General features: G+C 63.5%; 49 protein-coding genes, 1 other RNA gene and 1 pseudogene (1 of these 51 only partly in view). 28 read left to right on the top strand and 23 right to left on the bottom strand.

Features of this window, described 5'->3' with window-relative positions:
• The 3 genes from ACP7DD_RS06390 to ACP7DD_RS06380 all read left to right on the top strand — a co-directional run.
• Positions 1–1,075, top strand: partial view of an MFS transporter gene (locus ACP7DD_RS06390; protein ID WP_426173870.1) — the 3' portion only. The gene continues 257 nt to the left of window position 1, outside the view; 1,075 of the gene's 1,332 nt are visible here — the last part of the coding sequence; its start codon lies beyond the left edge, outside the window; it ends in the stop codon at positions 1,073–1,075.
• Between the two features lie 82 nt (positions 1,076–1,157).
• The gene (locus tag ACP7DD_RS06385) at positions 1,158–2,789 is read left to right on the top strand and encodes an alpha-D-glucose phosphate-specific phosphoglucomutase (RefSeq protein ID WP_426173869.1); all 1,632 of its coding nucleotides are present in this window, start codon (positions 1,158–1,160) and stop codon (positions 2,787–2,789) included.
• Positions 2,790–2,803: 14 nt separating this feature from the next.
• The gene (locus ACP7DD_RS06380; protein ID WP_426173868.1) at positions 2,804–4,459 is read left to right on the top strand and encodes an alpha-amylase family glycosyl hydrolase; all 1,656 of its coding nucleotides are present in this window, start codon (positions 2,804–2,806) and stop codon (positions 4,457–4,459) included.
• Between the two features lie 48 nt (positions 4,460–4,507).
• On the opposite strand, the gene ACP7DD_RS06375 is transcribed toward ACP7DD_RS06380, so the two are convergent.
• Complete coding sequence (locus ACP7DD_RS06375) at positions 4,508–4,726, bottom strand: helix-turn-helix transcriptional regulator (protein WP_426173867.1); 219 nt, start codon at positions 4,724–4,726, stop codon at positions 4,508–4,510.
• Between the two features lie 8 nt (positions 4,727–4,734).
• The gene (locus ACP7DD_RS06370) at positions 4,735–5,190 is read right to left on the bottom strand and encodes a hypothetical protein (RefSeq protein ID WP_426173866.1); all 456 of its coding nucleotides are present in this window, start codon (positions 5,188–5,190) and stop codon (positions 4,735–4,737) included.
• A 157-nt stretch (positions 5,191–5,347) separates the two neighbouring features.
• Between ACP7DD_RS06370 and ACP7DD_RS06365 the strand changes: the two genes are divergently transcribed.
• A complete protein-coding gene (locus ACP7DD_RS06365) occupies positions 5,348–7,195 on the top strand; it encodes a glucokinase (RefSeq protein WP_426174029.1) in 1,848 nt (615 codons plus the stop codon).
• On the opposite strand, the gene ACP7DD_RS06360 is transcribed toward ACP7DD_RS06365, so the two are convergent.
• Positions 7,196–9,904: an alpha-1,6-glucosidase domain-containing protein gene (locus ACP7DD_RS06360; protein WP_426173865.1), complete on the bottom strand. Its 2,709-nt coding sequence runs from the start codon at positions 9,902–9,904 to the stop codon at positions 7,196–7,198.
• Position 9,905: 1 nt separating this feature from the next.
• Positions 9,906–11,447 carry an oligopeptide:H+ symporter gene (locus ACP7DD_RS06355; RefSeq protein WP_426174028.1) on the bottom strand — a complete coding sequence of 514 codons (1,542 nt, stop codon included), beginning with the start codon at positions 11,445–11,447 and terminating at the stop codon, positions 9,906–9,908.
• 317 nt (positions 11,448–11,764) lie between these two features.
• Here ACP7DD_RS06355 and ACP7DD_RS06350 point away from each other — a divergent pair, with 317 nt between their 5' ends.
• Positions 11,765–13,387, top strand: a complete 1,623-nt coding sequence (locus ACP7DD_RS06350; RefSeq protein WP_426173864.1) for an alpha-amylase family glycosyl hydrolase — start codon at positions 11,765–11,767, stop codon at positions 13,385–13,387.
• A complete protein-coding gene (locus tag ACP7DD_RS06345) occupies positions 13,384–15,240 on the top strand; it encodes a glucokinase (RefSeq protein WP_426173863.1) in 1,857 nt (618 codons plus the stop codon). The genes ACP7DD_RS06350 and ACP7DD_RS06345 overlap by 4 nt, the downstream gene beginning before the upstream one ends.
• A 153-nt stretch (positions 15,241–15,393) precedes the next feature.
• Here ACP7DD_RS06345 and ACP7DD_RS06340 read toward each other — a convergent pair whose 3' ends face one another.
• The 6 genes and pseudogenes from ACP7DD_RS06340 to groES form a co-directional block, all read right to left on the bottom strand.
• Positions 15,394–15,870 (bottom strand): hypothetical protein, encoded by a 477-nt coding sequence (locus ACP7DD_RS06340; RefSeq protein ID WP_426173862.1) that lies wholly within the window; start codon positions 15,868–15,870, stop codon positions 15,394–15,396.
• A gap of 186 nt (positions 15,871–16,056) precedes the next feature.
• Positions 16,057–16,506, bottom strand: a complete 450-nt coding sequence (locus ACP7DD_RS06335) for an alpha/beta hydrolase family protein (RefSeq protein ID WP_426173861.1) — start codon at positions 16,504–16,506, stop codon at positions 16,057–16,059.
• Between the two features lie 36 nt (positions 16,507–16,542).
• Positions 16,543–16,632, bottom strand: a pseudogene (locus ACP7DD_RS06330) (hypothetical protein); the annotation flags it as partial.
• A 145-nt stretch (positions 16,633–16,777) separates the two neighbouring features.
• Positions 16,778–16,906 carry a hypothetical protein gene (locus ACP7DD_RS06325; protein ID WP_426173860.1) on the bottom strand — a complete coding sequence of 43 codons (129 nt, stop codon included), beginning with the start codon at positions 16,904–16,906 and terminating at the stop codon, positions 16,778–16,780.
• A 474-nt stretch (positions 16,907–17,380) separates the two neighbouring features.
• Positions 17,381–19,030, bottom strand: a complete 1,650-nt coding sequence (gene groL, locus ACP7DD_RS06320; protein WP_426173859.1) for a chaperonin GroEL — start codon at positions 19,028–19,030, stop codon at positions 17,381–17,383.
• 49 nt (positions 19,031–19,079) lie between these two features.
• On the bottom strand, positions 19,080–19,370 hold the full coding sequence (gene groES, locus ACP7DD_RS06315) for a co-chaperone GroES (RefSeq protein ID WP_099793098.1): 291 nt from the start codon (positions 19,368–19,370) through the stop codon (positions 19,080–19,082).
• Between the two features lie 49 nt (positions 19,371–19,419).
• Here groES and ACP7DD_RS06310 point away from each other — a divergent pair, with 49 nt between their 5' ends.
• The 7 genes from ACP7DD_RS06310 (at position 19,420) to ACP7DD_RS06280 (ending at position 22,374) form a co-directional block, all read left to right on the top strand.
• Positions 19,420–19,674 (top strand): hypothetical protein, encoded by a 255-nt coding sequence (locus tag ACP7DD_RS06310; RefSeq protein ID WP_426173858.1) that lies wholly within the window; start codon positions 19,420–19,422, stop codon positions 19,672–19,674.
• 58 nt (positions 19,675–19,732) lie between these two features.
• Positions 19,733–19,966, top strand: a complete 234-nt coding sequence (locus tag ACP7DD_RS06305; protein ID WP_426173857.1) for a hypothetical protein — start codon at positions 19,733–19,735, stop codon at positions 19,964–19,966.
• Entirely contained in the window at positions 19,963–20,274 is a 312-nt protein-coding gene (locus tag ACP7DD_RS06300) for a cell division protein ZapA (RefSeq protein ID WP_426173856.1), read from the top strand. Before ACP7DD_RS06305 ends, ACP7DD_RS06300 begins: the two co-directional genes overlap by 4 nt.
• Before the next feature lie 46 nt (positions 20,275–20,320).
• A non-coding RNA gene (gene ssrS / locus ACP7DD_RS06295) (6S RNA) lies at positions 20,321–20,501 on the top strand.
• Between the two features lie 137 nt (positions 20,502–20,638).
• Positions 20,639–21,097 (top strand): EVE domain-containing protein, encoded by a 459-nt coding sequence (locus ACP7DD_RS06290; RefSeq protein ID WP_426173855.1) that lies wholly within the window; start codon positions 20,639–20,641, stop codon positions 21,095–21,097.
• Positions 21,098–21,201: 104 nt separating this feature from the next.
• Entirely contained in the window at positions 21,202–21,450 is a 249-nt protein-coding gene (locus ACP7DD_RS06285) for a hypothetical protein (RefSeq protein WP_426173854.1), read from the top strand.
• Positions 21,451–21,561: 111 nt separating this feature from the next.
• The gene (locus ACP7DD_RS06280) at positions 21,562–22,374 is read left to right on the top strand and encodes a sulfite exporter TauE/SafE family protein (protein ID WP_426173853.1); all 813 of its coding nucleotides are present in this window, start codon (positions 21,562–21,564) and stop codon (positions 22,372–22,374) included.
• Here the strand turns inward: ACP7DD_RS06280 and lgt are convergent.
• Complete coding sequence (gene lgt / locus ACP7DD_RS06275; RefSeq protein ID WP_426173852.1) at positions 22,371–23,213, bottom strand: prolipoprotein diacylglyceryl transferase; 843 nt, start codon at positions 23,211–23,213, stop codon at positions 22,371–22,373. The two genes, ACP7DD_RS06280 and lgt, sit on opposite strands and share 4 nt — an antisense overlap.
• A complete protein-coding gene (locus tag ACP7DD_RS06270) occupies positions 23,207–24,109 on the bottom strand; it encodes a LysR family transcriptional regulator (protein ID WP_426173851.1) in 903 nt (300 codons plus the stop codon). Before ACP7DD_RS06270 ends, lgt begins: the two co-directional genes overlap by 7 nt.
• Positions 24,110–24,224: 115 nt before the next feature.
• Between ACP7DD_RS06270 and ilvD the strand changes: the two genes are divergently transcribed.
• Positions 24,225–25,910 (top strand): dihydroxy-acid dehydratase, encoded by a 1,686-nt coding sequence (gene ilvD / locus ACP7DD_RS06265; RefSeq protein ID WP_426173850.1) that lies wholly within the window; start codon positions 24,225–24,227, stop codon positions 25,908–25,910.
• A 73-nt stretch (positions 25,911–25,983) separates the two neighbouring features.
• On the opposite strand, the gene ACP7DD_RS06260 is transcribed toward ilvD, so the two are convergent.
• Positions 25,984–26,208 carry a TIGR04438 family Trp-rich protein gene (locus tag ACP7DD_RS06260; RefSeq protein WP_099793112.1) on the bottom strand — a complete coding sequence of 75 codons (225 nt, stop codon included), beginning with the start codon at positions 26,206–26,208 and terminating at the stop codon, positions 25,984–25,986.
• Positions 26,209–26,394: 186 nt separating this feature from the next.
• Here ACP7DD_RS06260 and ACP7DD_RS06255 point away from each other — a divergent pair, with 186 nt between their 5' ends.
• Positions 26,395–26,703: a c-type cytochrome gene (locus ACP7DD_RS06255; protein WP_426173849.1), complete on the top strand. Its 309-nt coding sequence runs from the start codon at positions 26,395–26,397 to the stop codon at positions 26,701–26,703.
• Between the two features lie 158 nt (positions 26,704–26,861).
• Here ACP7DD_RS06255 and ACP7DD_RS06250 read toward each other — a convergent pair whose 3' ends face one another.
• The 6 genes from ACP7DD_RS06250 to folD form a co-directional block, all read right to left on the bottom strand.
• Complete coding sequence (locus ACP7DD_RS06250) at positions 26,862–28,004, bottom strand: branched-chain amino acid ABC transporter substrate-binding protein (protein WP_426173848.1); 1,143 nt, start codon at positions 28,002–28,004, stop codon at positions 26,862–26,864.
• 211 nt (positions 28,005–28,215) lie between these two features.
• Positions 28,216–28,734: a hypothetical protein gene (locus tag ACP7DD_RS06245; RefSeq protein ID WP_426173847.1), complete on the bottom strand. Its 519-nt coding sequence runs from the start codon at positions 28,732–28,734 to the stop codon at positions 28,216–28,218.
• Positions 28,731–29,156 carry a DNA polymerase III subunit chi gene (locus ACP7DD_RS06240; RefSeq protein WP_426173846.1) on the bottom strand — a complete coding sequence of 142 codons (426 nt, stop codon included), beginning with the start codon at positions 29,154–29,156 and terminating at the stop codon, positions 28,731–28,733. The genes ACP7DD_RS06245 and ACP7DD_RS06240 overlap by 4 nt, the downstream gene beginning before the upstream one ends.
• An 8-nt stretch (positions 29,157–29,164) precedes the next feature.
• A complete protein-coding gene (locus ACP7DD_RS06235) occupies positions 29,165–29,770 on the bottom strand; it encodes a DUF4124 domain-containing protein (RefSeq protein WP_426173845.1) in 606 nt (201 codons plus the stop codon).
• 37 nt (positions 29,771–29,807) lie between these two features.
• Positions 29,808–31,898 (bottom strand): M3 family metallopeptidase, encoded by a 2,091-nt coding sequence (locus ACP7DD_RS06230; RefSeq protein ID WP_426173844.1) that lies wholly within the window; start codon positions 31,896–31,898, stop codon positions 29,808–29,810.
• Positions 31,899–31,917: 19 nt separating this feature from the next.
• Complete coding sequence (gene folD, locus ACP7DD_RS06225) at positions 31,918–32,778, bottom strand: bifunctional methylenetetrahydrofolate dehydrogenase/methenyltetrahydrofolate cyclohydrolase FolD (protein ID WP_426173843.1); 861 nt, start codon at positions 32,776–32,778, stop codon at positions 31,918–31,920.
• Between the two features lie 294 nt (positions 32,779–33,072).
• Between folD and aceE the strand changes: the two genes are divergently transcribed.
• The 3 genes from aceE to lpdA all read left to right on the top strand — a co-directional run bounded on the left by aceE (position 33,073) and on the right by lpdA (position 39,314).
• A complete protein-coding gene (aceE, locus tag ACP7DD_RS06220) occupies positions 33,073–35,769 on the top strand; it encodes a pyruvate dehydrogenase (acetyl-transferring), homodimeric type (protein WP_426173842.1) in 2,697 nt (898 codons plus the stop codon).
• A 77-nt stretch (positions 35,770–35,846) separates the two neighbouring features.
• Positions 35,847–37,478 (top strand): dihydrolipoyllysine-residue acetyltransferase, encoded by a 1,632-nt coding sequence (gene aceF / locus ACP7DD_RS06215; RefSeq protein WP_426173841.1) that lies wholly within the window; start codon positions 35,847–35,849, stop codon positions 37,476–37,478.
• A gap of 12 nt (positions 37,479–37,490) precedes the next feature.
• On the top strand, positions 37,491–39,314 hold the full coding sequence (gene lpdA / locus ACP7DD_RS06210) for a dihydrolipoyl dehydrogenase (RefSeq protein ID WP_426173840.1): 1,824 nt from the start codon (positions 37,491–37,493) through the stop codon (positions 39,312–39,314).
• Between the two features lie 185 nt (positions 39,315–39,499).
• Here the strand turns inward: lpdA and ACP7DD_RS06205 are convergent, their stop codons facing one another.
• Positions 39,500–40,177, bottom strand: a complete 678-nt coding sequence (locus ACP7DD_RS06205) for a TetR/AcrR family transcriptional regulator (protein ID WP_426173839.1) — start codon at positions 40,175–40,177, stop codon at positions 39,500–39,502.
• Between the two features lie 116 nt (positions 40,178–40,293).
• On the opposite strand from ACP7DD_RS06205, the gene ACP7DD_RS06200 reads away from it, so the two are divergent.
• The 9 genes from ACP7DD_RS06200 (at position 40,294) to ACP7DD_RS06160 (ending at position 53,158) form a co-directional block, all read left to right on the top strand.
• Positions 40,294–41,451: a biotin/lipoyl-binding protein gene (locus tag ACP7DD_RS06200; protein ID WP_426173838.1), complete on the top strand. Its 1,158-nt coding sequence runs from the start codon at positions 40,294–40,296 to the stop codon at positions 41,449–41,451.
• A gap of 10 nt (positions 41,452–41,461) precedes the next feature.
• On the top strand, positions 41,462–43,048 hold the full coding sequence (locus ACP7DD_RS06195) for a DHA2 family efflux MFS transporter permease subunit (RefSeq protein ID WP_426173837.1): 1,587 nt from the start codon (positions 41,462–41,464) through the stop codon (positions 43,046–43,048).
• Positions 43,049–43,068: 20 nt separating this feature from the next.
• The gene (locus ACP7DD_RS06190; protein ID WP_426173836.1) at positions 43,069–44,529 is read left to right on the top strand and encodes an efflux transporter outer membrane subunit; all 1,461 of its coding nucleotides are present in this window, start codon (positions 43,069–43,071) and stop codon (positions 44,527–44,529) included.
• A gap of 155 nt (positions 44,530–44,684) precedes the next feature.
• The gene (locus ACP7DD_RS06185) at positions 44,685–46,400 is read left to right on the top strand and encodes a dipeptidyl-peptidase 3 family protein (RefSeq protein ID WP_426173835.1); all 1,716 of its coding nucleotides are present in this window, start codon (positions 44,685–44,687) and stop codon (positions 46,398–46,400) included.
• Positions 46,401–46,652: 252 nt separating this feature from the next.
• Positions 46,653–48,347, top strand: coding sequence for a methyl-accepting chemotaxis protein (locus ACP7DD_RS06180; protein ID WP_426173834.1), 1,695 nt, complete (start codon positions 46,653–46,655; stop codon positions 48,345–48,347).
• Positions 48,348–48,470: 123 nt separating this feature from the next.
• A complete protein-coding gene (locus tag ACP7DD_RS06175) occupies positions 48,471–49,175 on the top strand; it encodes a hypothetical protein (protein ID WP_426173833.1) in 705 nt (234 codons plus the stop codon).
• 124 nt (positions 49,176–49,299) lie between these two features.
• Positions 49,300–50,349, top strand: coding sequence for a BON domain-containing protein (locus ACP7DD_RS06170; protein ID WP_426173832.1), 1,050 nt, complete (start codon positions 49,300–49,302; stop codon positions 50,347–50,349).
• Positions 50,350–50,490: 141 nt separating this feature from the next.
• Positions 50,491–51,330, top strand: coding sequence for an HDOD domain-containing protein (locus ACP7DD_RS06165; protein WP_426173831.1), 840 nt, complete (start codon positions 50,491–50,493; stop codon positions 51,328–51,330).
• A gap of 250 nt (positions 51,331–51,580) precedes the next feature.
• Entirely contained in the window at positions 51,581–53,158 is a 1,578-nt protein-coding gene (locus ACP7DD_RS06160; RefSeq protein WP_426173830.1) for an FG-GAP-like repeat-containing protein, read from the top strand.
• A 123-nt stretch (positions 53,159–53,281) separates the two neighbouring features.
• On the opposite strand, the gene ACP7DD_RS06155 is transcribed toward ACP7DD_RS06160, so the two are convergent.
• Complete coding sequence (locus tag ACP7DD_RS06155) at positions 53,282–54,346, bottom strand: AI-2E family transporter (RefSeq protein WP_426173829.1); 1,065 nt, start codon at positions 54,344–54,346, stop codon at positions 53,282–53,284.
• Between the two features lie 345 nt (positions 54,347–54,691).
• Here ACP7DD_RS06155 and ACP7DD_RS06150 point away from each other — a divergent pair, with 345 nt between their 5' ends.
• Positions 54,692–55,084, top strand: a complete 393-nt coding sequence (locus ACP7DD_RS06150) for a VOC family protein (RefSeq protein WP_426173828.1) — start codon at positions 54,692–54,694, stop codon at positions 55,082–55,084.
• A 48-nt stretch (positions 55,085–55,132) separates the two neighbouring features.
• On the opposite strand, the gene ACP7DD_RS06145 is transcribed toward ACP7DD_RS06150, so the two are convergent.
• Together ACP7DD_RS06145 and ACP7DD_RS06140 are read right to left on the bottom strand one after the other, a co-directional pair.
• Positions 55,133–56,335 (bottom strand): serine hydrolase domain-containing protein, encoded by a 1,203-nt coding sequence (locus ACP7DD_RS06145; protein ID WP_426173827.1) that lies wholly within the window; start codon positions 56,333–56,335, stop codon positions 55,133–55,135.
• Between the two features lie 316 nt (positions 56,336–56,651).
• A partial coding sequence (locus ACP7DD_RS06140; protein ID WP_426173826.1) for a hypothetical protein occupies positions 56,652–56,970 on the bottom strand: 319 nt, incomplete at its 5' end.

Genomic DNA, 56,970 nt, shown 5'->3' with positions numbered 1-56,970 from the left:
CCCGTTCTTCTTCATCGGCGCCGTCCTCGCCTCGATTGCCCTGTTCCTGATGCCGAACTCCTCGGCCCTGTGGATGGCCGTCGCCGTGCTGTGGATGATGGACGCGGCGATCAATATCTCGATGGAGCCGTTTCGCGCCTTCGTCGGCGACAAGCTCGATCCGAGCCAGCAGACCGCCGGCTTCGCGATGCAGACCTTCTTCATCGGCTGCGGCGCGGTCATCGCCTCGCTGCTGCCGACCATGTTCTCCGACGTTTTCGGCGTCAGCAACGTGCCCGTCGGCGGCATGGTGCCTGACACGGTGCGCTACTCGTTCTACATCGGCGGCCTGGTGTTCTTCCTGTCGGTGATGTGGACAGTGCTGACCTCGACCGAGTCCCCGCCCGAGAACATGGACAAGTTCATCGCCGAGCGCACCGCGTCCAGGCGTCCCGGCGTCGCGCTGCGCGAAATCGTCGGCGGCTTCGGCCAGATGCCGAAAACGATGGTGCAGCTCGCGTTCGTTCAGTTCTTCACCTGGATCGCGCTGTTCGCGATGTGGATCTACACCGGCACCGCGATTGCCGACAACGTGTACGGCACCACCGACGCCCAGTCGGCCGCCTACCAAAGCGCCGGCAACTGGGTCGGCATCATGTTCGGCGTCTACAACGGCGTCTCCGCGCTGGCCGCATTCCTGCTGCCGGTCGTCGCCCGCGCCACCAGCCGCAAGGCAGTCCATACGGCCTGCCTGATCATCGGCGGCATCAGCCTGGCCAGCATCTTCATGATCACCACCAGGGAAATGCTGATCATCCCGATGATCGGCGTCGGCATCGCGTGGGCCAGCATCCTGACAATGCCGTACGCGATCCTGGCCGGCGCGCTGCCGGCCAACCGCATGGGCTATTTCATGGGCCTGTTTAACTTCTTCGTCGTGATTCCGCAGATCGTCAGCGGCCTGCTGCTCGGCTGGATGACCACCCACGTATTCGGCGGCCACACCGTGCAGACACTGATGCTCGGCGGCGCGAGCATGATCCTGGCCGGCGTGCTCACGCTGTTCGTCACCGACAAGGCGGTCGCGGCGAAGTGACCCGCGCCACGCTTTTGCCGACTGTCGTATGGTAGAGGATTGATAACAACCAATCCATATTCAGAGCGAACAGGAGCTGCGAATGACAATACACTCGGTAGCAAGCACGCCATACGCCGGGCAGCGCCCCGGCACGTCGGGCCTGCGCAAGAAAGTCAGCGAATTTCTTCAGCCCGGCTACTTGGAAAACTTCGTCGAGGCGATTTTCCATACCATCGGCGACTGCCGCGGCCAGACCCTGGTGCTCGGCGGCGATGGCCGCTATTTCAACCGCACCGCCGTCGGCGTGATCCTGCAGATGGCGGCCGCGCATGGCGTTGGCCGCGTGCTGGTCGGGCAGGGCGGCATCCTGTCCACGCCGGCGGTCAGCTGCGTGATCCGCAAGCACGCCGCGTTCGGCGGCATCGTGCTGTCGGCCAGCCACAATCCAGGCGGCCCGGATGGCGACTTCGGCATCAAGTACAACGTCGGCAACGGCGGACCGGCACCGGAAAAAATCACCGAAGCGCTCTACCTGTACACCCAAACCAACGCGCTGTACCGCATCAGCGACGCCGCCGTGCCCGACCTTGATCAGGTCGGCGTGTCGCGCATCGAACAGATGGACGTCGAAGTCATCGACCCGGTATCGGACTACGCCGAGCTGATGGCAAGTCTGTTCGATTTCGCCGCCGTCAAGGCGCTGTTCGCCGGCGGCTTCACGATGCGCTTCGACGCCATGCACGCGGTATGCGGCCCGTATGCGCACGCCATCCTGGAAGGCACGCTGGGCGCGCCGGCCGGCACCGTCATCAACGGCACGCCGCTGGAAGACTTCGGCGGCCACCATCCGGATCCCAATCCGGTCAATGCGGCAGAACTGATCGCCGAGATGTTCGGCGCCGCCGCGCCCGACTTCGGCGCCGCCTCCGACGGCGACGCCGACCGCAACATGATCGTCGCGCGCGGCCTGGCGGTGACGCCGTCCGACAGCCTGGCCATCATCGCCGCCAACGCACAAGTGGCCCCAGGCTACCGCGCCGGCCTGGCCGGCATCGCGCGCTCGATGCCCACCTCCACCGCGGCCGACCGCGTCGCCGAATCGCTCGGCATACCGTGCTACGAGACGCCGACCGGCTGGAAGTACTTCGGCAACCTGCTCGACGCCGGCATGGTCACGCTGTGTGGCGAAGAGAGTTACGGCACCGGGTCGAGCCATATCCGCGAAAAGGACGGCCTGTGGGCGGTGCTGTTCTGGCTCAACCTGCTCGCCGCCAGCGGCAAGCCGGCCGCCACGCTCGTGCGCGAGCACTGGGCCACGTTCGGCCGCAATTACTATTCGCGCCACGACTACGAGGCAGTCGACGCCCAAGCGGCGGAAGGCATGATGGCGCACCTGCGAAGCCAGCTCGGTCAATTGGCCGGCCAGCAGCTCGATGGCTTCACCGTCGCGCTGGCCGACGATTTTGTCTACACCGACCCGGTCGACCTGTCGGTGACCAGCAAGCAGGGCGTGCGCATCGTCATGACGGACGGCTCGCGCATCGTGTTCCGCCTGTCCGGCACCGGCACCGAGGGCGCGACCATCCGCCTGTACCTGGAAAAATACGAAGCCGACCAGGCACGCCACGCTATCGATCCACAGCAGGCGCTCGCGGGCCTTGCCGCCATTGCCGCCAACCTGTCGCAACTTAAGCCGCGCACCGGGCGCGATCATCCCACTATCGTCACTTGAAAGAGTCCTAACGCATGAAATTATCCGTCCTTGCCGTAGCAGTCGCCCTCGGCGTTGGTGCAGCCGCCACTCCGGCGCTGGCAAAGCAGCCGTTCTCGTGGAGTAACGCCACCATCTATTTCCTGATGACGGACCGCTTCAACAACGGCAACCCGGCAAACGATCATGCCTACGGACGCAAGGACGACGCGGCGCCGCTGCGCGGCTTCATGGGCGGCGACCTGGCCGGCGTCAGCGCCAAGATCAGGGAAGGGTACTTCCGCGACCTGGGCGTCGACGCTATCTGGATCACCCCGCCCGTCGAGCAGATCCACGCCGGCACCGACGAAGGCACCGGCAAGTCGTACGGCTTTCATGGCTACTGGGCCAGGGACTTCACCAGCATCGACGCCAGCCTCGGCACCGAGGCCGACATGCGCGAACTGGTCGACACTGCGCACGCCAACGGCATTCGCGTGCTGCTCGACGTCGTGATGAACCATACTGGACCGGTGACCAGCGAAGACCCGGTGTGGCCAGCCGACTGGGTGCGCACCGGCCCCACCTGCACCTTCAAGGACGCGGCCACCACCATCGACTGCACGCTGGTGGCCAACCTGCCCGATATCCGCACCGGCAGCAACGCCGCGGTCAAGCTGCCGCCGGCGCTGGCGGCGAAGTGGAAGGCCGAAGGGCGCTACCAGCGCGAAGTCAGGGAGCTCGACGACTTTTTCAAGCGCACCGGTTACCCGCGCGCGCCGCGCTATTACCTGATCAAGTGGCACGCCGACTGGGTGCGCAAGTACGGCTTCGACGGCTTTCGCGCCGACACCGCCAAGCACACCGAGGCCGGCATCTGGAAGGAGCTCAAGCAGGTCGCCGGCGCCGCCCACGAAGAGTGGAAGCGCGCCAATCCCGCCAAGCGGCTCGGCAACGACAACTTCTTCATGACCGCCGAGGTGTACAACTACGCGATCGGACATGGCCGCAAGTTCGACATCGGCGGCGGCCAAATGGTCGACTTCTTCGAGAACGGCTTCGACAGCCTGATCAACTTCAGCATGAAAGAAGACGCACAGAAGGGCGCCGAGGCGCTGTTCTCCCGCTATTCGGCCGCGCTGAACGGGCCGCTGGCCGGCTACTCGGTGCTCAATTACGTCAGCTCGCATGACGACGGCACGCCGTTCGATCCCCTGCGCACGCGGCCCTTCGAGGCCGCCACCAAGTTGATGCTCGCTCCCGGCGCCGCGCAGATCTACTACGGCGACGAGACGGCACGCCTGCTGCGCTTCGACGGCGCCGAGGGCGACGCCAAACTGCGCAGCTTCATGAATTGGGAGGACCTGGCCAAAAACGCGCAGCGCGCAAACTACCGCGTGGCCGACGTGCGCGACCACTGGGCCAAGCTGGGACAGTTCCGACGCGCGCACCTGGCAGTTGGCGCCGGCGTGCACCAGATGATCCAGCATTCGCCTTACGTCTTCAAGCGCACCTATGACAAGCACGGCGTGAGCGACAAGGTGGTGGTGGCGCTGGGCCTGGCGACGGACAAGCCGGCCAGCATTCCGGTGCGTGGTGTATTCGGCGATGGCCAGACGGTGCGCGATGCCTATTCCGGCACCAGCGCGGTAGTCGCCGGCGGCGTGGTGCAATTCCCGGCGCAAAACGCCATCGTCCTCATTTCGCACTAGCCGCTTGAAGAAGTCTGACACTATGTGTCAGACCACGATTGAAGCCTGTTAGTTCGGCGATCCGGCATCGAGCCTGAAAATATCTTCGACCTTCACGCCGAGCGCGCGCGCCAGTTTGAGCGCAAGGACCGTCGACGGCACCATGCGTCCCGATTCAATCGCGTTGATCGATTTGCGGGTGATGCCACTAAGGTCTGCCAGCTGCGCCTGCGTCAGGTCGCGCTGCGCGCGCAGCAGCTTCATGTTGGTGACGAGCGTTTCATCCATCGGGCGGATTAGCGGTCGTAATAGAGGATGCTGGCCAACAGCAGTACCGCTCCGGACAGCACGGTCACGCAGGCCGCGAACGCCAGCGGATCGGCCATGGCGATTCGCGTCAGCCAGATTGCCAGTACTGGCTGCAGCACCATCACGCCGACGAAGGCATTGCGAAAGGCACGGTTCATGCTGTCGGCGCGCAGTTCGTCGTTCTGGATCGCCTGCATCGCCGATCCCGATGGATTCAGGCGCGCGCGACTGGCCCAGGAGCGCAAGTATGCGACGGCAATGATGATCCCGATCGGAAGCGCGCTGGCGAACCGCCTGAGGAAGGCGCCGGTTTCGCTGTCCGGGAAGCCAAGCGAAACGGCGCCCGGCACGCCCAGCACCACCACCACGACCAGGGCAAGCCATAAGCTGCGCTGCGAGTAGCGCACTAGTTCATCGGTTTCGCTCAACATGTTAGGCGTCATTGTGCATCTCTCCTGGGTGAGCATCGAATAGGAAGCAATGTAACACATCGGTTACTAAATGCAACCTATACGTTTCATTCATTTTTGATGTATTTCAGCCAATAGGGTATGCTAGCCGCGATCCGATGATGCTTCAGACCTGACGTTACCGACCTTGATGACCAAAGACCTCGACTCCGAACAGAAATACAGCCGTACCGCTTATGCGGACGGGCCGCGCCTGCTGGCCGACATCGGCGCCACGCATGCGCGCTTCGCGCTCGAGACGGCGCCTGGCGTGCTGCGGGCGGTGCGCGTGCTCAAGTGCGACGACTTCACCGGCATCGTACCGCTACTGCATTGCTACCTGGCCGATCATGCGGGTACGCGCATCAACCACGGCGCGTTCGCGCTGGCGAACCCGATCAGCGGCGACATGATCCGCATGACCAATCGTGACTGGCAGTTTTCGACCGATGAAGTGCGGCGCGAACTGGGCCTGAACACGCTGCTGATCGTCAACGACTTCACCGCGCTGGCGATGTCGCTGCCTGGCTTGTCTGGCCAGGACGTGATGCAGGTTGGCGGCGGCGCGGCGGCGGCGAACGCGGTGATCGGCGTGCTGGGTCCTGGCACCGGGCTTGGCGTGTCAGGCGTCATCCCGACGCTCGACGGTTTCGTCACGCTCGGCAGCGAGGGCGGTCACGTCAACTTTGCGCCGGCCGACGAGCGCGAGTTCGCGATCCTGCAGTTTGCCTGGAAGGAGTGGCCGCACGTATCGAACGAGCGCCTCATCTCCGGGCCCGGCATGGAGATCATCTACCGCGCGCTGGCCGAGCGCAACGGCGTGGCGACGGCCGGGCGCAGTTCGCCCGACATCATCGCCGGTGCGCTCGACGAGTGCGACGCGCTGTGCCTGGAAGTACTCGAGTGCTTCAGCGGCATGCTGGGCGGCGCCGCCGCGAACCTTGCGGTAACGCTGGGCGCTTTCGGCGGCGTGTTCATTGGCGGCGGCATCGTGCCGCGCATGGCCGAGTGGTTCGCGACGTCGCCGTTTCGCGCGCGTTTCGAGGCGAAGGGGCGCTTCACCGCCTACCTGGCGCAGATTCCGACCTACGTCATCATGACGCCGAACCCGGCGTTCTACGGCGTGGCCACTATCCTGTCCGAACACCTGCGCGGTCGCAGCGGCGCCAACACGTTGATGGAGCGGGTGCAGCACCTGCAGCACGAGCTGTCGCCGGCCGAGCAGCGCGTCGCCACGCTGGTGCTGGAGCATCCGCGCAAGGTGCTCGGCGAGCCGATCGCCGAAATCGCGCGGCTGGCCGAAGTGAGCCAGCCGACCGTGATCCGCTTTTGCCGCTCGCTCGGTTTTCTTGGCCTGGCCGACTTCAAGCTCAAGTTCGCCAGCAGCCTGACCGGCACGATCCCGGTGCGCCACAGCCAGGTGCGCGTCTCCGACAGCACCCACGACCTGTCGGCGAAGGTGATCGACAACACCGTGTCGGCGATCCTCAGGTTCCGCGACCAACTCGATGTCGTGTCGATCGACCGCGCGACCCAGTTGCTGCGCGCGGCGAACCGGGTCGAGTTTTACGCGATGGGCAATTCGCGCGTTGTGGCGCTGGACGGGCAGCACAAGTTCTTCCGCTTCCGCATTCCGACGTCGGCGTATGGCGACTCGCACTTGTTCACGCTTGCCGCCGAACTGCTCAAGCCGGGCGACGTCGTCATCGCCATCTCGACATCGGGCGAGCTGCCGGAGCTGCTGGCGGCGGTCGACACCGCGCGCGCGGCCGGCGCCGACGTCATCGCCATCACCAGCAGCAAATCGGCGCTGGCGAAAAAGGCCAGTATCTGCCTGGCGGTCGATCACAGCGAGGACAGCACCACGTTCCTGTCGATGATCTCGCGTATCCTGCAGCTGCTGCTGATCGACATCATGTCGGTCGGGATCTCGCTCGCCGCGCCGGAAGAGGGCGAGCCCGACGCGCGGCGCCTGATGATTTCGCACCTGGACCTGTAGCTACTGGACGAACACCACCGCAGTGCGCGCCGGGATGCTGAATACGCCCGTGGCGCTGTCATACATGGCGGACCTGGCGCGCGGGTCGGCGCGGTGTGCCGGATGCAGGCGGTAGCGCTTTGCCTTCTGCGCATCGATGGCGATCGTGTGGGCGACTTTGTCGACGTTGATGAAGTAGCAGACATCGCCGAACGCCGCGCCCGGATAGCCTTTGCCGTCGAGGTGGGCGGCGATCACGGTCGGCACCTGGCCAGGCCCGGTGTTGTAAAAGCGCAGGCGCTGTTCGATGTCGGCGGCGCTGCGCAGCCGGAACAGCGACGAGCTGGAGCGGATGGCGAGCAGGTCGCGGAAGACGTCGCGCGCAAAGGCGATGTCCGCGGGCAGCGGCTTGAGCGCGGGATTGGCCAGCAGCGGCAAAATCCACGCGTAGTCGGCGCCGTTGTCGCCGGCCGGCGGCGCGCCGGTGCCGAAGTAGTTGTCCTGGTAGCTCCAGTCGATGCGGTTGAACCAGTCCCCTGAATTGAAGCTGTTGCGGTCGAGCGATTTCGAGCGCAGCGTATCGACGCCGGCGTGGAAGTAGGCCACGCCCTGGCTGAAGGCGTTGATCGCCGCGCCGAGCATCTGCACCCGCGCGCGGTCGGCGGCGGAGGTCGCCAGCGGCAGCTTGAAGACGTTGATGTCGTACAGCGTCTGGTTGTCGTGGTTCTCGATGTAGTTGACCGCTTCGGCCGGTTCGCTGGCGTAGCCGGCGCTTTGCCCGTTGTAGTCGATATCCTTCAATAACCTGGTGGCGCCGTGGTGCGTTTGCAGCCGATAGCTGCGCACCGAGCCGGCCAGGCCGACCCTGACCATGTCGGCCGCCTGCAGCAGGTCCGACATCGGCCGCGTGCCGGCCAGCGCATTCGGGTCGAACACCAACCCGTTGATGTAGCCCTGCAGCTCGAACAGCTTGTCGCCCGCGTCGCCCGCCGCGCCGCCGCGCACGGCATCGCGCGCACGGTCGCTGAAGGTGCCGATGCCGGTCCCGTTCAGCGACAGCTGCGAAGCCTGCACGAAGCGCTTGCCATCGGCCACTTCGCCAAAGTTCCAGCCTTCCCCGATCAGCTGGACGTGGCGGCCGGCTGCGCGGTCGACCTGGCGCTGCAGTTGTTCCATCACGGCGCGCGGCTGGTGGCCCATCAGGTCGAAGCGGAACGAATCGATGCCGTAGTGCTTCGCCCACAGCACCGCCGAATCGATCATCAGCTTGCCCATCATGCGGTTTTCGGTGGCGGTGTTGTCGCAGCAGGTGGAGCGCTCGACCACGCCGGCTTCGTTGAGCCGATGGTAGTAGCCGGGCACGATTCGGTCGAGTACCGACTTCTCGTCCTGGCCGGAGCGGAAGGTATGGTTGTAGACGACGTCCATGCCGACACGCAGGCCGATGCGGTGCAGGTTCATCACCATCTCGCGCGTTTCGACGATGCGGCGGGCGCCGTCATGCGGGTCGCTGGCGTAGCTGCCTTCCGGCGCATTGTAGTGGAAGGGATCGTAGCCCCAGTTGAAGCAGTCGGTATCGGCATTGCGCGTGACCAGCGCCTGCTGCTCTTCGCCATCCGGCTTGCCGGCCACGGACTCTGCGCGGCAGCCCGCTTCCGGCACACTGCCGATGTCGTAGATCGGTAGCAGGTGGATGTCGGTCAGGCCGGCGCGCGCCAGTGCGGCGAGGTGACGCATGCCGTTCGAGCCGGCTTCGCCGAAGGCGCCGTACTTGCCGCGGCTTGGCGCGCTGACGGTGGCGTCGTTGATGGAGAAGTCGCGCACGTGCAGTTCGTACACCACCATGTCGGTCTGCGCCTTGACGGCGTTCGGCGCCGCGCTTCGGTTCCACCCGCGCGGCTTGAGCGCCGGCGAATCAAGGTCGGCGATGTAGCTGCGCTTGGAATCGGTGGTGAGGCTGATGGAATATGGATCGGTGACCAGGTTGCGCACGATGCCGGCGCCGTCGACCGCGACGTCGACCAGGTAGGTGTAGTACTTGCCGGACAGGTCGGCTTGCGCCGCGGCGCTCCAGGTGCCCGATCGCGGGTCGCGCTGCATCGGCGCGATGGCAGCGGCGCGTGAACTGCCGCTGTCGTAGGTGCAGACGGCTACTCGCTGAGCGGTCGGCGCCCACAGTGTAAAGGCGGTGCGGCGTTTGCCGACGCTGACCCCGAGTTGAGCCTCGCCGGCCACGGCGAACAGGTCGTCGAGCGCGCCGGCCGACTGGACGCGGGTGGCTGCGAGCACCTTGCCGTCGGCGCCTTCGCGCACCAGTATCAGCTGCTGGCGGTGCAGTGCGGGCAGGCGGGGAAGGTCGGCGGCCCTGACCGCGACGATGGCGCCGGCAGCGACATACTGAAAGCGCGCGGGCACGGCATCGGTGGCAACGTCGAGCGTCAGTGCGCCGTCAGCGCCGGTGACGACGGCGCCGGGCTTTGCGTCGATCGATCCGATGGGGGAAAAGTACAGCTTGAAGATGCCGGCGGCATCGCTGCCCGGCCACTTGGCAAGGCGGCGGTCGAGCCACACGGCGCGCGCCTCGAAGCGTTCGCCGGAGGCATGCAGGATGGTCTGGTGCGAACTGGCGTCGCATGCCGCCAGCGGCATGTCGGCAGCAGCGGCTGCGGCGCACAGCAGCGCGCCGCAGCCCGCGATGACGACGCGGACCCGGCGCGCGCGATTGACCATGTCAGACCCGATAGTTGTTGGTCATGCGGTAGCGCGTCGCATACCAGCCGAAGATGATGGCGGCGACCAGTGCGAACGCGGCGAAGAAGTACATCTGGAAGGCGATCACGCCGATGCCGCTCTCGCTGATGTAGCCAAGTACCGCGTCGTTCCTGACGCTCTTGTTGACGATCAGGACCCACAGACTGCCGACCGTGACGGCCAGGTACCACAGCGACATGATGGTGCCCTTCATCGAAGGCGGCGCCTGGCTGTAGGCAAATTCAAGACCGGTGGCCGATACCAGCACTTCGCCCATCGTCAGGATCGCGTATGGCAGGATCTGCCACATCATCGACGTCGGCGTGCCGCCGTCCATCTGGCTCTGGATCATGCCGATGACAACCCACGCCAGCGCCGTGAAAACGATGCCGGCGGTCATGCGGCGCAGGGCGGTGACCTCGATGCCCATGCGGGCAATCGCCGGGAACAGCACCAGGTTGTTAAACGGGATCAGGATCATCACCAGCAGCGGGTTCAGTGCCTGCATCTGCGCCGGCAGGAACTTGAAGTCGTTGCCGAAGAAGTTGAAGGTCGGTTGCACCATCGAGTTGGCCTGCACGATCCAGGTCGAGGCCTTCTGGTCGAACAGCGACCAGAAGGGCGTCACCAGGGCGAACACGATGAGGATGCGCAGCACGGCACGCACGCCGTCGACCGCTTCGTCAGGATGGGTGCCGCGCGCGCGTTCGAGCTGGATCGACGTGCCCCAGCCGCCGAACGCGATGACCAGCACCAGGGCGGTACAGGCGCTGATGACGAAGCCCCACGACGGCGACATCGCCAGCGAGATCAGGGCGCCGACGGCGCCGACACTGGCAATGCCCAGGCCCCAGCGGATGCTGCCGGGTTTGCACGCCAGCAGGGCGGTGCGCGAGACGCGCATGAACGAATGCGGGTTGGGCGGCGCCGGCGGCACGTGCACGTACTTGCGCTTGCCGAGCCAGAAAATGAGGGTAGCGATGAACATCAGGATGCCGGGAATGCCGAAGGCGACCGAAGGGCCGTAGCTCTTCAGGAAGTACGGCATCAGCAGCGACGCGAAGAATGAGCCGAAGTTGATCATCCAGTAGAACGCGTCGAACACCTGCTTGGCGCGATGCTTGTTGGTCTGGTCGAACTGGTCGCCGACGAACGAGGCCACCAGCGGCTTGATGCCGCCGGAGCCAAGCGCGATCAGGAACAGGCCGAAATAGAAGCCATTGAGGTTGTCGTCGAACGCGGCCAGGCAGGCGTGGCCCGCGCAGTAGACAAGGCTCATCCAGAAGACGGTATTGTATTTGCCGAAGAAGCGGTCGGCGATCCAGCCGCCCAGCAGCGGAAAGAAGTAGACCCCGATGACGAAGGTGTGGAAGATGTGCTTCGCTTCGCCGGCGCGATCGGCCTCCGGCAGGAACAGCAGCAAGGTGCTGATCAAAAATGGTGTGAGGATGTTGCGCATGCCGTAAAAGCTGAAACGCTCGCAGCCTTCGTTGGCGATGATGTAGGGGATCTGCCGGGGCATTTTCCCGGTGCCTTCCTTGGTTGCGGCCTGCGGATCGAGCGTAGCTTCCTGCGACATTGATGTCCCCTCAATTTTTTAACTAGACGCGATCCTAAGCTGAAGCCGCGATACTGGCAACTGAATAATGCGCCGCCGAACAGAAACGCCGAAATAGATGTAGTTAAACTACCGTGATCAGTAGAAAAATTGCCGTATTGATGCCGTAAATACTTGATCTTTAAGGATATTATGGCTTTTGGAGGTGGTTCAGGCGGAATTGAAAAAACCGTTGATCTGATGTATATTATGTACAAATTTCTACATCATCTTGGACGACCATGAACCTCACCGACTCGCTTTGGTGGCGCGAAGCCATCATCTACCAGGTTTATCCGCGCAGCTTCCTCGATACCAGCGGCGACGGCGTGGGCGACCTGTCCGGTATCACGACCAAACTCGATTACATCGTGGGCCTGGGCGTGGACATCGTGTGGATTTCGCCGTTCTTCAAGTCGCCGATGAAGGACTTCGGCTACGACGTTTCGGACTACTGCGACGTCGATCCGCTGTTCGGCACACTGGCCGATTTCGACCAGCTGATCGCCAAGGCGCACGGCCTGGGACTGAAGATCATGATCGACCAGGTGCTGTCGCACACGGCGGAGGAGCACCCGTGGTTTGCCGAGAGCCGCAAGAGCGGCGACAATCCCAAGGCCGACTGGTACGTGTGGGCCGATCCGCGCCCGGACGGCAACCCGCCCAACAACTGGCTGTCGGTGTTCGGCGGCTCGTCGTGGCAGTGGGACAGCCGGCGAAAGCAGTATTTCCTGCATAACTTCCTGGCCAGCCAGCCGGACATGAACTTCCACAATCCCGAAGTGCAGCAGGCGCACCTCGACAACCTGCGCTTCTGGCTGGCGCGCGGCGTCGACGGCGTGCGCATGGACGCCTGCAATTTCCACTTCCACGACCTTGAACTGCGCAGCAATCCACCGGCGCTCACGCGCGACACGGCCACCGTCACCGACGTCAATCCGTACGGGATGCAGGCGCACGTGTACGACAAGACGCGCCCGGAAAATATCGACTACCTGAAGAAAATCAGGACCCTGCTGGATGAATTCGGCGCCATCGCGATCGGTGAAGTAGGCGCCGACGACGCGCTGGCGGTGATGGCCGACTATACCGCCGATGGCGACAAGCTGCACCTGGCGTACAGCTTCAACTTGCTGACGCCCGAATTCTCGGCGCGGCACATCCGCACCCAGGTCGAGCAGTTCGAAGCGCGCGTCAAGGGCGGCTGGGCTTCCTGGTCGGTCGGTAACCACGACAGCGTGCGCGTGATGACGCGCTGGGGCGGCGCCGAGCCGTCGCCGGCGCTGGCGAAGGTGGTACTGGCGATGCAGCTCTCGCTCAAGGGCACGCCTTGCCTGTACCAGGGCGACGAGCTGGCGCTGACCGAAGCGGACGTGCCATACGAGCTGCTGCAGGACCCGTACGGCATCACGTTCTGGCCCGAGTTCAAGGGCCGCGACGGCTGCCGCACGCCGATGCCGTGGACTGCCGACGCACCGAACGCCGGCTTCACTACCGGCAAAGCGTGGCTGCCGGTCGATCCGGCCCACATCGCGCAAGCGGCATCACGCCAGGAAGTCGATCCCGATTCGACCCTGAATGCGGCGCGCCGCCTGATCGCATGGCGCCGCGGCCAGCCGCAACTGACGCGCGGCGACATCGTCTTCTTCGACGCGCCCGAGCCGGTGCTGGCGTTGCGGCGCGACCTCGCCGGCCATGCGGGGCTGCTGGCGGTGTTCAATCTCGGTCCCAATGCGGCCAGCTTCAGCTGGCCTGAGGCGCGGGGCGCCACGACGCTGCCGGGCCACGGCCTGAATGGCGACGTCGCCGCCGGCGTGGTGACGCTGCCGCCGTTCGGCGCCTGGTTCGGCACCGCGCAAGGATGAGCAGCGCCGCCGACACAAGCAAATCCGGGCGCACCGCATTTGCCGACGGCCCGCGCCTGCTGGCCGATATTGGCGCCACCCACGCGCGCTTCGCGCTGCAGACCGCGCCGGGCGTGTTCGGCTCGGTGCGGGTGCTCAAGTGCGGTGACTTCGACGGCATTGTGCCGCTGCTGCGGTTCTACCTGGCCGACCATGCCGGCGTGACGCTCAAACATGCGGCGCTGGCAGTGGCCAATCCGGTGACCGGCGACCAGGTGCGCATGACCAATCGCGACTGGCAGTTTTCGACCGATGCAGTGCGCCGCGAGCTTGGCCTGCAGACGCTGTTGGTCGTCAATGACTTCACTGCGCTGGCGATGGCGCTGCCAAGCCTGAAGGCGGAAGACCTGATGCAGGTCGGCGGCGGCGCGGCGGCCGCGAACGCGGTGCTCGGCGTGCTGGGGCCCGGCACGGGGCTGGGCGTGTCGGGCGTGATTCCGACCGTCGACGGCTTCGTCACGCTTGGCAGCGAGGGCGGCCACGTGAACTTCGCGCCGGCCGACGAGCGCGAATTCGCGATCCTGCAGTACGCGTGGAAGGAGTGGCCACACGTGTCGAACGAACGGCTCATTTCCGGGCCGGGCCTGGAAATCATCTACCGCGCGCTGGCCGAACGCAACGGCTTGAAGGCGACGGGACGCAGCGCACCCGACATCATCAGCGGCGCGCTGGAGGAGGGCGATGCGCTGTGCCTCGAAGTGCTCGAATGCTTCTGCGGCATGCTGGGCGGGGCGGCGGCGAACCTGGCGGTGACGCTGGGCGCGTTCGGCGGTGTGTTCATCGGCGGCGGCATCGTGCCGCGCATGGGCGAGTGGTTTGCCGGCTCGCCGTTTCGCGCGCGCTTCGAGGCGAAGGGGCGCTTTACCGATTATCTGGCGCAGATTCCGACGTACGTGATCAGCGCCGACAATCCGGCGTTCTTCGGCGTGGCGACGATTTTGTCGGAGCACCTGCGCGGGCGCAGCGGCGTCAACACGCTGACCGAGCGCATCGGCCACCTGCAGCACGAACTGACGCCGGCCGAGCAGCGCGTGGCCAAGCTGGTGCTGGAGCAGCCGCGCCTTGTGCTGGGCGAGCCGATCGCCGACATCGCGCGGCTGGCCGAAGTGAGCCAGCCGACCGTGATCCGCTTTTGCCGATCGCTGGGATTTTTGGGGCTGGCCGACTTCAAGCTGAAGTTTGCCAGCAGCCTGACCGGCGCCATCCCGGTGCGCCACAGCCAGGTGCGCAACAGCGACAGCACGCACGACCTGTCGGCCAAGGTGATCGACAACACGGTGTCGGCGATCCTGAAGTTCCGCGACCAGCTCGACGTGCGCTCGCTCGACCGCGCCATCGAGCTGGTGGCCCATGCCAAGCGGGTGGAGTTTTACGCGATGGGGAACTCGCGCGTGGTGGCGCTCGATGGCCAGCACAAGTTCTTTCGCTTCCGGATTCCGACGGCCGCGTATGGCGACTCGCACCTGTTCACGCTGGCGGCCGAACTGCTGAAGGCGGGCGACGTCGTGATCGCGATTTCGAATTCGGGGCGGCTGCCCGATTTGCTGGCGGCGGTCGACGCGGCGCGCGCGGCGGGCGCCGACGTCATCGCCATTACCAGCAGCGGCTCGCCGCTGGCGAAGAAGGCGACCGTGTGCCTGGCGGTCGACCATGCGGAAGACAGCACGACGTTCCTGTCGATGATTTCGCGGATTTTGCAGCTGCTGCTGATCGACATCGTCTCGGTCGGCATTTCGATCGACGGACAGGCCGGGCAGCGCGATCCCGACGGCGAAGATCAGCGCAGATTGCTGATTTCGCACCTGGACCGCTAGGGGAAATAAAGCTGGGGGTGGCGCCACCGACGGAGGGAGGAGTCAGCGCCATCGCGTTCCACGTACGACAGCGTTGTTTGTTATCGGCCAGCGGCAGAGGCAACAATAAGCCGCCGCAAGGCAGCGGCGTTGACGTTTCTCAATCGTGCGCGCCTAGTTGGCGCTGATGCGCGCCAGCGGTTGCTTGTCCTTGCGCCATTGATCGAGCGTTACCGTCTTGTCGGTTGCCGGGTCCTCGACCAGAATGTCGTTGCCGCTCTCTGCGACCAGGAAACTTTCCCAGCGGTGGGCGGCATCGGCGCCGTTCTCAACGAAGCTCAACTGGAAGTAACGCTTGCCATCGATCAGCTTCGGACTGGCATCGTATTCGATCAGCGCGCCGCGCACCTTGCCGCCCGACGATTTTTCGAGCTGGCTGGACCATGCCTTCAATTCCGGCAAGGCCATCAGCGCGGCCATCGCCTGCTCCTTGCTGCGCGGATGCGCGTCCGTTGTGGCGACCGCAGCCGCCGGCGCTATCGGCGTGGCCGGCTTGTCGCCGCGGCATCCGAAGATCGTCGCACCTATGGAAACGATAACGGCCAGGCCCAGGAACTGTACTCGTTTTGACGGCGCATCTCGCTTTTGCATTGGGCTCACCCTGAATAGTATCGATCCATACTAAACGAACTATAGGTTCTCGGCAACATTTCTTAACCAAAAGCGATGCGGGGCTGCAATTCTAATACAAGCGGGGTCAGACCAAGTGCTCTGAGCGTGTGGTCTGACCCCGGGTTTGGAACTACTAAACGGACTATAGGTTCTCGGCAACATTTCTTAATCAAAAGCGATGCGGGGTTGCAATTCTAGTACCACGGGGTCAGGCAGGCTGACGGGCTTGCCTGCGCCTTGCAAGGTGGCGACGTAGTCGGTCACCGCGGCGATGCTGACCATCTTGTCCTTGCCGCCCTCGCCGTTCGGCGCACGGATGTACTGTTCGCCGTAGCCCATCGATGCGCGGAAGTCCGGCTGGAACACGGCAAAGCCGCGGTTGTCCAGCAGCTGCACCAGCGTCTGGTAGCCGCCGTCGAAGGCCGCCCACGGGCCGCCATGCACCATCGTCAGCAGCGGCAAACGCGATGCGTCCTTGTCGGGCGGCAGGCTCAGGTAGCCGTGCACCAGCGCGCCATCGGACGCGCGGTAGCGCAGCGCAATCTTGCTTGCCAATTGCTGCTCGGGCAGCGGTGCGCCGAGCGCGCGTTCCTGCTTCAGCTGGTCGACGCGCATCCAGCCGGGCAGCGTGTGTTCCTCGTTGACGAAGCCGATACGGCCGCGCAGGGCCGGCGGCAGGTGCGCGCTGTCGCAGCCGAGAATGCTCGCGCTGCCGGCGTTTGGCGACTGGACGCCGAGCAGCAGCCGGAAAAGCGAGGACTTGCCGGCGCCGTTGGCGCCGACGATGCGTGCACGCCGCCGCGTTCGACCAACAGCGTCACGCGGTCGAGAGCGCGCTTGCCCTGGTAGTGCAGGCTAAGGTTGTTGGTGACGATAACGTGGTTCATCAGGTGCTCTTTTTCGGCAGGCACAGGTCGAGCTCGCCGGCGACGCGGTCGAGGACGGTGGAGGAGGAATAGTCGAGGCCGATGATGTCGCCGGTAAAGCGCTGCACCGCTTCATCGAGACGGCGCAAGCGTGCGTCGTCGGACAGGCGCTGGCGCGGGATCGCGACGAACAGGCCGAGGCCGGCGCGCGCGTCGAGCCAGCCTTCGGTCGTCAGTTCTGTAGGACTTGGCGACGGTATTCGGGTTGACGGCCCGTTGCTGGGCCGAGCCGCGCACGCGCGGTAGGGCGGCGCCGACGGCCAACTCGCCGCTGGCGATCAGCCGGCGCACGCCGTCGACGATCTGGCGATTGATCGGGCGGATCGCCCGTAACGACTTGCAACATCAAAGGAACGCGACAGTTCATGGTGGACTCTTCACCTGTACTAGCACGGTTAGTACAGCAGCACCGCCATCTCTTAACGGTCAACAACTTTTGAATGCATACAACTTAGGGTCAGACCCAGTTTTCGGGTCTCGCGAAGCGCGCGAAAAAAATGGCCACCCGGAGGTGACCATTTTTGTTGTTGGCGGGAAGCGCCGTGGCGCTTCCCGGCCGGCAATTACATCATGCCGTCCATGCCGCCCATGCCGCCCATACCACCCATGCCGCCCATGCCGCCGCCAGCTTGCTTGTCTTCAGCCAGCTCGCACACCATCGCGTCGGTGGTCAGCATCAGGCCAGCGATCGAGGCTGCGTTTTGCAGTGCCGAACGGGTAACCTTGGCTGGATCCAGAACGCCCATTTCGACCATGTCGCCGTAGGTGCCGTTGGCAGCGTTGTAACCGAAGTTACCGGTGCCAGCCAACACAGCAGCAACGACAACCGATGGCTCTTCGCCGGCGTTTTGCACGATCATGCGCAGTGGCTCTTCCATTGCGCGCAGTACGATCTTGATGCCAGCTTCCTGGTCAGGATTGTCGCCCTTGACGGTGATGTTGGCACGTGCGCGCAGCAGCGCGACGCCGCCGCCAGGGACGATGCCTTCTTCAACCGCAGCGCGGGTAGCGTGCAGTGCATCTTCAACGCGGGCTTTCTTTTCCTTCATTTCGACTTCGGTGGCAGCGCCAACCTTGATCACTGCAACACCGCCTGCCAGCTTGGCAACGCGCTCCTGCAGCTTCTCGCGGTCGTAGTCCGACGTCGCTTCTTCGATCTGCACACGCACTTGCTTGACGCGCGCTTCGATCGATTCTGGCTGGCCGGCACCGTCGATGATGATGGTGTTTTCCTTGCCCACTTCAATGCGCTTGGCCTGGCCAAGTTCTGCCAGCGTGACTTTTTCCAGGGTCAGGCCAACTTCTTCAGCGATGACCTGGCCGCCGGTCAGGACAGCGATGTCTTCGAGCATGGCCTTGCGACGGTCGCCGAAACCTGGCGCCTTGACGGCGCAAGTCTTCAGGATGCCGCGGATGTTGTTGACCACCAGGGTCGCCAGCGCTTCGCCTTCGATGTCTTCGGCGACGATCAGCAGCGGACGGCCAGCTTTTGCAACCTGCTCCAGTACCGGCAGCAGATCACGGATGTTCGAGATCTTCTTGTCGCACAGCAGGATGAACGGGTTGTCCAGGATCGCGACTTGCTTTTCCGGATTGTTGATGAAGTACGGCGACAGGTAGCCGCGGTCGAACTGCATGCCTTCGACGATGTCGAGTTCGTCGTTGAGCGACTTGCCGTCTTCAACGGTGATGACGCCTTCCTTGCCGACTTTTTCCATCGCTTCAGCAATACGCTCGCCGATCGAGTAGTCCGAGTTGGCCGAAATGGCGCCAACCTGGGCGATTTCCTTGGTCGTGGTGCATGGCTTGGAGATCTTGGCCAGCTCTTCGACGGTGGCCGTGACAGCCTTGTCGATGCCGCGCTTGAGGTCCATCGGATTCATGCCTGCGGCAACGAACTTCATGCCTTCGCGCACGATCGCCTGGGCCAGCACGGTCGCGGTGGTGGTGCCGTCGCCAGCGTTGTCGCTGGTTTTCGAAGCAACTTCCTTGACCATCTGCGCGCCCATGTTCATGAGCTTGTCTTTGAGTTCGATTTCCTTGGCGACCGAGACACCGTCCTTGGTGACGGTCGGCGCGCCGAACGAGCGCTCCAGCACCACGTTGCGGCCTTTAGGGCCGAGCGTGACTTTGACTGCGTTGGCGAGGATATTGACGCCTTCAACCATCTTGGCGCGCGCTGCGTCGCCGAATATTACATCTTTAGCTGCCATGTTTTTTCTCCGTTACTTGTGAAAATTTGTCGGAATGGGGGAAGTCTGATTACTTGACCAGCACGGCCATGATGTCTTCTTCGCGCATGACCAGGAGTTCTTCGCCGTCGACCTTGACGGTCTGGCCGGAGTACTTGCCGAACAGAACGCGATCGCCAACTTGCACTTCCAGCGCGCGGACCTTGCCGTCGTCCTGGACTTTACCGTTGCCGACGGCGAGGATCTCGCCCTGGTCCGGTTTTTCTGCAGCTGCGTCAGGAATGATGAGGCCGGAAGCGGTTTTGGTTTCCTGGTCGAGACGCTTGACGATGACGCGATCGTGCAAAGGGCGAAGGTTCATGTAAAACTCCTTTTAAAATCAATGGATTGACTGGCGCGCCGGAACAGCCTTGACCGCTCCGAACCTTCAAGTTGCCGCTCCCGCTGGGCGGTCTCGGCTTGAAAAGGTTGTTAGCACTCTCTGCCAACGAGTGCTAATTATAGGGACGATAAGGGGTATTTTCAAGAAGCTTATTTTGTTTATTTCATTAGGACAGTTGAGAAATCGCAAACTGGCGGCGCCATTTATCGGCGGAATGGACGCGCTGCCGCAAGCCGCGCCGCGCGTCCCTGCTTATCGCCGAAGCAATAAAATCCATCAATAGTCAGCGCTAACGTACTGAATCTGTTGACGGAAATTCGTTCGCAGTTCTATAGTTACGGATGATTTCTGAATTCCAAGAACTATCCGACAAAATCGACCGTCTCGCCGAGATGACCGCGGCGCTGCGCCGTGAAAATGCCGGCCTGCGCCATGCCAACGTCGTGCTCGCGGCCGAGAAGGCCGGCTACCTGGGCTTGCTGGCCGAAGCGCAGCAGCGCGTCTCCGCTTTGCTCGACAAGTTTCCGGCCGAAGCCGGCGCCACCACCGCTCCCGACGACGAGGCCGCGCAATGATCCAACTCGATGTCACCATTATGGGCAACCCCTACCGGCTCGCCTGCAAGGAGGGAGAGGAGCGCACCCTGAAGGAAGCGGTCGCTTTTCTCGACGGCAAGATGTGTGCGGTGCGTGATGCCGGCAAAGTCAAGGGCAACGACCGCATCGCGGTCATGGCAGCGCTCAGCGTGGCCGCCGAATTTCTGTCGGTGAAGTCGCCGCAAGGACCGCTTTCGGAGATGTCGATTTTGGATGTCAGGCAAAAAATCGAGGCGATGCATGCCGTATTGGACAGCGCCCTGACGCCGCAAGAAAATCTGTTCTGACCGGTCAAATTCATTTGACTTGTGAGTTCATCGGAGTAAACTTCGTTCTACCCTGCGGTGTTCGCGATTGCCATATATTCCTTGAACCATTTATGTGCACCGGTTGCGGAATTTTGTTCGATGGGAGTGAGCGTCGCTAGTCCGACGAACCCGAAATTGAACTAACTGTGACCACCTTGAACCGTTTGGTTCGGGATGCCGGTAAAAACGGCACAGGCGGGGCTTTACTTTTTAAAAAGCGGTTGTTCGCATTCGATGCGCAACCGTTTTTTTTTGCGCGCGTTTTTATGCGCGCGCCTCGGGCGATCAACCTTGGTCGATCAATTCAAACGGCCAAATAGCGCGGCCGCGGCGGGAGCGATGCATGCGTTATTGGTTGATGAAATCCGAACCCGATGAAGTCAGTATCGACGATGTGCTGGCCGCGCCCGCGCACACGGTCGCCTGGTTCGGCGTGCGCAATTACCAGGCCCGCAATTTTCTGCGCGACGAAATGCGGCCGGGCGACCAGGCTTTCTTTTACCACTCCAGCTGCGCCGAGCCGGGCATCGCCGGTATCGTCGAAATCGTCAGCGCCGCTTATCCGGACGCTACCCAGTTCGATTCCACCAGCCCGTATTACGATGCGAAGGCAACGCAGGAACAGCCGCGCTGGATCAGCGTCGACGTCAAGGCGGTGCGCAAGACCGCGCTGCTGAGCCTGAAGCAGATGCGCACCATGCCGGAGTTGTCCGACATGCGCCTGTTGGCCAAGGGCAGCCGGCTGTCGGTGATGCCAGTTGAAGCGGCCGAATGGAAGTTTATTCAGAAGATGCTGAAGTAACCAAGCGACCGGTATCGGAACCGGGGTCTGACCCTAAAGGAATAAATGGGTCAGACCCGGCGGCGTCGACGGTCGGGCCGGGCTGCGATGTGGCGAACAACCAGATGGTCACTGCAACGCTGGCCGGCGCCGCGCTCGGCGCGCTGGCCGGCGCGGTCGGCGGCAACAGCAGCGATGCGGCCACCGGCGCCGTCGTCGGCACCGCCCTCGGCGCGGGGGCCGGCTCAGCCATGTCATCGGGCACAGCATGGACCGCGCAGCGCCGTTACGACATCGCGTATCAGCAGTGCTTGTATGCGAAAGGAAATGTCATTCCGGGCTATTACCCGCAGCCGGTGCAGCCCTTGCCCTAGCCGGCGGCCCCAAGCGGCAACCATTCCGAGGCGGTCCGATGCACCAGCTCGGTGCGCGCGGTAGAATGTTTCCTTCGGGCGCGGGCCCGCCCGACCTGAAGGATGTTTCCGATGACCTGGACCCTGGTGCTTTCCTTGTGTGCCATGGGCATCGTCGGCGGCTTCGCGGCCGGGCTGCTTGGCATCGGGGGCGGCATGATCCTGGTGCCGTTCATGACGATGGTGTTCACGTCGCTGGCGTTTCCTTCCCACCTGGTGGTCCACATGGCAATCGCCACTGGCTTGGCCACCATCGTGTTTACCTCGATTTCATCGGTGCGCGCGCATCACCTGCAAGGCGGGGTCTTGTGGCCCGTCGTTCGCCTGTTCACCCCGGGCATCCTGGTCGGCTCCTGGCTTGGGCCGTGGGTCGCACAGCAATTGAACAGCACCATGCTGGCGCTGTGCTTCGGCATTTTCGTGTTCGTCGCCGCGACCCAGATGCTGATTAACGCCAAGCCGCCCGCCAAGTATCAGCTGCCGGGCACGGCCGGCATGTTCGCCGCTGGCGGCGTGATCGGCCTTGTGGCCGGGCTGGTGGGCGCCGGCGGCGGCTTCATCTCGATTCCTTTCATGACCTGGTGTAACGTGCGGATCCAGAACGCGGTCGCCACCAGCGCCGCGCTCGGTTTTCCGATCGCGCTGGCCGGCACCATGGCCAACATCTATTACGGCGTGGGCGAGACGGCGTTGCCGAAATATTCGCTCGGCTACATCTACCTGCCGGCGCTCGGCGTCATCGCCGCCGCCAGCATGGTCATGGCGCCGATCGGCGCGCGCACCGCCCACCGGTTACCGGTGGCCAAGCTGAAGAAAATCTTCGCCATGATGCTGTACGCCCTGGCTACCTACATGCTGTGGCAGGCGCGCTCGCTGGCGAACTAGGCGTGCACGGGGCGCTTCGCCTCGTTCGAATATGCCCATGCCAGCATAACGATGCCGCCGATAATCATCGGCAGCGACAGCATCTGTCCGGAGGTGATCGGCAAGCCGGCGACGGTGATCTGCCAGTCCGGCACGCGGAAGTATTCGGTGAAGAAGCGGGCGCAGCCGTATAGCAAGGTAAACGTCGCGCCGACCGCCAGTCGCGGGCGCGCCTTGCGGGCGAACAGCCACAGGATGGCGAACACCAGCAGGCCGTCGACCAGCAACTGGTACAGCGGCGACGGATGGCGCAAGCCTTCGAGGAACACCGGCACCGGGTGCAGCGCGTAATGCGCGTCGGGCCAGCGCATTGCCCACGGCAAGCTGGCGTCGGCCACCCGGCCTGGCAGTTCGGCGTTGATGAAGTTGCCCATGCGCCCGGCGGCATAGCCGAGCGGCACCAGCGGCGCGATGAAATCGTAGACGTCGAGCAGCTTGCGTTTCGACTTGCGCGCCCACAGCGCCATCGCGATCAGCACGCCGATGAAGCCACCATGAAACGACATGCCGCCATGCCACACCATGAAGATTTCCAGCGGATTGTCGAGAAAGAACTTGGGCGTGTAGAACAGCACTTCGCCGAGGCGCCCGCCGATGATGACGCCGAGCACGCCATAGAACAGCATGTCGTCGAGGTCGTCCTTCTTCCACCCTTGCGCGGCGATGTGCGGCTGGTGGATGCGCACGCGGCCGAGCGCGATGAACAGCGCGAACGCGAGCACGTACATCAGCCCGTACCAGTGCACGTGCACCGGGCCGATCGAGAACGCAACGGGGTCGGGCATCGGGTGGGTCAGCATAAAGTGTTCTTCCTAAGTAAATCCAAAAAGCCCAGCAGCACGGGCGAGTGGTTGTCGCGGCGCCAGGCCAGGCCGGTTTCGACCAGCGGGGAATGGTCATGCAGCGCCCGGTATTCTACGCCGGGACGCATCAGGTTGGACACCGATTGTGGCACAAGCGCCAAGCCCATGCCGGCCGACACCAGGCTGACGATGGTCTGCATCTGGATCGCCTGCTGGCCGATCTCGGGCGTGACGCCGGCGGCGCGGAAGCCGCCGAGGATGGCGTCGTGCAGCGCCGGCGCGATCGGCCGCGGAAAGATGATCAGTGGCAGCGGCGGCACGTCCTTTAGCCAGACCGGGCCGCCGTCTTGCAGCGCTGCCAGGCCGGCCGGCGCGGCCAGGATCAGCGGCTCGGACAGCACCTTCAGGTAGTCGAGGTCGGCGCGCGCCTTGTCCGGCAGCGGCGGGATCAGCAGGCCGGCGTCGATGCGGTTGTGCAGCAAGTCGTCGACCTGCAGGTCGGAGGTCGCTTCCTGCAGCACGATTTGCACCTGGGGAAACTGCGCGCGGTAGGTGCGCAGGAACGGCGGCAGCACGCTGTAGTCGGCCGAGGAGACGAACGCCAGCGCCAGGCGGCCCGATTCGCCGGCGGCGGCGCGGCGCACCAGTTCCGGCAGTTCAGCGGACTGGGCCAGCAGGCGGCGCGCCTCCGGCAACAGCGCCGCGCCGGCCGGCGTCAGCGCGACGCCGCGGCGGCTGCGCAGGAACAGCGGCGTGCCCAGCAGCTCCTCGAGCGCCTGGATCGTTTGCGACAGCGGCGGCTGCGTCATGTGCAGGCGCGTGGCGGCGCGGCCAAAGTGGAGTTCTTCGGCGACAGTGGCAAAATAGCGCAGTTGTCTCAGGTCGATATTCATTGCAGGCTAAAAAGCGTTAATTGATATGTTTTTCGACTCACAGGCACGATCATACGGTATTTGACTTGGCATTGCCGGCAAGGCATTCTGCAACATCGCTTACCAGGAGTTCACCATGGCAGACCAGCCCCGCTACAACCGCCGTTCCCGCAATATCACCGAAGGCGTCTCGCGCAGCCCGAACCGATCGATGTACTACGCGATGGGTTACGAGGAGGCCGATTTTTCCAAGCCGATGATCGGCATCGCCAACGGCCACTCGACCATCACGCCGTGCAACTCGGGGCTGCAGAAACTGGCAGACATCGCCATCTCGTCGATCAAGGAAGCGGGCGGCAATCCGCAGGTGTTCGGCACGCCGACCATTTCGGACGGCATGTCGATGGGCACGGAAGGGATGAAGTATTCGCTGATCTCGCGCGAAGTCATTGCCGACTGTATCGAAACGGCCGTCAACGGCCAGTGGATGGACGGCGTGGTGGTGATCGGCGGCTGCGACAAGAACATGCCGGGCGGGATGATCGCGATGGCGCGCACCAACGTGCCGAGCATTTATGTGTACGGCGGCACCATCAAGCCGGGCAACTGGAAGGGCAAGGACCTGACCATCGTGTCGGCCTTCGAGGCGGTGGGCGAATTTACCGCCGGGCGCATGTCGAAGGAAGATTTCGACGGCATCGAGCGCAACGCCTGTCCGTCGGCCGGCTCGTGCGGCGGCATGTACACCGCCAACACCATGTCGTCGTCGTTCGAGGCGCTCGGCATGGCGCTGCCGTACTCGTCGACGATGGCCAATCCGGACGACGAAAAGGTCGGCTCGGCGGCCGAGTCGGCGCGCGTGCTGGTCGAAGCCGTCAAGCGCGACCTCAAGCCGCGCGACATCATCACGCGCGAGTCGATCGAGAACGCGGTGTCGCTGATCATGGCGACCGGTGGCTCGACCAATGCTGTGCTGCACTACCTGGCGATCGCCCACGCGGCCGAAGTGGAGTGGACGCTCGACGACTTCGAGCGCGTGCGCCTGAAAGTGCCTGTCATCTGCAACCTCAAGCCGTCCGGCCAATATGTGGCCACGGACCTGCACAAGGCCGGTGGCATTCCGCAGGTGATGAAGCTGTTATTGGATGCAGGCATGCTGCATGGCGACTGCATCACCATCACCGGCCAGACCATTGCCGAGCAGCTCGCCGACATTCCATCGGTGCCGGATCCGAAGCAGGACGTCATCCGCACCATCGACAAAGCGCTGTATGCGCAGGGCCACCTCGCGGTCCTGAAAGGCAACCTGTCGCCGGAAGGCTGCGTCGCCAAGATTTCGGGTCTGAAAAATCCGGTGATCACCGGGCCGGCGCGCGTCTTTGACGACGAGTACACGGCGATGGATGTGATTTTGGCCGACGGCATCAAGCCGGGCGACGTGCTGGTGTTGCGCTACCTGGGGCCGAAGGGAGGTCCCGGCATGCCCGAGATGCTGGCGCCGACCGCGGCGCTGATCGGCAAGGGGCTGGGCGAGTCGGTCGGGCTGATCACGGACGGCCGTTTCTCCGGCGGCACCTGGGGCATGGTGGTGGGCCACGTCGCGCCGGAAGCATATCTGGGCGGCACGATTGCGCTGGTGGAGGAGGGCGACTCGGTGACGATCGATGCGCACCAGCAGCTGATCCAGCTGAACGTGGCCGATGAAGAGATCGCGCGGCGCCGTGCGCTGTGGAAGCAGCCGGCGCCGCGCTATACGCGTGGCGTGCTGGCAAAGTTCGCGAAGCTGGCCTCGTCGGCCAGCAAGGGCGCCGTCACCGGCTGAGGACGCCCGTCGACGCGAATGCCACTACACCGGGGTCAGACCTAGGTCTGACCCCGGTGTTATTTGAGCGGCATTATTTGCGCTTGTCGAACGTTTGCTTGATGCGGTCCTTGCGGCGCTGCTCATCGACGTTGTGTTCTTTCTTCTTGTCCAGGCCGAGCATCTTTTCGATGAACTCGAACCAGATGAACGCGAACAGCATCAGGCCGATGATGTACCACCACGATATCTCGGCAAATCGCCAGACCTCGAAGAAACGTAGTCCGACCAGTAGTGCAATGATGATAATCAGTGGCATTGAGAACTCCTTTTCATCCCAGCATCTTACAAACATTCTGGTGCCGAGGGGCAATTAATCGCAAAGTAAGGGAGCTGCTGTGGTCAACCCGCCGCACTGGCCGCGCGTTAATTGTTACAGTCGCCCTGTTTCACGTTGTCGGAAACACGGTAGAATGTATTTCTAAGTAGTCACACTGGAGAAAAAATGAAACGCTCAATGATGCTGTGCATGGTCGTATCTGCCCTCGCTTCCACTTCGGCGATGGCAAATGCCGACTTGGCCAAAGCCAAGAACTGCATGGCTTGCCACGCCGTTGCCAACAAGCTCGTCGGACCAGCATACAAAGACGTGGCAGCGAAGTACGCCGGCCAGAAGGATGCTGAAGACAAGCTCGTCGGCAAGGTCCTCAAGGGTGGTTCGGGCACCTGGGGCGCGGTCCCGATGCCGGCCAACCCGCAGGTCAGCGAAGCGGAAGCGCGCACGCTGGTCAAATGGGTCCTCGCCCAGAAATAATATTTGCTGCGTCCCAAACGAAAGCGCGCCGACCGAAGTCAGCGCGCTTTTTTTCATTCCAAAACCGGGGTCAGACCAAGGGCCAGACCCGTTTTTTTATTAGGCTCGCCGCACTGGCGCTTGCCCTTTAAACGGGTCTGACCCCGGTTTTGGGGCAATTAGCGGACGACTTCCATCTTGGTCTTCTTGCCGCCCTTGTACGTGAACAGGGTCAGCGAGCCGTCCTTGATGTCGCCGAAGTTGTCGAACTGGATCAGGCCGGTGACGCCCTGGTACTTGATTTTCTTCAGCTCAGGCAGGTACTTCGCAGGATCGGCCGACTTGGCATTCTGCATCGCGGTCGCCATCGTCATCACGGCGTCGTAGACATACGGCGCGTAGATCTGGACGTCGGCGTTGTACTTCTTCTTGTAGCGGGTAACGAAGTCGGTCATGACTTTCTCTTGCGCACCGGTCACGCCGCCGGCTTCGGCGCAGGTTACGCTCCCTTCGCCGATGCCGTCGCCAGCCAGACGGGCCAGCGCTTCGGTGCAGATACCGTCGCCGCCCATGAACTTGGCAGTGATGCCAAGTGCCTTCATTTGCTTGAGCATCGGGCCGCCGACCGAATCCATGCCGCCGAAAAAGATCAGGTCAGGCTTCTTGGCCTTGATCGAGGTGAGGATGGCGGTGAAGTCGGTTGCGTTGGCGTTGGTGAATTCCTTGCCGACGATTTTGACGCCAGGCATTTTAGCCTTGGCGCCTTTGACGAACTCGTCAGCCACACCCTGGCCGTAGGCGGTGCGGTCGTCAATCACGGCGATGTTCTTGGCGCCCAGCTTCTCGACGGCATAGCGGCCCAGCGTGCCGCCGAGCTTGTTGTCGTTGGCGACGACGCGGAATGCGCCCTTGAAACCTTGCTTGGTGTAGGTCGGGATCGTGGCCGATGGCGAAATCTGCGGGATGCCGGCATCGTTATAGATGCGCGACGCCGGCACGGTGGTGCCCGAATTGAGGTGGCCGACCACGCCGTTGACTTTGGCGTCGACCAGCTTCTGCGCCACTGCCGTGCCTTGCTTCGGATCGGCGGCGTCGTCTTCAGTTAACAGCTGCAACGTCACTTTTTTGCCATTGAGCATGAAGCCCTTGGCGTTCAGCTCTTCGACGGCCATCTTGGCGCCGTTTTCGTTATCTTTGCCCAGGTGCGCGCTGGCGCCCGAGATCGGAGCCACATGGCCAATCTTGACGATGTCCTGCGCGCCGGCGGTGCCGGCAAACGCCATTGCGATGGCTACTGGGATGAGCTTCGTTGTGAACTGCATGTGGCATTCTCCAAAGGGATTGATGAGGACAACAGCGCTCGTGACGCCGATATTGTAATTTTTGCGTAGGGCAAAAGGTACAACAAATTGCAAGGTTCGCAAAGGGGTAAACGTGCCGAATGGCAGTTGGGTGGACGCGTTCCGTCGGGCAAACGCGTCATTTTTGTAAGCAGATGCAAGCCGAACCCGCGCCGGCGGCGCCGGCTGGGGCTTATTTGTTCGGTATCTGCAGTTGCGCCAGCTCGTCGCCGACGGCGCCGGTGACGATTTTTTCGATCGATTGCTGCAAGCCGCTGCGCAGCTCGTCGGTGATGCCGGCGACGGCGCCCTGCAGTATTTTTTCCAGGCTCTCGCGCACGCGCTGGTCGAGCATGGCGTCGATCTGGTCGTGCAGTTGCGCGAGGATGCGTTCGCCAAGGCGCTGTTCCAGCTCGGCCCAATTCGGCTCGTGGACGTCGGCAACGGGCGCGTCCTCAATCACTTCAGCGACCTCGACGAACTCAACCACCTCGGCGGGCAGAATCTCCTCGGCCACCTCCGTCACCTCAGCCTCAACGACCTCGTCCGCCAACTCAGTGTCCAGAGCAGCCCCAGATGCAGTCGACTCTGCATCCACGACCACCTCAGCCGGCATGTCGCGTTGTGCCTGCACTTCTTTCTCGACAGGACGATCCTGGAAAACCTCGGTCAATACCGGGATGCTGGCGTCGAACGCCGGGTTCTTGATCATGACTGGCCTGCCACGAAGTGGGTCAATGGATACGACTGCTGCTTGTAGGCGACATAGCGGATGCGGCCGGCGGCCGCGTCTTCCTCGTCGGTGGAAATGATTTCGAAGACGCGCTGGAAACGGTCCACATTGGCCGGCCTGCGCCGTGTCAGATTGACCAGCATGTCGCCGTGCGGAAAGTCAGCCTGGTCGCTGTCGGTGACGATGATCGGCGTCTGCGGCGCCAACGCGTCCCCCGACATCACGTGCGGCAGGAAATCAGTCTCCGACACCGTCCACAGGGCGTCGTAGAGGCTGGCTGCCTGGCCCGCATCCTCGGCCAGCAGTACCAGTTTGCCGCCGGCGGCATACGCTTTGCGCGCCAGTCGGCAGGCATAGCTAAGCTTGTCAGCAATATTGGTATGGAAGTCGATCCGGGTCATCGGCGTGCTCAAAACTTGAAGCCGGGTGGGGCGTCAGGCGGCGGCACCGGACGGGACGGCGGAGCGACGGGAGCCAGCTCCGGCGCCACGTCGCGCGCCAGCGGCCGCGCCACAGGGGCCGCCGGTTCTGCCGGCGGATTCTTGTAGCCAGCAGGCAAACTGCCGCGCGCAGGGTAGGCGGCGGCGGTCAGTGCCGCGTTCCAACCGCCGGCCTCGAAGCCAACCCGCTTGGCGCCGCCCACCAGCAGCAGCGGCACCTGGGTCGAGCCACCGGCCTCGCTGAGGTTTTGCTGGTCGTCATTCGAGGAAACGGTTTTCTCGGTGAACGGGATGCCGCGCTGTTGCAGCAAGGCACGACCCTGGTCGCACGGCGAGCACGGCAACCCGGTGTACAGCACGACCGGGCTCTTCCTTGCGGTCTCGGCCAGTGCGTACGGCAACTGTACGCCCTCGGCGCCGCCCGGCGTGGCCTTGCGCTCGAGCTTGGCCACGTTGCCCTGCGGCGGCTTGTCGCTGAAATGCACCACGCCTTTGGCATCGGTCCACTTGAACATTTGCGCACTGGCGCCGGCCGCGCACAGCAGCAAGACCAAGCCCGCGTTCAATTTCTTCATCGACTGCTGCATACTCTCTCCCGTCGGCGAGCCCTCATCAGGAACTCATGCCGCTATGGCGAAGCAAGGCGTCGATGCTCGGCTCGCGGCCGCGGAAGGCCTTGAACGATTCGAGCGCCGAACGCGAGCCGCCCACCGCAAGGATCTCTTGCTGAAAGCGCTTGCCGGTTTCTTCGGACAGGGCGCCGCCACCCGCCGCGACCGCTTCTTCGAACGCGGCATAAGCGTCGGCGGACAAGACTTCCGCCCACTTGTAGCTATAGTACCCGGCAGCATACCCGCCGGCAAAGATATGTCCGAAAGAGTGTTGGAATCGGTTGAATGCGGGCGGCATCATGACGGAGAATTTCTCGCGCACGTCGTTGATCAGCTGCTGCACGGACTGCGCGCTGGCCGGATCGTAGTCATAATGCAAATGCATGTCGACCAGCGAAAACTCGACCTGCCGCAGTGTCTGCATGCCCGACTGGAAGTTTTTTGCTGCAAGCATCTTGTCGTACAGCGCACGCGCCAGCGGCGCGCCAGTCTCCACGTGCGATGTCATGTGTTGCAACACTTCCCATTCCCAGCAGAAGTTTTCCATGAATTGCGACGGCAATTCGACCGCATCCCACTCGACGCCGGAAATGCCCGATACCGAGATCTCGTCGACCTGGGTCAGCATGTGATGCAGGCCGTGGCCGAACTCGTGGAACAGCGTTGTCACTTCGTCGTGCGTAAACAGCGACGGCTGCAGCACGCCGTCAACGGTGGCCGGGGGCGTAAAGTTGCACGTCAGGTAGGCGACCGGCGTTTGCAAGGTGCCGCCGGTTTCCAGGCGCCGCCCGCGGGCGTCGTCCATCCAGGCGCCGCCGCCCTTGCCGGCGCGCGCGTACAGGTCGAGGTAGAACTGGCCGATCAGCTTGCCGTCGCGCTCGATGCGGAAGAAGCGCACGTCCGGATGCCACACCGGCGCGCTGTCCGGCGCGATGCCGACGTTAAACAGCGACTGCACCAGGTGGAACAGGCCATCGATGACCTTCGGCTCGGGGAAGTATTCTTTCACTTCCTGCGCCGAGAACGCATAACGCTGCTCGCGCAGTTTTTCCGACGCGTAGGCAAGGTCCCAGGCTTCCAGCTTCTCGATGCCGAGCTGCTGTTTGGCGAACGCACGCAGTTCGGCCAGGTCCTTCTCGGCGAACGGCCGCGCGCGGCGCGCCAGGTCTTCGAGGAACTCGATCACGTGCTCCGGGCTTTGCGCCATTTTCGGCACCAGCGACACCTCGGCGAAGTTGCGGTAGTCGAGCAGCTTGGCTTCCTCGTCGCGCAGTTTGAGCAAGGTGGCAATGTTGTCGGTGTTATCCCACTTTTGCAGCTCGCTGAAGACCGTGCCCATTTCCGACGCCTTGGTCGAGCTGGCGCGGTAGATGGTTTCGCGCAGCACGCGGTTGTCGGCAAATTGCAGGATCGGGAAGTAGGAGGGGAAGTGCAGCGTGAACTGCGAGCCGGCCTTGCCGTCCTTTTCGGCGCCAGCGCGCGCGGCCTGCTTGACGTCGTCCGGCAAGCCGGCCAGTTCGGCTTCGTCGTCGATCAACAACTTGTAGTCGTTGGTGGCATCGAGCACGTTTTCGGAAAAGCGCGTCGACACCGCGGCGTGCTGCTCCTGGATGTCGGCGAAGCGCTGCTTTTTTTCGGGCGGCAGTTCGGCGCCGCCGAGGCGGAAGTCGCGCAGCGCGTTGTCGATGATTTTCTTGCGCGCGAACGACAGGTTGACGTACTCGGGACTGGCCTTGATCGCCTTGTACTTGGCAAACAGCGCTTCGTTTTGCGCCAGCGCGGTCCAGAACTCGGTGACCTTCGGCTGCGCTTCGTTGTAGACGGCGCGCAACTCGGGCGTGTCGACCACGTTGTTGAGATGGTTGACCACGCCCCAGGCGCGGCCCAGTTTTTCGGTGGCGTCTTCCAGCGGGATGACGAAGTTATCCCACGTCGCATTGGCCGACGGCGCCTCGAGCTCGGCGACGACCTTGGCGGCGTGCGCGATCAGCTCGTCGATGGCCGGCAGCACGTGCTCGGGTGCGATGGCGTCGAAGCGCGGCAGTCCGGAAAAATCGAGCAGGGGATTGGCAATGTTGGTCTCTGTGTTCATGGGCACTCCTCAGTATTAGTTAGACGCGGCCGCGCGGTTCGCGTTCCGCCGCTTCCACGGTATTCATCAGCAACATGGTGATCGTCATCGGTCCGACCCCGCCTGGCACCGGCGTGATGTGCGACGCGACCTCGCGCACGCCGGCGGTGTCGACGTCGCCGCACAGCTTGCCGTTGTCGTCGCGGTTCATGCCGACGTCGATGACGATGGCGCCCGGCTTGACCATGTCGGCCGTCAGCGTATTGCGCCGGCCGACCGCGGCGACGACGACATCGGCCTGGCGCGTGTGGCAGGCCAGATCCGGTGTCGCGCTATGGCATATGGTCACGGTGGCGTTCGCTTGCAAGAGCAACAGCGCCATCGGCTTGCCGACCGTGTTGCTGCGCCCGATCACGACCGCGTGCCTGCCGCGCAGGTCGACGCCGGTGCTTTCGATCAGTTTCATGCAGCCGTACGGGGTGCATGGGTGAAAACCGGGCAGGCCGGTCATCAGTTCGCCGGCCGACAGCACCGAGTAGCCGTCGACGTCCTTGGCGGTCGAAATGGCTTCGATGACCTTGTGCGGGTTGATATGGCGCGGCAGCGGCATCTGCACCAGGATGCCGTGGATGGCGGCGTCGGCGTTGAGGGCGGCGATGCGCTCGAGCAGGGCCGCTTCGGACAGGTCGGCGTCGTACTTTTCGAAGGTCGAGTGAAAGCCGACGTCGGCGCAGGCCTTGACCTTGTTGCGCACGTAGACCTGGCTGGCCGGGTCTTCGCCGACCAGGATGACGGCCAGTCCCGGCTGCTTGCCGCGCGCGCTCAGCGCGGCGGCGCGCGAGGCGATCTCGGCGCGCAATTGTTGGGAAAGGAGGACTCCATCGATCAGTTGGGCGGGCATGGTAGGGGCTAAGAGCAGAAGGGAAACGAGATTATAAAGCCGCTGCCGCTATCGCGCGCCTTCATTCCCGGAACGTCCGCATATTGATATATAGACAGGGATAAAAAAAGGCACGCGCGCAGCCTTGCCGCTACGGTTATTTCACATTGCGAAATGACTTATCGTAATTTGAAATTATCGGAAAGTGCTGGTAGAATCCTTACATTAAAGCAGAGTATTAGTAAATAATCAGGTAAAAACCGTCCGCCGGCGAACCGCGACCAGGCAGGGCGACCACAACAGGAGACGCATCACATGTCAGCTCAACTCGACCCGTTGACGGCCCAGGCCGCCAACGATCCGGACACCCTCGAAACCAAAGAATGGCTTGAAGCGCTCGAAGCGGTCATCGAAAACGAAGGACCCGAGCGGGCCCACTACCTGATGGAGCGCCTGGTCGACCTGGCCCGTCGGCGCGGCGCCCACATCCCGTTCTCGAGCAACACCGCCTACGTCAACACGATCCCCGCCCACCTCGAACAGCACTGCCCCGGCAACCTCGAATTCGAAGAGCGCCTGCGCTCGTGGATGCGCTGGAACGCGATGGCGATGGTGGTCAAGGCCAACCGCGTGGACGGCGACCTTGGCGGCCATATCTCCAGCTTCGCCTCGCTGGCCAACATGCTCGGCATCGGCTTCAACCACTTCTGGCACGCGCCGACCGAAGACCACGGCGGCGACCTGCTGTACATCCAGGGCCACTCGTCGCCCGGCATCTACGCCCGCGCCTACCTCGAAGGCCGCCTGACCGAAGACCAGCTGCTCAACTTCCGCCGCGAAGTCGACGGCAAGGGCCTGTCGTCGTACCCGCACCCGAAGCTGATGCCCAAGTTCTGGCAGTTCCCGACCGTCTCGATGGGTCTCGGCCCGCTGATGGCCATCTACCAGGCACGCTTCCTGAAGTACCTGCACGCGCGTTCGATCGCCGACACCGAGAACCGCAAGGTGTGGGTATTTTGCGGCGACGGCGAGATGGACGAGCCGGAATCGATGGGCGCGATCGGCATGGCCGCGCGCGAGCGTCTCGACAACCTGGTGATGGTGGTGAACTGCAACCTGCAGCGCCTCGACGGCCCGGTGCGCGGCAACGGCAAGATCATCCAGGAACTCGAAGCGGACTTCCGCGGCGCCGGCTGGAACGTCATCAAGGTCATCTGGGGCCCGGGCTGGGACGAGCTGCTGGCCAAGGACAAGAACGGCATCTTGCAGCGCGTGATGATGGAAACGGTCGACGGTGAATACCAGAACTACAAGGCCAAGGACGGCGCTTACGTGCGCAAGAACTTCTTCGGCAAGCATCCGGATCTGCTCAAGATGGTCGCCAACATGACCGACGACGACATCTGGCGCCTGACGCGCGGCGGCCACGATCCGCACAAGATCTACGCCGCCTTCAAGCTGGCGCAGGATAACAAGGGTACGCCGACGGTGCTGCTGGTCAAAACCGTCAAGGGCTTCGGCATGGGCAAGTCGGGCGAGGCGCGCAACACCGCGCACCAGACCAAGAAGCTCGACGACGACGCGATCCGCGAAATGCGCGACCGTTTCGCCATCCCGATCCCGGACGACCAGCTGGCCGACATTCCGTTCTTCAAGCCCGCCGCCGACGCGCCGGAAATGATCTACCTGCACGAGCGACGCAAGGCACTCGGCGGCTACCTGCCGCAGCGCCGTCCGCAGGCTGACGAGACGCTGGTGGTGCCGCCGCTGACGGCTTTCCAGAACGTGCTCGACGCCACCGCCGAAGGACGCGAGATCTCGACGACGCAAAGTTTTGTCCGCATCATCTCTACCCTCTTGCGCGACCAGAGTTTGGGCCAGCGCATCGTGCCGATCCTGGTCGACGAATCGCGCACCTTCGGCATGGAAGGCCTGTTCCGCCAGATCGGCATCTTCAACCAGCAGGGCCAGTTGTACGAGCCGGTCGACAAGGACCAGGTGATGTACTACCGCGAAGACAAGGCCGGACAGATTCTGCAGGAAGGCATCAACGAAGCCGGCGGCATGAGTTCGTGGATCGCCGCGGCGACGTCGTACTCGTCGAACAATCGCGTGATGATCCCGTTCTACACCTTCTATTCGATGTTCGGCATGCAGCGCATCGGCGACCTGGTATGGGCCGCCGGCGACATGCGCGCACGCGGCTTCCTGATGGGCGGCACGGCGGGACGCACCACGCTTAACGGCGAAGGCCTGCAGCACGAAGATGGCCACAGCCACGTGTTCGCCGCCACCATCCCGAACTGCATGCCGTACGATCCGACGTTCGCGCATGAAGTGGCGGTGATCGTGCATGACGGCCTGCGCCGCATGGTGACGAACCAGGAAGACGTGTTCTACTACATCACGCTGATGAACGAGAACTACCCGATGCCAGGGCTGCGCCAGGGCACCGAAGAGGGCATCCTGAAGGGCATGTACCTGCTGCAGGAAGGGCCAAGCGAAGCGCAGCTGCGCGTGCAGCTGATCGGTTCGGGCACGATTTTGCGCGAGTCGATGTTTGCAGCCGAACTGTTGATGAACGACTGGGGCATCGCGGCCGACGTCTGGTCCGCACCATCGCTGACGATGGTGGCGCGCGAAGGTGTCGATTGCGAGCGCTGGAACCTGGTCAACCCGACCGCGGCGCCGCGCGTGCCGTACCTGACGCAGCTGCTTGCCGACACCAGCGGCCCGATCGTTTCGACGACCGACTACGTGCGCCAGTTCTCCGACCAGATTCGCGCGTTCGTGCCGAAGGGGCGCAGCTTCACCACGCTCGGCACCGACGGTTTCGGCCGCTCCGATTCGCGCGTCAAGCTGCGTGAGTTCTTCGAGGTGAACCGCTACTATGTGACCGTGGCCGCGCTGAAGGCGCTCGCTGACGACGGCATCATTGCCCTGTCGATGGTGGCCGAGGCGGTTGCCAAGTACAACCTCGATCCGAACAAGCCGAATCCGGTGACGCAGTAAGTGTTAACTCGACGGTTTTGCGGGTATGGGTGTAATCGCGCTCTCTGTACAAAAACGAACAATAACGGAGTCATGCTATGAGCATAGTGGAAGTCAAGGTCCCGGATATCGGCGACTTCAAGGAAGTGGAAGTTATCGAGTTGATGGTCAAACCGGGCGACACCATCAAGGTCGACCAGTCGCTGGTCACGGTCGAATCGGACAAGGCGAGCATGGAGATCCCATCGTCGCATGCCGGCGTCGTCAAGGAAATCAAGATTAAGGTCGGCGACAAGGTCGCTGAAGGCTCGCTCGTGCTGGTGCTCGAAACGTCGGACGCGGCTGCGCCGGCCGCAGCGCCAGCGGCTGCCGCACCTGCCGCACCTGCCGCCGCTGCCGCCGCACCCGCTGCCGCCGGCACTATCAGCACCGTGGAAGTGAAGGTGCCCGACATCGGCGACTTCAAGGAAGTTGAAGTCATCGACCTGATGGTCAAGCCGGGCGACACCATCAAGGTCGACCAGTCGCTGATCACGGTCGAATCGGACAAGGCCAGCATGGAGATCCCGTCGTCGCACGCCGGCGTGGTCAAGGAAATGAAGGTCAAGGTCGGCGACAAGGTCGCCATGGGCTCGATCGTATTGGTGATCGAGACCACTGGCGCAGGCGCACCTGCTGCCGCGGCACCTGCTGCTCCGGCTCCAGCGCCCGCAGCGCCCGCACCCGCCGCGGCGCCGGCTGCAGCTGCAGCGGCGCCGGCACCGGCCGCTTCCTCTGCCCCGCAAGTCGATGCGTCGAAAGCGCACGCGTCGCCATCGATCCGCAAGTTCGCCCGTGAGCTTGGCGTGAATCTGGGCCTGGTCGGCGGCAGCGGTCCGAAAGGCCGCATCACGCAGGAAGACGTGCAGAAGTTCGTCAAGGGCGTGTTGGCCGAATCGGCGTCGCCATCTGCCAAGCCGGCTGCCGGCGGCGGCACCGGGGTCGGTCTCGACCTGCTGCCATGGCCGTCGCTCGACTTCAGCAAGTTCGGCCCGACCGAGCTGCTGCCGCTGTCGCGCATCAAGAAGATCAGCGGCCCGAACCTGCACCGCAACTGGGTGATGATCCCGCACGTGACGACGTTCGACGAAGCGGACGTCACCGACCTGGAGCAGTTCCGCGTCGATTCGAACGCCGCGCTGGCCAAGCAGAAGTCGGCCGTCAAGCTGACCATGCTGGCGTTTGTGATCAAGGCAAGCGTCGCGGCGCTCAAGAAGTTCCCACAGTTCAACGCGTCGCTCAGCGGAGATGGCGCAAGCCTGATCCTGAAGCAGTACTACAACATCGGCTTTGCGGCCGATACCCCGAACGGTCTGATGGTCCCGGTGGTCAAGGATGCGGACAAGAAGACGGTATCGCAGATCGCCACCGAAATGGGCGAGCTGTCGGCCCAGGCGCGCGACGGCAAGCTTAGCCCGGCGAACATGCAGGGCGCGACCTTCACCATCTCGTCGCTGGGCGGCATTGGCGGCACGGGGTTCACGCCGATCATCAATGCACCGGAGCTGGCGATCCTCGGCCTGTCGAAGTCGGCCATGAAGCCAGTATGGGATGGCAAGGCCTTCCAGCCGCGCCTGATGCTGCCGCTGTCGCTGTCGTACGACCACCGCGTGATCGATGGCGCAGGCGCTGCACGCTTCGCCGCCTACCTGGCCGAGGTGCTGGCCGACCTGCGCAAAACCCTGCTGTGATTGGAGCGCATGATGAGCACAATTGAAGTGAAGGTCCCGAACATCGGCGACTTCAAGGAAGTGGAGGTAATCGAAGTGATGGTCAAACCGGGCGACACGATCAAGGTCGACCAGTCGCTGATCACGGTCGAATCCGACAAGGCCAGCATGGAGATCCCGGCCAGCCACGCCGGCGTGGTCAAGGAAGTGAAGGTCAACGTCGGCGACAAGGTGGCCGAAGGCTCGCTGCTGCTGGTGCTGGAAGAAGGCGCAAGCGCCGCGGCGCCGGCTGCTGCTGCAGTCAGTCCGCCGGCAACCGCCGGCGCCCCGGCGCCAACCTCGAACACAGAATCGTATGCGCCGGCAGTGCCCGCGCCGGCTGCCGCCAAGGCGGCAACGCCGGCGCCGAATGCGGGCAGCTACGCCGGCAAGGTCGACGTCGAATGCGAGATGATGGTGCTCGGCGCCGGTCCCGGCGGCTATTCGGCGGCATTCCGCTCGGCCGACCTGGGCATGGACACGGTGCTCATCGAGCGCTACGCCACGCTGGGCGGCGTGTGCCTGAATGTAGGCTGCATTCCGTCCAAGGCGCTGCTGCACGTGGCGGCCATGATCGATGAAGCGGCGTCGATGGCCAAACACGGCGTCACGTTCGCCCAGCCGAACGTCGACATCGACGGCCTGCGCGCGTACAAGGACAAAGTCGTCGGCAAGATGACCGGCGGCCTGGCCGGCATGGCCAAGGCGCGCAAGGTCAACGTGGTGCAGGGCGTCGGCCAGTTCGTCGGCCCGAACCATATCGAAGTGACCGCAGCCGACGGCAGCAAGAAGGTCATCGGCTTCAAGAAGGCGATCATCGCCGCCGGTTCGTCGGTGGTGAAGCTGCCGTTCGTGCCGGAAGACCCGCGCATTGTCGATTCGACCGGCGCGCTGGAGCTGCGCGGGATTCCGAAGAAGATGCTGGTCATCGGCGGCGGCATCATTGGCCTGGAAATGGCGCACGTGTACTCCACGCTGGGCGCCCGTATCGACGTCGTCGAGATGATGGATGGCCTGATGCAGGGCCCGGACCGCGACATGGTCAAGGTCTGGCAAAAGTTCAACGAGCACCGCTTCGACAAGGTCATGACCAAGACGAAGACGGTGGGCGTCGAAGCGCTGGCCGAAGGAATCAAGGTCAGCTTCGAAGCGGCGGAGGCGGGCGCCGCGGCGCCTGAGCCGCAGCTGTACGACATGGTGCTGGTCGCGGTCGGGCGCAGCCCGAACGGCGGCAAGATCGCCGCCGACAGGGCTGGCGTGACGGTGACCGAGCGCGGCTTCATTGCGGTCGATGGCCAGATGCGCACCAACGTGCCGCATATCTTCGCCATCGGCGACTTGGTGGGCCAGCCGATGCTGGCGCACAAGGCGGTGCATGAAGCGCACGTCGCGGCCGAAGCCGCGCACGGCGAGAAATCCTTTTTCGACGTGAAGGTGATCCCGTCGGTGGCCTACACCGATCCGGAAGTGGCATGGGTCGGCATCACCGAAGAAGAAGCGAAAGCGAAGGGCATCAAGCTGGAGAAGGGTCATTTCCCGTGGGCCGCGAGCGGCCGCGCGGTGGCCAATGGCCGCGACGAAGGCTTCACCAAGCTGCTGTTCGACGCCGAGACGCACCGCATCGTTGGCGGCGGCATCGTCGGCACGCACGCGGGCGACATGATCGGCGAGATCGCGCTGGCAATCGAGATGGGCGCCGACGGCGTCGATATCGGCAAGACGATCCACCCGCACCCGACGCTGGGCGAATCGATCGGCATGGCGGCCGAAGTGTACGAAGGCGTGTGCACGGATCTGCCGCCGCCGCGTAAGCGCTAGTAGCTAGACGAGGGCGTACAAAAACCGGGACGTGTCCCGGTTTTTTTTCGGCTGGCGGGCCGGCAGCTCGGAGAGGGGCAGACACCGGTTTTTCAGTCGGGGGTCTGACCCCGGTCAGGTGGCGTCAACACACCCCGGTCAGACCCCCTTTAAGGGCAACACCGGGGTCTGACCCTCGGCGAAGCTCAGCGCAGGGCGCTGCGGTAGAACAGGTCGAGGCGCTTTTCAAGCGCGCCGAGTTCCTGCTCGCGCGTCTCGCCACCTGGTACAAACAGCATCCGGGTGTAGAAGTCGCCGATGACGCAATTGAGCAGGTGGACCGGCAGCAGCGTGACGTCGACGTCGGCGCGCAATTGCGCGCGAATGTCGGGGCGCGCGAAAAAGCGCGCCAGCATGTCGCGCGTCTGCTTCGGGCCGGCCTCGTAAAACGTCTGCGCCAGCTCGATGTTGCCCGGCGCGTCGGCAATGACCATGCGCGCCATGCTCAGCGCTTCCGGCGCCATCACCAAGTCGAGGAACTGGGCGCCGAAGTCGCTGATGATCTGCTTGAGCGGGCGCTGGTCCGCGTCCATGTCGTCGGTGTTGAAGAAGCGCTCGCGGTTGGCCACCAGCACCGCATTGAGCAGGCCGGCCTTGCCGCCGAACTTGACGTAGATGGTGCGCACCGCGACGTGCGCTTCGCGCGCCAGCATCTCCAGGCTGACCTGGCGGTAGCCGTGCTTGAGAAACAGGCGTCCCGCGGTGTGGATCAGGTCGTGCAGGCGCGCCTCGCGCTCGCTGCTGCGCGGGCGGCCGGCGCACTTCTGGCAGGACGGGGTGGATGGGGCGGATGGGGTGGATGAGTCGGTCGAATCGGTATTCATGGCCAGACTGTAGCCCAAATTAAAATGAAATGCAATCGTTTCATTTCTTGACTTGCCCTAAAATCTGTCGAATAATGCGCAATCGCCTTTTTATTTTTTCTATCCGGAGTTGTTCCATGTCAGCCACGTCCACCAAGCCCGAGCCAACGCCGCTAGTCGCCGTCCATCCAGCCGCCGCTCCTGCCAGCACGCCGCCGAACCGGCGCCTGATCGGCATCGTGGCGGTGATCGCGCTGATCGCACTCGGCGTCGGCGGGCGCATGTGGTACAGCAGCCATTATTTTGTCGAAACGGAGAATGCCTACGTGTCCGGCCACGTGCATCCGGTGTCGTCGCGCATCGCCGGCGTCGTCACGCGCGTGGTGGTCGAAGATAACCAGCGCGTCAAGGCCGGCGACGTCATCGCCGAACTCGATCCGGCCGACCAGCGCGTCAAGATCGAGCAGATCCAGGCGCAGATCGCCAGCGCCGAGCAGCAGGTGCTGCAGGCCGAGGCGACCATCGCCCAGGTCAAGGCGCAGGCGAGCGGCGCGCAGGCGCAGGTGGCGCAGTCGCAGGCACAGCTGCAGCGCACCAGGCAGGACGCCGAGCGTTACGGCCAGTTGTACAACACGCAGATGAAGGCGGTCTCGAAGGCCGAACTTGACGCGGCCAACGCCGCCCGCGCCGGCGCCACCGCCGACCTGGCCGCACGCCGCGACAACGTGCTCGCCGCGCAGGCGCAGATCACCGCCGCCGGGTCCGGGCGCGATGTGCTCAAGGCCCAGGTCAAGGTGCTGCAGACGCAGCTCAAGGACGCGCGCCAGCAGCTGGCCTACAACCAGATCGTCGCGCCCGTCGCCGGCCGCATCGGCAAGCGCAGCGTGGAAGTTGGCGCGCGCGTCCAGCCCGGCCAGCAGCTCGCCGCGATCGTGCAGGACGAGGTATGGATTACCGCGAACTTCAAAGAGACCCAGCTGGCCGGCATCGTGCCGGGACAAGCGGTACACGTGGTCGTCGACGCCATGCCGGACCATCCGCTGGTCGGGCGCGTCGACAGCTTCTCGCCGGCGTCGGGCAACCAGTTCGCGCTGCTGCCGGCCGATAACGCGACCGGTAACTTCACCAAGGTGGTCCAGCGCGTGCCGGTGAAAATCGTGCTGCTGCCGGAAGACGTGCGCCAGCTGGCCGGGCGCCTGGTGCCGGGCATGTCGGCGCTGGCCGAAATCGAATTGCGCCAGAAAGCGGCGCCGGCAGCCCACGCGGCCGCGCCGGGCGCAGCCGCCAGCCGCTAAGCGGAAACCCATGAGCAGCACAACCTACAAAGCGCCGGCGGCCGTTGCCGAGCAGGTCGACATGCGCACGTGGATTGCGGTCGCCGCCGGCATGCTCGGCGCCTTCATGGCGGTGCTCGACATCCAGATCACCAACTCGTCGCTGAAGGACATCCTCGGCACGCTGTCGGCCACGCAGGAAGAGGGCTCGTGGATCTCGACTGCCTACCTGTGCGCCGAAATCGTCGTCATTCCGCTCGCCGCGCTGCTGGTGCGCGTGTTCACCATGCGCGGCTACATGATCGGCACCACCGCCGCCTTCCTGGTGTTCTCCACCTTGTGCGGCTGGGCGTGGAACCTCGAGAGCATGATCGTGTTCCGCATGCTGCAGGGCTTTACCGGCGGCGCGCTGATTCCAATGGCGATGACGCTGGTGATGGCCAAGCTGCCGCCGTCGAAGCGCGCGGTCGGCATGGCCGTCTTCGGCCTGACCGCCACGCTGGCGCCGACGATGGGGCCGACCCTCGGCGGCTATCTGTCGGAACTGTATGGCTGGCCGTCGATCTTCTATATCAATTGGGTGCCGGGACTGCTGCTGATCCTCGGCATCTGGTGGGGGCTGGACAAGGAGAAGATCGAGCTCAAACTGCTGGCGCAGGCCGACTGGATCGGCATCGCGTTCATGGCGGTGGGCCTTGGCTGCCTGACCATCTTCCTGGAAGAAGGCAATTCGAAGGACTGGTTCGATTCGAGCTTCATCATCACCTTCGCCGCGCTGGCGCTGGTGGGCATTGTCGGCTGGGTCAGTACCAGCATGGTGCGCGCCGAACCGTTCGTCAACCTGCGGCTGTACGGCGAGCGCAACTTCCTCGTTGCCACGGCGCTGTCGGCGTGCGTCGGCATGGGCCTGTATGGCGCCTCGTTCCTGCTGCCGCTGTACCTGGGCCAGATCGCCGGCTACACGCCGATGCAGATCGGCCTGGTCATCATGTGGGCAGGCCTGCCGCAGCTGCTGGTGATGCCGATCGCCGCGGCGCTGTCGTCGAAGGTCGACAACCGCATCCTGTGTTCATTCGGGCTGGCGCTGTTCGGCATCTCGTGCCTGATGAATTCGCACATGGACTTCACCACCGGCTACGACCAGCTGATCTGGTCGCAGGTGGTGCGCGCGCTCGGCGTACCGTTCATCATGCTGACGTTGTCGAACTTCGCGATGCAGGGCATCGCGCCGCGCGACATGGCGTCGGCGTCGAGCCTTTTCAACATGACGCGCAACCTCGGCGGCTCGGTCGGCATCGCCATGCTGGCCACGGCGCTGACCAACCGCGAGCACTTCCACTCGGCGCGCCTGGGCGAGTCGATTTCGATCTACGCCGCCGCCACCCAGCAGCGCATCGACCAGCTGACGCAGGGGTTCATCGCCAGCGGTACCGATGCGGTCACCGCCGGCAACCAGGCGCTGGCGGTGCTGGCGGGGATCGTGCGGCGCGAGTCGTATGTGATGGCCTACAACGACGGCTTCGTGATCATGGGTTACGTCCTGATCGGCTGCATCGCGGTGCTCTGGTTCGCCAACAAGGTCAAGTCGCCGTCCGGCGGCGGCGCCGGCGCCCACTAAACAAGATAATGAGAATGACCATGAAGAAGCCTTTCGCACTGAGCGCGCTGGCGCTGTCCATCCTGGCGCTGACAGGATGCGCCACCGTCGGATCCGATTTTTCAGAGCCGAAGTTGGCGCAGACGGCGGCATACCGCCACCTCGACGCGGCGAAGCTCGATAGCGCGCGCCTGCCGGCCGAGTGGTGGACCGTGTTCAACGACCCGGTCCTCAACGAGCTCGAACAGGTGGCGGTGCGCGGCAACCCGGGCGTCAAGGCCAGCGCCCAGCGCCTGCTGCAGGCGCAGGCGCAGCTTGGCGTGTTCCGCGCGGCGCAGGCGCCGACGCTGAACGTCAACGCATCGGCCGCCAATTCGCGCACCTCGGCCGAAACGTCGCAGGCGCTGGCGCTGGGCGGACGCTCGATCAAGGGTAACAACTTCGCGCTCGGCGCCTCGCTGTCGTACGAGCTGGACCTGTGGGGCCGCGTGCAGCGCGTGGTCGAAGCGGCCGACGCGCAGGCGCTGGCGGCGCAGGACGACCGCGATGGCGTCATCGTGCTGCTGTCGGCGCAGGTGGCGGCGAACTACTGGCAGCTGCGCGGGCTCGACGCCGAGATGGCGATCCTGAAAAGCGCGCTTGGCACCCGCCGCGAGTCCGAGCAGCTGGTTGAAGCGCGTTTTAACGGCGGCCTGTCGAACGAACTCGATCTGTCGCGCGCGCGGGTCGAGCGCGCCAACGCCGAAGCGGATTTGCACGAAGTGCAGCGGCAGCGCAATTTGCTCGAACATAGCCTCTCGACGCTGGCCGGCATGACGCCGTCGGCGCCGCTGATCGCGTCGATCGGCAACGCCGCCTTGCCGCAGCCGCCGGTCATTCCGGTCGGCCTGCCGGCCAGCCTGCTGTCGCAGCGGCCCGACCTGGCCGCTAGCGTGGCGCTGCTGCGCTCTGCCAACGCGCAGGTCGGCGTGGCCGAAGGCGCGTTCTATCCGTCGCTCAGCCTGACGGGCAATTTCGGCGTCGCCTCGGAGAGCCTGCGCGAGCTGGCCAGCGGCAGTGCGCGCCAGTTCTCGGTCGGCCCGCTGGCGCTGTCGTTGCCGGTGTTCGACGGTGGCCGCAACAAGGCCAACCTGGCCGTGTCGCGGGCACGCTACGACGAGGCGGTGGCCAATCACGAGGGCCGGCTGTTGACGGCGCTGCGTGAAGTGGAGGACGCGCTGTCGGACGTCCAGCAGCGCCAGCGCCAGGGCGAAGTGCAGGCCCAGGCGCAGCAGGCCGCGGCGCGCGCCTACCTGGTGGCGCAGGCGCGCTACGAGCGCGGCGTATCGAACTACCTGGACGTGACCGATGCGCAGCGCAGTTCGCTGACGGCCGATCGCGCCGCGGCGCAGATCCGCACGCAGCGCCTGCTGGCGGCGGTGGCGGTGGCGCGCGCGCTCGGCGCCGGCTGGACGCAGCAGGCGCCGCTGGCGACGATCGCGCAGGCGCCGTCAGCGCGCTGATCTATCTGCCGCAGGAGTCTGACCCGGCTTGTTCAGTCAAGGCTCAGACCCCGGAGTTGCCGGCAGCTTCGAACCGGGGTCAGACCCCCTGAAAGAAGATCCGGGGTCTGACCCCTTACAATGGGGCCCTCGCATTCTTTTCCGCCAAAGGACCCATGAAGAATCTTCTCGCTCCAATCATGTTGATGATCGCCGCCGGCGCCGCCGGCGCTGCCGACACCTCCGCCGTTCATCTCGACGCGATGGCCAAGCGCTTCGCGCCGGTCAGCCTGACGGCCGACACGTCGGCCCTGTCGGCCGGCGACAAGGCGGCCATCGTCAAGCTGATCGAGGCGGCGAAAATCATCGACACGCTGCAGCTGCGCCAGCGCTGGGCAGACAACGAGGCGCTGTGGGAGGCCTTGAACAAGGACCAGTCGGCACTGGGCAAGGCGCGCCAGCGCTACTTCTGGCTCAACAAGGGGCCGTGGTCGATCATCGACGGCAACCAGTCGTTCATGCCGGCCGAATACGCGGGCATCAAGATCACCGCCAGGAAGCCGGACGGCGCCAACTTCTATCCGGCCGGCGCCGGCAAGGCGGCGCTCGAGGCGTGGATGAACGCACTGCCGGCGAAGGACAAGGAGCAGGCGCAATGGTTCTTCACCACCATCCGCACCGGCGCCGACGGCAAGTTCAAGACGGTGAAGTATTCGGACGAGTACCGCGCCGACCTCGAGAAGCTGTCGGCCTTGCTCAAGCTGGCCGCGGCGGCGACCGATAACGCCTCGCTGAAAAAATTCCTCAACCTGCGCGCCGACGCTTTCCTGTCGAACGACTACCTGGCGTCGGACTTCGCGTGGATGGATCTCGATTCGCCGGTCGACGTCACGATCGGCCCGTACGAGACGTACAACGACGAGCTGTTCGGCTACAAGGCCGCATTCGAAGCCTACGTCAACGTGCGCGACCCGAAGGAGACCAGAAAGCTCGACTTCTTGGGCAAGCACATGCAGGAACTGGAAGACAATCTGCCGCTCGACAAAAAGTACCGCAATCCGAAGGTCGGCGCGCTGGCGCCGATGGTGGTTGTCAACCAGGTGTACGGCGCCGGCGACGGCAACATGGGCGTGCAGACGGCGGCCTACAACCTGCCCAACGACGAGCGCATCATCAGCCAGCGCGGCTCGAAGCGCGTCATGCTCAAGAACGTGCAGCAGGCGAAATTCAAATCGACGCTGACGCCGATTGCGAAAATTGTGCTGCGCGCCGACGCGCAGAAGGACGTCGACTTCGACAGCTTCTTCACGCATATCCTCGCCCACGAGATCACCCATGGCCTGGGCCCGCACATCACCAACAACGGCGGCAAGACGTCGACCCCGCGGCAGGACCTGAAGGACACCTATTCGACCATCGAGGAAGCCAAGGCCGATGTCACCGGCTTGTGGGCGTTGACGCACATGATGGCGAAGGGCCAGCTGAAAGACACGCTGGGCCAGGGCGCGCTGGCCCAGCGCAAGCTGTACAACACGTTCCTGGCGTCGGCCTTCCGCACTTTGCATTTCGGCCTGACCGATTCGCACGCGCGCGGCATGGCGATCCAGGTCAACTACCTGCTCGACGCGGGCGGCTTGATTTCGCTCGGCGACGGCACTTTCGCGGTCGACTTCAAGAAGATCGGCCAGGCGGTGATGGACCTGGACCGCGAGTTCCTCACGATCGAAGCGACGGGCGACTATGCGCGCGCCAAAGCGATGATGACGAAGTACGTGGTGATCCGTCCGGACGTGCAGAAGGCGCTCGACAAGATGAAGCAGTCGGTGCCAAACGACATTCGTCCCGAATTTACAACAGCTGCCTCACTGACCACGGCCGCGCCGGCCAGGTAAATTTCTGGCGTCAATATGGAAGGGCCGCTGGCGTTATTGCAGCGGCCCTTTGTATTGACGCGCGCATTTCTCGCTAGCCTGCTTGGCAATCTTTTCATTGCAATAATCTAAAGGCTATTTGTTCAGCGGCGTTACAAACATGAATCCTTTTCATTGTGATACAGTATAAAAAGTTGCTCGTAGGAACATAAATCCACGCGCGAGTACACGCCTGCCGGACCCCCGGTATTCGTCCACCTACCAGAGCATAGAATGAAAAAATCCAGCATGACAATCGGCCGGCGCCTTGGCCTCGGCTTCGGGACGGTATTCCTGTTGATGATCGCGTTGGTGGCGATGGCAGTGAGTCGCGTCAACAGCATCGACACCAGCCTGGGCCGCATCAACGACGTCAACAACGTCAAGCAGCGTTACGCCATCAATTTCCGCGGCAGCGTTCACGACCGCGCCATCGCGCTGCGCGACGTGGTGCTGGCCGCCGATGGCGGCGCCGTCGGCGTCCAGGTCGAGCTGATCAAGAAGCTGGCCGACAACTACGCCAAGTCGGCAGCGCCGCTCGACGCACTGTTTACGGGCGCCGTGTCGGCCGACGAGAAAGCGGCGCTGGCTGGCATCAAGGAGGTCGAACGCAAGACCCAGCCGATGATCGACAAGGTGATCGCGCTGCGCCTGGCCGACAGCACGGCCGAAGCGAGCGATCTGCTGGCCAAGCAGGCTGCGCCGGCCTTCGTCGAATGGCTCGCCAGCGTCAACCGCCTGATCGACCTCGAAGAAGCGCTGAGCAAGAGGGAGGCTGACAGCGCCCGCGCGGTGTCGAAATCGTTCCTGCTGTGGATGCTGGCGCTGTCGGCCGTCGCGCTCGCCGCCGGCACGGTCGCCGCCTGGTTCATCAGCCGCGGCTTGCTGCGCCAGCTCGGCGGCCAGCCCGATTACGCCGCCGCCATCGTCGGCAGCATTGCCGCCGGCGACCTGTCGATGCCGATCGACACCCGCGCCGGTGACGACTCGAGCCTGCTGTTTGCGATGCAAGGCATGCGCAACAGCCTGGTCGACATCGTCAGCCAGGTACGCGCCGGCACCGGCACCATCAATACCGCGTCGAGCGAAATTGCCGCCGGCAACCTCGATTTGTCGGCGCGCACCGAGAGCCAGGCCGGCACGCTGGAAGAGACGGCGTCGTCGATGGAAGAGCTCACCGGCACCGTGCGCCAGAACGCCGACAACGCGCGCCAGGCCAACGTGCTGGCGCTGTCGGCCTCGGAAGTGGCGGTCAAGGGCGGCGCGGTGGTGGCGCAGGTGGTCGAGACGATGGCCACGATTAACGAGTCGTCGAAGAAGATTGTCGACATCATCGGCGTGATCGACAGCATTGCATTCCAGACCAATATCCTCGCGCTGAACGCCGCCGTAGAAGCGGCGCGCGCCGGCGAGCAGGGCCGCGGCTTTGCCGTCGTCGCCAGCGAAGTGCGCAACCTGGCGCAGCGCTCGGCCGCCGCGGCGCAGGAAATCAAAACGCTGATCGGCAATTCGGTCGAGCGCGTCGACGTCGGCGCCCGCCTGGTCGACCAGGCCGGCAGCACGATGCAGGAAATCGTCACCAGCGTGGCGCGCGTGACCGACATCATGGGCGAGATCGCGCTGGCCAGCCAGGAGCAGATCGCCGGCATCGAACAGGTCAACCTGGCGATCGGCCAGATGGATGAAGTGACCCAGCAAAACGCCGCGCTGGTGGAGCAGGCCGGCGCGGCCGCCACCTCGCTCAACGACGAGGCGGCGGCGCTGGCGCGAGTGGTCGGCGTGTTCAACCTGGGTGATGCGGCAGCGTCAGCTCTGGCGGCAAAGCCGGGCATGCTGCGCGCCGCGCCGGCGCCGCAACGGGCCAAGCCGCCGGCCCCGAAGCGGCTCGCGACCGCCAGGCAGAACAGCGACGAATGGGAAACCTTTTGATGGCACGCGAACAAAACATGTTCGTTATTAGTTTTTCCACAAAGAAATATATATTGATCTGAAGGGGTAAGGAGCGCTAAAGAACTGCCGATAGGCATGTATGGTCTTCGCAAGGATACTGACATGTTCAAGCAACTTCTGATCGCGGCGCTCTGCCTCCTCGCCACCGCTGTCCCGGCGCACGCCGACGCCAGCCTGACCGCCCAGGAAACCCGGTGGCTCGCCGCCGCCGGACCGGTGCTGGCATACTCGCAACGCCTCAAACTCCCGATCGACATCATCGTCCAGCCGCAAGCGCGTCCCGGCGATGTGCCGTTCGCGATGGGCTACGACGGCAAGCGCTGCAAGCTGGTGCTGTCGATGCGCGGCAATCCGGGCGCCGAGACGATCCTCGAGACTGTGCCGGAAGAACGCCGCGGCGTGCTGATCGAGGCGATGACGGCGCACGAAGTGGGCCATTGCTGGCGTTACGTCTACGGCGTGTGGCATGCCTTGCCGGCCGGGTTTGTCGAGACCGCCGAGCTGCGCGCCGGCAACGACGATATGCTGGCGGCGGCGAAAGCGATGCGCGAAGGCCGCCGCGAGGAGGGCTTCGCCGACCTGGTGGCACTGGCGTGGATCGCGCGCCATCATCCCGACAGTTATGGCGAAGTGCACGGCTGGCTGGAAACGGTGCGCGGCACGCCGCCGGCGCACGGCAGCGCGCATGACACGCGCGCCTGGGTGGCGCTGGCGCGCGAGCCGGCCGCGTTCGGCCGCGCGGCGACCGTATTCGACGACGTCGCCGGCTTATGGAGCGAAGGCCTGCTGCTTGCCAACCGGCGTTAGACGTTTGGCAAGCAGTACAATCTGCCAGGGTGGTTTTTTCGACAAGTGTTCGTTGTCGCACAGATAAGCATCGGTTAACGGCGTTAAATACCGTCACTTACAACAATCATTCGAGGGATCACCCATGAAAACCACGATTCTCGCCACCTTGCTGGCCACCGCCGTCAGCGCAAGCTTTGCAGCAGCACCGACTGCCAACCTGAACCACGATCCTGCGACCTATAAAAACGTGACCGCCAAGGCCGCCGCCGACTACAAGGCCGCCGCCGCCAAATGCACCAGCATGACCGGCAGCGCCAAGAGCATCTGCACCGAGGAAGCGAAAGCGGCCCGCGCCCACGCCGAAGCCGATGCGGTAGCGCAGTACAACAACACCGACAAGGGCCGCGCCAAGGCGCGCACCATCGTGGCCAACGCCGATTACGCGCTGGCCAAGGCCAAGTGCGCCGACGCGACCGGCGCCGACAAGAGTACGTGCGTCTCCACCGCCGCTTCGGCCCACACCGCCGCCCTGGCCGATGCCAAGGCTGACCGCGCCGTTGCCACCACCGACGGCGTCAATCCTGTTACCACCACCGCCACGCGCGACGCCAACAAGGCTGCCGCTGTCGACAAGTGCGCTCAGATCGCCGGCGGTTCGAAAACCGGCTGCCTGATCGATAACAAGACCGGCGAAGTGACCACCCTCGGCGGCACCACGACGACGACGGTGCCTGGCACGGTCGCCAACCGTACCGCCAATGCGGTCGACCACGCCGCCGACAACACCCGCAGTGCTGCAGCCGTTGCCGCCGAAAAGACCCGCAACGCCGCCGCGACGGCCGTTGAAAAAACCAAGGAAGTGGCAGCGAACGTGGCCGACAAGACGCGTAACGCCGCCGCCACGGTGGCCAACAAGACCGACCGCGCAACCGACACCGCGGCCGACAAGTCCAGCGTCGCCGCACGCAAGTCCGGCGCCGTGGTGGCCGACTCGGTCATCACCACCAAGGTCAAGGCTGACATTTTCAAGGAGCCTGAGCTGAAATCGATGGCGATCCACGTCGAGACCGAAAAAGGCGTGGTCATGCTGAGCGGCTTCGTCGATTCGAAAGCCGATGCCGACAAGGCAGTGGCCCTGGCCAAGGGCGTCGAAGGCGTGTCGAACGTCAAGAGCGCAATCAAGGTCAAGTAATACGAATTGCAGGCAGTAGCAACAGTGCCCGCCGGTGACGCAAGTTGCCGCGCGGGCGCTGGCCCGTTGCAGGCGCCGGCGCTAGTTGCGATGCGGCCCACTATCCCACTATTCGAGTCCGTGCCAAGGTATAATTTTCCGGTGAATAAACTCGAAACCTTTGGACTCATTGCCGCCCAGGCCGAACGTGGGGAAATCATCTTCCCGACCAGCGTGAATGCCGCGCTCCGCCTGCAACTTGCGCTGGACAATCCCGACTGCCATATCGAGGACGCCATCAAGCTCGTGCTCGGCGAACCGCAGCTGGCCGCACGCACTGTGGCGCTGGCCAATTCAGCCGCCTTCAACCGCAATGGCGAGGCGACGGTGACGAACGTGCGCGCGGCGGTGATGCGGATCGGCTACCGCAACCTGCAAATGCTCGTGGCCGGGCTGGTAGTGCGCCAGTTCGGCAGCCGCATCGTCGACCCGGAACTGCGTTTCAAGGCCGAACAGTTGTGGGAGCACACCGCCCACGTGGCCGCGCTGGCGCAGGTGTTCGCCCGCCGCGTCACCTTCATCAATCCGGATACGGCGCTGTTTGCCGCCATCGTGCACGAAGTGGGTGGCTTCTACCTGTTGTCGCGCGCCGATGAATTTCCGGGCCTGCTCGACGCCGACCCGGAAAACTGGATCCAGCTGTGCGAGGAAGTGGTCAGCCGTGAGGTAATGCGCAAGCTGTCGATTCCCGATTCGGTCGTCGCGGCCATCCAGAGCCTGCGCGGCGCCCTGATGGGAATGCCGCCAAGTACCTTGCTCGACACGCTGCTGCTGGCCAACCAGTTCGCCCCGGTTCAGTCGCCACTGGCGGCGCCGGCCGATCCGCAACGCATTTCCCAAGATTCCGCGCTCGACTTCGTGTTAGACCAGCAAACGCTGGAGAACATCCAGAAAGAATCGGCCGAGGAATATCAGTTGATGAGTGCCGCCTTGCTCGTCTGATCCTGCCGGCAGGAGCGCTGCCGCCCCATGCCGTTTTTTCCACTGCCTGCATCCCGGCGATTCGCATCGCCGCAGTGCGCGTGTGCGTTGTTACTGTTTATTGCAATTATTATTCCGTCGTGAATCGAACGGTGCCTTCCCTCATGTTAAATTTTGATATCGCAACATTTTCTATCGTGCAGCGGTCTGATCAGACCGGATGTTAGCATTACTTAAGATATCAAAATATTAATCTTTAAAAGGTGGCATCATGAACAAAACACGGCTCGGTGAAGCATCCGTCCGCTCCTTCGTCGCTGTCAGCATTGCGCTGGTCGTACTCGGTGGTTGCGGCGGCGGCGGCGGCGGCGGCGCGGGTGGATCGGTACCTGGCGTGCCGGCGCCGGTGACAGCAGCGCCGACCGCCGTGTTGCTGGACCCGGTTTCGCTCGAAACCTACTTCGGCCTTGACGCGCGCATTCGCGCCCAGTTCAGCATCGATGTCGATCCTGCCACGGTCAACCCGGGCACAGTTGTTCTGATGCAAGGTACCGTCAACGTCCCGGCAACCGTGGTCCTGAACGGGCGCGACGTCGACATCAAGCCGCTCGCGCCGCTCGAGATGACGCGGCCGTATACCGTGTTGCTGACGACCGGAATCCGCAGCAAGGCGGGCGTGGCGCTCGCGCAGGAAATGCGCTGGAACTTCCTCTCGATTCCGCCGGCAGCCGATGTGACCACCGTTGAACTGTTCCCCACGACCAATCCACTCGCTGTCACGGTGGGGGACGTCAACGGCGATGGCCGCGCCGACGTCGTTTCCGTGCGCTCGGGCGGCACAGTGACCGACACGTTGCAGGTGTACTTGCAGGGCGCCGACGGCGTGCTGGCACAGCCCGTTGGCTACAAGATGAGTTCGCCAAACTGCATCCCGACCGCGGTCAAGGTTGGCGACATCAACAAGGATGGCAAGAACGACGTCGTTGTTTCCACGCTGGGCGACCGCCCCGACGCCGTGTGCGGCATGCAAGTGTTCGTCCAGAACGCGACGGGCCAGCTGACCGCGCCTCAACTGCTGCCGACCGGCGACGCCTACCGCGTCAAGCTGGTCGACATCAATCGCGATGGACTGCTCGACATGGTCGGCGCCGGCTTCAACACTGCGTCGGTCAGCGTGATCCTGCAAGTATCGGCTGGCGTGTTTGCGCCGGCGGCATCTTATCCGGTCGACACCGGCACCGACGATATGGCGCTTGGCGATGTCAATAATGACGGCCGGATCGACATCGTGCAGATGCGCGGACAGAACCGTGGCGCGCCGCAGTTTTCGGTGCTGGCGCAAAAGGCCGACGGTACCTTCGCGGCGGCAAAATACTACGACCTGCCGCCGCCGTTCGTCACCACCGGCGTGCTCGGCAACCTGAGCGTGGGCGACATCAACCAGGACGGATTGGCCGATGTTGTCATCAGCGTCACCGCCAACAAGCCGCTCGCCCGGATGATCACGTTTTATCAGGACGCCCAGGGCGAATTGAAGGCTGGCACCCCGCTCGCGTCGCCCGAACTTCCTGGCGCGACGCAGATCAGCGATATCAACGCGGATGGCAGGAACGACATTGTCGTGGTGAATCGCGAATTGAACACCGTCACCGTGTATTACGGACAACCGCGCAAGGAGGCGCTGGTAGGCTGGTTGTACAAGGTCCCGTTCACTGCCGATCACCCGGACGCGCTTGCCATTGGTGACATCGATGGCGATGGCGACAGCGATATCGTCATGGCGACCAACCATGGCCTGGTATTCATGAAGATGAACCTGAAGGCGCCTGTATCGGCAGCGCCGAAATAGCGCTTCGCTGCACCGGCCCCGGCAGCCAATGCGCTGTAGCATGGCAAAAAGCCCGCGAACAACGTTCGCGGGCTTTTGTTTTGTTGGCGCTGGAAGTCGAACCGTTGCAGCGCCCTTGGCGCCTCACGCGTGCGTCGGATTGTTCTTGTGTGCCGAGAAAATATCCCACATTGCGATGAATAGCGCTGCGACGACCGGGCCGATGACGAAGCCGTTCAGGCCGAAGATGGCCATGCCGCCGATGGTCGAGATGAGCACGAGGTAGTCCGGCATCTTGATGTCCTTGCCGACCAGGATAGGGCGCAGGATATTATCGACCAGGCCGATCACGATCACGCCGAACGCGATCAGGGCCGCGCCCTTCCACGCGGCGCCGGTGATTAGAAAATAGATGGCAACGGGCGCCCAGATGATGGCCGCGCCAACTGCCGGCAGCAACGAGAAGAACGCCATCACCACTGCCCACAGCAGTGCTCCCTGCACGCCCAGTACCCAGAAGGCGATGCCGCCGAGCGCACCCTGGGCGCCTGCGACGAGGAAGTTGCCCTTCACGGTAGCCTTGATCACGGTGGTGAACTTGTCGAACAGCAGTTGCTTGTTCTCGTTGCTGAGCGGGACGGCGCGCTGGATGCGCGCGGCCAGCGGGGTACCATCTTTCAACAGGAAAAACAGCAGGTACAGCATGACGAAGGAACTGACGATGAAGTCGAATGCATTCATGCCGATGGCGAGCACATTGGTGGCGACGAATTTGCTGCCTTGCATCGCCGCGTCCGATAGCCTGCTCTGCAGCGTGGCGATGTTGTCCATGCCAAGGCGCGCCATGATGTTGTGCGCCCACGACGGCAGTGCGTTGAAGATATTTTGCAGAAATACAGCGACATCAATCTCGCGCGACGCCACTTTTTGATACAACGCCGTGCCTTCCTGCGCCAGCGAAATGGCGATCAGGATCATCGGAAAAATCACCACCACGAGGCATATGGCGAGCGTGGTCAGCGCGGCCAGGACGGGCCGGTGCTCGCCCATCTTGCGCGAGATGCTGCGATGAAACGGCGTGAACAGGATGGCCAGCACCGCGCCCCAGAAAATGGCGCCGAAATATGGCATCAGGATGTAGCCAAACGCGACAGTCACGACGACCAGCAGCAGCAGGAAGGTTTTCGCCTGGAGTTCAGGATGGTTCATGTAGGGAGAAGAAAGTAGAGATGGGCACAGGATACATCAATGCGCTGGCACAATGGCAATGTTCGCGCGGGTCGTTCATCAACCCGGCAGGGGAGGCGGCCGGTATTGGGTTTGGCCGTTGCCCGCCCGCGGCGCGCGGGGGCATTCATCAGAATGCTCCGATCAGAAGTGATCCGGCGACGGCGTCGCGCGGAGTTCTACTCCAGGCGTGTGCTACCTGCTCATCTTGTGGAAATTTAATTTTTGGAAAGTAGGAGGCCAGTGGTCCGCCGCCGATGGTGTCGTTGCATTGTTCTATAATTGGCAAGGAGCCTCGGACACTATCCAGGGACAAAAGGAGACTAAATGTTCAATCATGTAATGATCGGTTCGAACCACATCGAACAATCGAAACGTTTCTACGACGCCGTGCTCGGCGTTCTCGGGGCAGGCGAACCAATGCTCAACAAGGCGCCATCCGGTCACACCCGGTTGTTCTACCGGCACGAGGGAAGTACTTTCTGCATCAGTGAGCCGATCAATGGTGAACAAGCGACCTGCGCGAACGGTGGCACCATTGGTTTCAAGTGCACGTCAGTTGAGCAGGTGAAGAAATTTCATGACACGGCGGTAGAATTTGGCGGCCAGTCGATCGAGGACCCGCCGGGCCTGCGTGAAGGCGCCTTGGGTGCGCTACACCTGGCCTATGTGCGCGATCCCGACGGCAACAAGCTGTGTGCGATCTATCGGCCGAAGTAAGCGTTCCAGGTAGCGCAGTCAGCCCACGCCGCCGGCTCGTGGGTTGCGCTAAGGATTCATGCGCGCGATGCGCCCCATCAGGCCAGGCCACCAGGCATTGCCATACTTGTGACCGAGACGGACGATCACCATGTCTTCGGCCGGGGCAACATAAATAAACTGTCCGAGATGGCCCTCCGCATAGAAGTCACGGCCCGGTTTGACGCCGAGTTCCGATGTCGCATCTGGCACGGTCGTGCGTCGCCATTGCCAGGCGTAATATGCGGCCCAGCGCATGCCTGGTCCTTCAACGTTCCCGCGGCTTGCCGGCGTGCTGCCGGCATGCTCGCGCACTTGGGTGCTTTGCCTGACCCAATCGGCCGGCACGATCTGCCGGCCATTGAAGCTTCCATCGTTTAAGTACAGCTGGCCAAAGCGCGCAAAATCAAGGGCGCGTGCGTTGATGCAGCAAAAGGCCTTCGGCAAGCTGTTCTTCGGGCTGTCCACGCTCCAGCTTGCATCGTAGGCAGCGCCCATCGGCTGCCAGATCTTGTCCTGCAGATAGCGTGGAAGCGGCGTGCCCGTCGCGCGTTGAACGATGGTGCCCAATAGCTGGGTATCGCCGCTGCTGTAATGATATCGCTCATCGGGCGCGCGCTCGATTTTTAGCCCTTTTAACTTGGTCGCCAGGTTGGTGGTTAGATAGAATTTGGCAGCATCGGCCCATGGCGAGCCGTAGCCTTCATCGAAGCGGATGCCGCTTCGCATTTCCAGCAGGTTGCGAATCGTGATGCGGGAAAAGCGTGTGTCGCTTGCTGCCAGCTCCGGCAAATAGCGCGTGATCGGATCGTCGATGCTTTGAATGTGACCGTCGCCGATCGCGATGCCGACCAAAGCGGACACCACAGATTTGGCGACGGAGAAGGACGTGACGATGCTATCGCGCTTGTACCCATTGTAGTAGCGCTCCATCAGGACCTTGCCGTGCTGAACGATCACGATCGCCACCGTCCCGTTGCGCTCCATGACGGCATCAAATGTCTCGCCCCGAAAGTCGGGCAGCGTCACGGTGTGTGTGTCCGCCGTAAGAAATCGTGACGCTTCCAGCGAATGCGCAACTGCAGCATTTTGAAAATGGCGGTAATCCGTGATGGCCGACTGGCGCTGCACCATCATCCATGCAGGCAGGTCAGCGCAACCGGATAACAGCACGGCAGCACTGAGCATTAAGATGCAACACGGTCGAATCAAAGGCATTTTTTTCAATGACATTTTGTTTTTAATGTGATTGAGCAGGCTTCGCGCCTGCTAAAGCGAATCGAGCATACCCCAGATAGGGTTTATTCCGCCAACTTGCAATTTGCGCACGGCGCGATCAGCCTCTCGCCTGGCGCTTTGAAACCGGACAGAACCCAAAAAACCTGGGAAGTGAATTCTTGGGCTGGATACTCAGTGGTAGGGCGTGCGGGGTTCGCCGGCGGATCAAGCCTTGCCCGCTGGCTTTGGTGCGGTGTCAGTCCGGCGGAGGTGAAGGAGGCGTCCAAGGCGGTGAAATGTGACGAATCTTCCGTCAATCCAATCGTCATGGTCAATTCCAATAATGAAGCCACCTCAATGCAAGGGGCAGGAAAACGTAGCGCCCTTCCTTGAAGTCGATGAGCTTCAGCGTGCAGTACACGGGGAGGACGATCATGGCTAGACCGATGGCGAGACGAATGATTTGCTCAAATGTAGCCGGCAAGGTCATATAATTACTCGGCACTGTCGCAGGTGAAGATCCGCAGGCTCCTAGCCTGAATGTTTCACAAACTGCCACAGCGGCCTCCGGGTTGCCGACACTGGACTTGTTTGGCTGTAATCGGAATGTCGCGGGCGATGTCGCCCCTACCCAATTGAACGGGACATCA

This window comes from Massilia sp. TWR1-2-2 (assembly GCF_049897565.1).
In the GTDB taxonomy this organism is placed as follows: domain Bacteria; phylum Pseudomonadota; class Gammaproteobacteria; order Burkholderiales; family Burkholderiaceae_D; genus JAFCUW01.
The sequence above is the reverse complement of the archived record's forward strand: the minus strand, read 5'-3'. Positions and strand labels throughout refer to the sequence as shown.

What these genes read in the sequence shown, in the direction of transcription:
- ACP7DD_RS06385 (WP_426173869.1), top strand. Translation starts at nt 1,158, where the DNA reads ATGACAATACACTCGGTAGCAAGCACGCCATACGCCGGGCAGCGCCCC.
- ACP7DD_RS06380 (WP_426173868.1), top strand. Translation starts at nt 2,804, where the DNA reads ATGAAATTATCCGTCCTTGCCGTAGCAGTCGCCCTCGGCGTTGGTGCA.
- ACP7DD_RS06375 (WP_426173867.1), bottom strand. Translation starts at nt 4,726, where the DNA reads ATGGATGAAACGCTCGTCACCAACATGAAGCTGCTGCGCGCGCAGCGC.
- ACP7DD_RS06370 (WP_426173866.1), bottom strand. Translation starts at nt 5,190, where the DNA reads ATGACGCCTAACATGTTGAGCGAAACCGATGAACTAGTGCGCTACTCG.
- ACP7DD_RS06365 (WP_426174029.1), top strand. Translation starts at nt 5,348, where the DNA reads ATGACCAAAGACCTCGACTCCGAACAGAAATACAGCCGTACCGCTTAT.
- ACP7DD_RS06360 (WP_426173865.1), bottom strand. Translation starts at nt 9,904, where the DNA reads ATGGTCAATCGCGCGCGCCGGGTCCGCGTCGTCATCGCGGGCTGCGGC.
- ACP7DD_RS06355 (WP_426174028.1), bottom strand. Translation starts at nt 11,447, where the DNA reads ATGCCCCGGCAGATCCCCTACATCATCGCCAACGAAGGCTGCGAGCGT.
- ACP7DD_RS06350 (WP_426173864.1), top strand. Translation starts at nt 11,765, where the DNA reads ATGAACCTCACCGACTCGCTTTGGTGGCGCGAAGCCATCATCTACCAG.
- ACP7DD_RS06345 (WP_426173863.1), top strand. Translation starts at nt 13,384, where the DNA reads ATGAGCAGCGCCGCCGACACAAGCAAATCCGGGCGCACCGCATTTGCC.
- ACP7DD_RS06340 (WP_426173862.1), bottom strand. Translation starts at nt 15,870, where the DNA reads ATGCAAAAGCGAGATGCGCCGTCAAAACGAGTACAGTTCCTGGGCCTG.
- ACP7DD_RS06335 (WP_426173861.1), bottom strand. Translation starts at nt 16,506, where the DNA reads ATGCGCGTCGACCAGCTGAAGCAGGAACGCGCGCTCGGCGCACCGCTG.
- groL (WP_426173859.1), bottom strand. Translation starts at nt 19,030, where the DNA reads ATGGCAGCTAAAGATGTAATATTCGGCGACGCAGCGCGCGCCAAGATG.
- groES (WP_099793098.1), bottom strand. Translation starts at nt 19,370, where the DNA reads ATGAACCTTCGCCCTTTGCACGATCGCGTCATCGTCAAGCGTCTCGAC.
- ACP7DD_RS06305 (WP_426173857.1), top strand. Translation starts at nt 19,733, where the DNA reads ATGATTTCTGAATTCCAAGAACTATCCGACAAAATCGACCGTCTCGCC.
- ACP7DD_RS06300 (WP_426173856.1), top strand. Translation starts at nt 19,963, where the DNA reads ATGATCCAACTCGATGTCACCATTATGGGCAACCCCTACCGGCTCGCC.
- ACP7DD_RS06290 (WP_426173855.1), top strand. Translation starts at nt 20,639, where the DNA reads ATGCGTTATTGGTTGATGAAATCCGAACCCGATGAAGTCAGTATCGAC.
- ACP7DD_RS06285 (WP_426173854.1), top strand. Translation starts at nt 21,202, where the DNA reads ATGGTCACTGCAACGCTGGCCGGCGCCGCGCTCGGCGCGCTGGCCGGC.
- ACP7DD_RS06280 (WP_426173853.1), top strand. Translation starts at nt 21,562, where the DNA reads ATGACCTGGACCCTGGTGCTTTCCTTGTGTGCCATGGGCATCGTCGGC.
- lgt (WP_426173852.1), bottom strand. Translation starts at nt 23,213, where the DNA reads ATGCTGACCCACCCGATGCCCGACCCCGTTGCGTTCTCGATCGGCCCG.
- ACP7DD_RS06270 (WP_426173851.1), bottom strand. Translation starts at nt 24,109, where the DNA reads ATGAATATCGACCTGAGACAACTGCGCTATTTTGCCACTGTCGCCGAA.
- ilvD (WP_426173850.1), top strand. Translation starts at nt 24,225, where the DNA reads ATGGCAGACCAGCCCCGCTACAACCGCCGTTCCCGCAATATCACCGAA.
- ACP7DD_RS06260 (WP_099793112.1), bottom strand. Translation starts at nt 26,208, where the DNA reads ATGCCACTGATTATCATCATTGCACTACTGGTCGGACTACGTTTCTTC.
- ACP7DD_RS06255 (WP_426173849.1), top strand. Translation starts at nt 26,395, where the DNA reads ATGAAACGCTCAATGATGCTGTGCATGGTCGTATCTGCCCTCGCTTCC.
- ACP7DD_RS06250 (WP_426173848.1), bottom strand. Translation starts at nt 28,004, where the DNA reads ATGCAGTTCACAACGAAGCTCATCCCAGTAGCCATCGCAATGGCGTTT.
- ACP7DD_RS06245 (WP_426173847.1), bottom strand. Translation starts at nt 28,734, where the DNA reads ATGATCAAGAACCCGGCGTTCGACGCCAGCATCCCGGTATTGACCGAG.
- ACP7DD_RS06240 (WP_426173846.1), bottom strand. Translation starts at nt 29,156, where the DNA reads ATGACCCGGATCGACTTCCATACCAATATTGCTGACAAGCTTAGCTAT.
- ACP7DD_RS06235 (WP_426173845.1), bottom strand. Translation starts at nt 29,770, where the DNA reads ATGAAGAAATTGAACGCGGGCTTGGTCTTGCTGCTGTGCGCGGCCGGC.
- ACP7DD_RS06230 (WP_426173844.1), bottom strand. Translation starts at nt 31,898, where the DNA reads ATGAACACAGAGACCAACATTGCCAATCCCCTGCTCGATTTTTCCGGA.
- folD (WP_426173843.1), bottom strand. Translation starts at nt 32,778, where the DNA reads ATGCCCGCCCAACTGATCGATGGAGTCCTCCTTTCCCAACAATTGCGC.
- aceE (WP_426173842.1), top strand. Translation starts at nt 33,073, where the DNA reads ATGTCAGCTCAACTCGACCCGTTGACGGCCCAGGCCGCCAACGATCCG.
- aceF (WP_426173841.1), top strand. Translation starts at nt 35,847, where the DNA reads ATGAGCATAGTGGAAGTCAAGGTCCCGGATATCGGCGACTTCAAGGAA.
- lpdA (WP_426173840.1), top strand. Translation starts at nt 37,491, where the DNA reads ATGAGCACAATTGAAGTGAAGGTCCCGAACATCGGCGACTTCAAGGAA.
- ACP7DD_RS06205 (WP_426173839.1), bottom strand. Translation starts at nt 40,177, where the DNA reads ATGAATACCGATTCGACCGACTCATCCACCCCATCCGCCCCATCCACC.
- ACP7DD_RS06200 (WP_426173838.1), top strand. Translation starts at nt 40,294, where the DNA reads ATGTCAGCCACGTCCACCAAGCCCGAGCCAACGCCGCTAGTCGCCGTC.
- ACP7DD_RS06195 (WP_426173837.1), top strand. Translation starts at nt 41,462, where the DNA reads ATGAGCAGCACAACCTACAAAGCGCCGGCGGCCGTTGCCGAGCAGGTC.
- ACP7DD_RS06190 (WP_426173836.1), top strand. Translation starts at nt 43,069, where the DNA reads ATGAAGAAGCCTTTCGCACTGAGCGCGCTGGCGCTGTCCATCCTGGCG.
- ACP7DD_RS06185 (WP_426173835.1), top strand. Translation starts at nt 44,685, where the DNA reads ATGAAGAATCTTCTCGCTCCAATCATGTTGATGATCGCCGCCGGCGCC.
- ACP7DD_RS06180 (WP_426173834.1), top strand. Translation starts at nt 46,653, where the DNA reads ATGAAAAAATCCAGCATGACAATCGGCCGGCGCCTTGGCCTCGGCTTC.
- ACP7DD_RS06175 (WP_426173833.1), top strand. Translation starts at nt 48,471, where the DNA reads ATGTTCAAGCAACTTCTGATCGCGGCGCTCTGCCTCCTCGCCACCGCT.
- ACP7DD_RS06170 (WP_426173832.1), top strand. Translation starts at nt 49,300, where the DNA reads ATGAAAACCACGATTCTCGCCACCTTGCTGGCCACCGCCGTCAGCGCA.
- ACP7DD_RS06160 (WP_426173830.1), top strand. Translation starts at nt 51,581, where the DNA reads ATGAACAAAACACGGCTCGGTGAAGCATCCGTCCGCTCCTTCGTCGCT.
- ACP7DD_RS06155 (WP_426173829.1), bottom strand. Translation starts at nt 54,346, where the DNA reads ATGAACCATCCTGAACTCCAGGCGAAAACCTTCCTGCTGCTGCTGGTC.
- ACP7DD_RS06150 (WP_426173828.1), top strand. Translation starts at nt 54,692, where the DNA reads ATGTTCAATCATGTAATGATCGGTTCGAACCACATCGAACAATCGAAA.
- ACP7DD_RS06145 (WP_426173827.1), bottom strand. Translation starts at nt 56,335, where the DNA reads ATGTCATTGAAAAAAATGCCTTTGATTCGACCGTGTTGCATCTTAATG.